Origin of the sequence: Microbacterium sp. C5A9, assembly GCF_022627955.1 — a bacterium.
Taxonomy (GTDB): Bacteria; Actinomycetota; Actinomycetes; order Actinomycetales; family Microbacteriaceae; genus Microbacterium.
The window spans coordinates 55,958-111,134 of sequence record NZ_JABXGD010000010.1; the positions used below are offsets into that span (position 1 = coordinate 55,958).

Sequence of the window (55,177 nt, forward strand, 5' to 3'; positions counted from 1 at the left end):
ACTACTGACAAGGGCGATATCGAGGGCATCTTCTTCAGCCCCGCCAGTTGAGGAACCCTCTATCGCTCCGCGGGAGCAACGAGTGCGCGTGCTCACGCGGTGCGTGATTGCTGAGCAGCCAGATGGTGCACGACAGCCCGCGCGGTGTTGACAGCGAGGGCGTCATCGAGCCCCACCCCGGTTGGCACGATCGCACGTGCAAGCACCGGCCCGAGGAGGAGGTCGCAGGCGAGCTCGTCGTCGTCTCGGCTTTCACGGACCTCACCACGGGCACGCGCCAGTTCCAGAACGCGAAGGACGTTCTCCCGTCGCGGTGCGATGAAGCGCCCGAAATAGCTCTCGGCAACGTCGGCGTGAAGCCGGATGCTCTCCAGCAGCCCTGGAAGATTCCGCCGCATGAGGTCGCTGCGGAACATCTCCACTTCCGCGCGTTGCAGCTCGATCAAGTCGTCTATCAGGTTGCCGTTATCGACTTCCAGCCCGGTGCCGAAACGGTCGATGATCACTTCAAGGGCAAGGTGTGCAACGCTCGGATAACGGCGGTAGAACGTCGGTCGCGTTGTGCCCACCACGGTCACCAGTGCGTCGACCGTAAGCGCCGAGTAGCCCTGAGATGTCATGACGCTCTCAGCAGCGCTGATCAGCGCATCGCTGATGCCCGCTTGGGGGGGCCGTCCGACACGGTTCTGACTCATGCGCTGACGATATCAGCGGACCCATGACCTCCTAGTGAGGCATGCCGTCCGCCCTGCAATACACGACGGCATGTAACGTAACTGGCATGGCGGGCGTAGCGAGTTCGGTGTCGGTAGACGAGCCACGCAGTGGCGGAGAGCGACGGTGGGAGGAATTGCTCGGCCCGGCCCGGGATCGATACTTCGCCGGCAGATACCGGGAGACGGAGTACGCTTTCGTGTCTGGCTCATCGTCGGGCGATCTCACATATTCCGTTCATCTATCCCAGCAGCCGACGGAATGGCACCTGACCTCTATCGACGCCGTCGTCCTCGCTCGTTACGCGATCATGGACACCTCACCACCCGATCTCACTCGCTGGTTGCGCCGTTCATGGGTGCAAAGTCTCGACCTTCGCGCGGGCCGCCAGCCGACCACCGATCTCGAACGCGTGAGAGTCACCGCGCAGTTGCAAGCGTCATCTCACCAGGTCACGATCGACGCTGACGTCGGCACGATGCACGTCCGTCTTGGCGTCGCCGCTGACGAGCCGGTTCCTGCGTGCGGGGGAGAGGTCGCAGAACCAGTGCCTCAGCGTTCTCTTCGTGAGTCGCCGACCGCTGTGCCGAGTGTGATCGAGTTCTCCGATCAGCGCGTCAACGCCGAGTGGCACTTCGATTCGGGTTTGACGGCGATCGACTACATCGCGACCTTCGGTCAGCTCACTCAAGCGATCGCCTATCACCATGCTGGGCTTCGGAGGAAGGACGCCGAGATGCTGTGGATGCGACGCATCGAAATGGCGGGCATACCGGCTCCTGGTCACGGCCGGACACACCTGAGATCCTTTGCTCAGCTGACACGTGATCGCGGGCATCGAACTGCGCGCGGCGTCGTCCACGACGTCCATGTCGCTGCGCATGCGACGACCGGCGTGTGGGCTAAAGCCAGCGCGGCATACATCGAAAGGGAAGCGCGGTGAACGTGAGGACCCCGAATGACTCGCTCCAGGAAGAGCTGGCCTTATCGCCCGTGGTCGATCTCGTGCCCGCCGCCCGCGCCAGCCCTGTGTTTCAAGAGCTGCACCCGGTAGCCACTGCCCTGTTCGAATATGAGCGCTCGAAGATGCGCGACATGCAGGAAGCGCTGTTGATCGGTGACGTCCCACCCCTGGAATCCATCGTTGCAGCGTTCTCCGCCGTCGGAGGGCTCATCGAGCAGGACCTCCGCGTTCGCGCAGGGGTGCGCATGACCTTCGAGTCGAGGACGTTCTTCCCCGAGCGCCGACTCAGCCCGTACCGAACCTGGCTCGGGTTCATTCGGATGCAACTGTCGCGGGCGTCGGAACAGGGCCTTTTGCGGGAGGGGACGCGGGTCGACGAAGCATCAGACGTTCTCGTGTCGGCGGCTCTCGGGCAGCTGGCCATCATCGTCCATGAGCAGCGCTGGTCCGAGACCTCTGAGACCCTCAATCGAACCGCAGCGTCCATTCTCGGACTCCTCGAGGCCGCATGATGGGCGAACCCTTTGGCAGGCTAGCGGTGGTCACCGGGGGCACGGGAGGCATCGGGACGGCGATCGCCCGAAAGCTTGCGGCCGACGGTTACAAGCTCGTCCTTCATCATGTGGCCGACGTCTCCCGGGCGATGCGCGTCCAGCGTGAACTCGGAGCCTCGGTGCTCGATGTGGTGCGGAGTGATCTTCGGAGTGTCGAAGGCGTCGAAGCGATCATCGCGTCAGTGTCCACCGTGCTTTCCGAGCACCGCTCTGTGCGTCTGGCTGGACTCGTCAATAATGCCGCGGTGATGTTGGGCCCGGGCCTGCGAGAAGCCCGGCCTGAAGACTTCGATGAGTACTTCGCTGTCAACGTGCGTGCGCCGTTCTTCCTCAGCCAGCGACTGTCGGAGAAGATGGGCGAGGGCTCGAGCATCGTGAACGTCTCGTCGGTGGCCGCGCACTTCTCCAGCCCCGGCGACATCGTCTATGCGATGAGCAAGACAGCGATCGAGGCATTCGCACGGCATGCTGCCCCCGCTCTCGCCGAGCGAGGTATCCGCATCAACACTGTCGTTCCCGGTTTCACCGACAACGGCCACCCCGCGTTCCAGCTGGCGGAAGTGCAACAACGCCTCTCCTCGTTCTCCGTCCTCGGTGGCGTTGCAGAGCCGAGCACGGTCGCCGACGCCGTGGCCTTCCTGCTCTCAGAGACGTCGGCGCGAACGACCGGAACGACACTCGATGTGAGCGGGGGAGGAGCGCTTGGCTCGCGTCCAGCGGGCGGTATGAGCCTGCGCGACCTCGCGCGGCGGAGCTGAAGCCGGCCGTCGGGAGCGATGAGGTCCGCATGATCGCTGCGGCGCCTCGTCGATTCCTTTACACGCTTAGTTGTAACGGTTATGACATGGGCACACCCTGCCAAACCACAGGGCCATCCATTCGATCGACGCCGCTCAGCGGAGTCGTCTTGCATGGATGAGCTGCAGCGGCAACGAGAACCTGATCGACCTGCTCGGTGCTGAGCGTGGCTTCAGGCCGCCGGTCCGTCGGCTTCGCTCGCTCAGGGTTGTCGTGTTCGCGATGGCCTTCCATGCGCAGTGTCACCTTTCGCCTCGGCGGGAGCGCTCTCAGGCTATGTGGCCGCAGTGCTCGACGTCGAGAAGTTCGGGCGCGTCGTCACGACGTGATTGAATGCAGGGGGGAAAGGGCAGTCGATAGTGGACGCTATGGCGCGCGCCCGGGCTATGCAGCTTCTGGGGCAGTTCAACGATCAGATCACGCGAATGATCGACGGTGTTTTCGGTACCCGCTGGGCGGAGATCGAAGAGATCCTCGCGATGATCGTCCTTTCGTCGGAGAGAGTGGTCACCACTCGCCGGCTCGCCGACGCGAGCGGGCTGGGGCGCCGGGCGGTATCGCGCCTCGTCCTGCGCCTGCACGCAGACGCACTCGTCGGCACACGGCGTTCCGCTGATGATGCTCGTGTCATCGAGGTCTTTCTGGAGGAACAAGGACATGCGCGCGCGGACGAGCTCCGGTCGCAGGTCGCTGAGCTCTTCCGGCACAGCCGGTCTCTTGCCGAGGAGATCAGCCGCGGACTCGGAGTCGCGATGGAGGGCGATGCCGGCGCTCCATCGGTCGACGCCCTCGACCTGCTCAGGCGCGTGTGCGAAGCAGGGGCTGCGCTCGTGCACCATATGCCTGCTGCCGCCATGCAGGGCAGGCTCGCGGCGAGGCAACGGGCCGGCCTCGTGCTCATCGCGTCGACGCCGGGAGGTGTCCGGCTCTCCATGCTCGCCTCCGCGCTCGAGGTGACACCCGCCGGAGGCTCTTACATCGCCGATCAGCTGTTGGCGAAGGGATTCGTCCGTCGTTCTCGTGGAGTCCTGGCCTCGGACCGACGAGCGGTCCTGCTCGAGGTGACCGAGGACGGATCGCGCGCGGTCGCCGCAGTCGCGGAGGGAATCGAGATCCACAGCGAACGCCTCTCGGCCCTCTTCTCTGAGATCGAGTCCTTCAGCCGCTGATCGGACGGGCCCGTCCGCTGGAGCGCTCGTGGTCGAGAGCCTGCTCACTGGCGGTCGGGCTGCGACCGACTTTCTGTGTGCTATCGACACCGGCCATGTTTATCAGTAATGTCCTGAATCACACACTGAGAGGGGGCAGAAATGTCGAGAGAAGAACACGCGCGAGAGGGTGCGCAGTCCGTGCTGGTTGATGACGAGGTGATCGATGTCGCTGTGGTGATGCCGAGAGGATCCACGAAGTCCGGAGTTCTCGGGGCAGCGCTCGGGGTCGGGCTGGGTGGCGACAACCAGATGGCGTGGGGCGTCGCGGGCAGCATGCTCGCACAGCGCGCACACAGTGCGTCTCACGGGAGCTATCCGTCGATCGTCCTCGCCGTCTCGGCCACCAAGTTGTATGTGCTCGGCCGAGGCAAGACGGGTCTGGTCGGCGGGTGGAAGGATCTCGCACTCGTCGCTCACATCGACCGTGCCGACCTCAAGATCGACACTCGCCACAGCGGCACTGTCCGCGTCATCGAACTCACCGACACGACCACCGGCAACGTCCTCGAGTTCGAGGCGCAGAACATCGGTGGCCTCGGCCTCAACGAACTCCTCGAAGAACTAGGAAAGTAGGACATCATGGCTACCAATTCCCGCCCGGCCGGCGTCACCTTCGTCGCCGTTCTCGCTTGGCTCTCTGCGCTGCTGCAGATTCTTCTCAGCATCCTCATTCTCACCGGGGTGTTGTCCGTCGCCTCGGTGTCCATCCCCTCCACATGGTTCGCACTGCTCGTCGGACTCGTGACACTCCTCGTGAGTTTCGGTCTGTTCGGGGGCCGCAACATCGCACGAGTGATCGTCACCGTGTCCTTGGCGCTCTCCATCGTCGGAGCTGTGCTCCAGGCGATCGTCCACCAGAATGCGAATGTCCTCGTCGGGTCTCTCATCACCGCCCTCCTCGCCCTGGCCGGCATCGTGATGCTGTACACGGCTCGCGCGAACAGCTTCTTCAGCTGATATCGCTCGGGGATTGAAGGCGCTCTGCAACACGACCGAAATGGGCGGTGCCGCCGGGCCGGGGATGGCCTCCGGTGGCACCGCCTTCGTCAATCTCGCACGCCGAAGAGACCCTTTCCGAATCTGCTGATGTCGCGGTAGGCCTCCGCATACGTGGTCGGCGCCTTCGCCCCGGGGTTGTATCGGGCCAAGAGCAAGCCCGAGAGGCCGATCGCGGGGGCGGTCAGCGGGCGGTGCTTATGCGTGGTCGCTGCGGCGGTCGCGTCATCCTCTTCGGGGTTGCGCCCCGCGTAGAGGGCCTTCGGAGCAGGCCATGTATAGGGCTGACGAGGCTGGGTCAGGTTGATCGCGTTGAAGATCGGATTCGCGGTCTGATCGCGAAGAGTCAGAGGTGGCAGCCCGTGCTGACGGCAGAGGGTGTTGATGACCGATCCGTGATGCATCTCATCATGGATCACCGTCCCCGATGCCGTATAGGCGCTGACCACGATGGCGGGCACGCGCAGACCGAGTCGATCGAACCCGAAACCCATCTCGCCCGGTCCCGTTCGGTCCGGAGGTGTCGCGGGCGGCGGGGGCACATGATCGAAGGTGCCCCCGTGCTCATCGAAGGTGACGACCAGCGCCGTGTTGAGCGCGTGGGAGCCGGTGTCGGACGCGCTCGTGCGGATGGCGTCGTAGATCTCCTGGAGGAGGCGATCACCCGCTCTGACGTCGGAAAGCGCGCTGTTGTACACCGGCACCTTCTCGCCGTCCTCGTCGACCTCGCTCTCGCGGACGGTCTCCCCCCACGGCGGATGCATGTCGTTGTGGTTGAAGACCATGCGGGGTTCGATGAAACTGTATGCCGGAAGATCGCCGTTGCGTGCGTCTTCGTAGAACTGGCTCATGTCGCGGAAGTTCGACTTCCAGTGCGGCTGCAGCACCGGCGCATGCAGGAGCCCCGTCAGTGAGACGAGCTGGGATCTGTCGTAGTACACGCGCCACGGGATTCCGGCGTCTTGGAGTCTGTTGAAGATCGTCGGCGCGGGTGGGCCGTCGAGCCACTTCTCGTACCCGTCGCCGCCGTGATTCGTGACGTAGCCGTGCGATGTCGACGCGTGGAAGAAGAGCCGGTTGCAGAAGGTCTGTGAGGGGACCGCGGCGTGCCATGCATCGTAGACGGCGAATTCTCGAGCGAGTGTCGAGAGCACAGGCATCATCGCCGGACTGAAACCGCCCATCACGACGCCGTACTCGTCCGGCCGCGGGCGTCGCCCCTTCTCGTTCTCGAAGTTGATGCAATAGTCCCGCACGAAACCGCTGTTCGTGGGCGCGCTGCCGGCGGGCGGTGTGTTGAAAGGCGGGAGGAGACCGTTCGCGCGGAGGTCCTGGTTGGACTCGGGATCGACCACATCGAAGAGCTGCGTGTTCACGTGCGGGTAATGTTCGCCGGGGTCGGGTTGCGGCGACTGCATGATCGCGTCAGTGGATCCTTCGTACAGGTGTGCGACGACGTCTTCGCCGTCCGGCCCTTCGTTCGAGTACGAGCCCTGCGGGATGCCATCGAACTCTGCGCGGGTTTTCTCTTCGCCGCTGTACAGGTGACCGAGCATGTTGTCGAAGCTGCGGTTCTCGAACATGACGACGACGACATGATCGAAACCGGGGGTCGAACGCAGTGGAAGGGGAGTGAACTCGGGAGGATTGGCGGTTGCTGCTGCGGTCACGGCTGCGCCAGCGGACGCACCGATCGCGGCCCCCGCGATGCCGATTCCTGCTCGACGGAAGAAGTCGCGCCGCGTGGGGGGCCCGGACATCTCCGGCGTGCTCGCGTCAGCGGGTGAGGGCGTCATCGGCTGAACTCCTTCGCGTCGTGGCTCGATTCCACTCCATACCTGGGGCCGAATGCAAGCGTTCGCTAGGGTCTAGCCATGTCCCGAGATCTGAAGTTCGACGCGAACGCGCGATACGGTGCTGCCCTGGTCGGGGTGTTGTTCGCCGGTTATCTGAGCGTCGCGACGGACTACAGCGCCTTCGTCCAGGCAGCGAACTATGCCGGCGTCCTGGGCACCGACATTCCCGCCGTCGATCTCTTCGAGTTCCTGCTCACACTCGGACTCTTCGTCACAGCCTTCTCGATGTTCCCGGCATCGGCTGCGCGACGGCTGTCGGCAGTCACGCTCACCTGTGTGGTCCTCTTCCTCTGGGCGACCATCGGAATCGAAAGGGGCGTCGGGAACGTCCTCGAACCGGTTCAGCTCTGGGTCTTCGTGCTCGATCAAGGCATGATCACGCTACTGGTGGCCCTCGGAGGGTGGCTGATCGTGAGGGAGCGGGGATACGCCGCGTACGCGGTGCTGCTGCTGATCGTCGTCCCACCGATCATCAGTCGAGCGCTCATCGACAGTTCCGTCACGTCCGGCGCCTTCACCTTGGCCAAGATCGCCGCCGTGATCGTGTTGGGTATCGGTGGCGCTTGGCTTGCAGCCATGATCGACCGCTCGGTGGGTGCTCGCCGCAGGGCTCGGAAGACGATCGCGGATCAGTGATTCTGGCGCGGGCCTCGGCACGGGGGCACGGGGGAGAGCGCACCGAGTCGGTTCGTCGTCTACGCAGACGCCCGGAGCGCGATCCAGGCGGCGGCGCGGTCGTCCGCGCTCGACATCGACAGCCCGCTCAGCTGCTCGATCCGCTGCACGCGCGCGGTCAGCGTCTGCCGATGGATCCCGAGGCGTGTCGCCGCCGTCCCCCACGCGCCGTTCTCCGCCAGGAAGCACCTCAGGGTCTCGATCAGATCGGCCTCATGCAGCGGCTCGAGCAGGGATGTCAGCCGGCGTGAGTCTGCGGGGGAGAGTCTGTCGAGCACGAGGTCGACCGTCGGCATGCCGCGGTAGCGGACGACGGCACGTCTCTCGGTGACGGCGGCGTCGTGGGCTCGACGGGACTCCTCGGTCGAGATCGCGAGCGCGTCGATCGGAGCGGGGGAGCCGAGCCCGAGATGGAGCGGCACCGAGAAGGCGGTCGCGCGACGGGCGACCTCGTCGATGTGCTCCTCGCGCGCGAAACCCGACACGGTGCCCTGTGCGGCGGAGAGCAGGTGCGGGGCGCCGAGGTCTTCGAGCCAGTGGATGACCACCCGCTCGGTGTCGACGCTGGACGACCGCGCCGAGAGGGTGAAGGCGACCAGGGTGCGCTCCCGCACGCCCCACTCCCTCGCCAGCGCGAGGGCGGTCGGCCCGCCGTCTTCGAGGACGCGCATCATCGTGGCCCGGCCGAGTCTCTCGGTGCGGCTGCCGTCGTGGGTGCGCAGGAGCAGGTCGAGCAGGGCGGCCGCCTGCGAGCTGAGGTCTCGGGCTCGGCTGGTCGATCCGCTTCGCGCGGTCACGACGAGGAACGCCGACATGTCGTCATCCGTGCCGACCGGATGCACCTGCAGCGCCCGACTCCGCACCCGCACCGGTCGGTTGAATGCGACGGCGACCGCATCCCCGATGTGCAGTGCGCCGGCGCCGGCCGAGGCGATGGGCTGTGCATCGCGATCGAGCAGCACCGCCCAGCCGTCGAGTCGCCGGGCGAGCTCGGCCACGACGCCGGCCACTCCGCTGCGGCGGGCGGCGAGTGCCAGCACCTTCGTGGCGGCGAGCACGGCGCGGTCCTCCGCCGCCGCATCCGTGGCGAGCAGGGCCTGGAGCGTGGGCAGCACGACGGCGGGCTCCAGATCCGGATCGACGATCGCGGTGACGCCGTCCGGTACGACATCGAGGGGGCCGGTGACCACGACGACGGCGAGTCTCAGCTGATCGCGTCGGTCGTCGCCGCCGAGTGCGGCGGTGATGTCGGCGGGAGTGCCCACGACGAGGGTGGCGAACTGTGGATGCGGCAGCACCGCGAAGTCGACCAGCGGGACGACGCTCGACACGGGAGCCTTCGGGCCCAGCGCGCCGCCGTCGACCAGGGTCGCGCCGAGCAGGCGAGCGACAGATGCCAGATCCCGCGTCATATCCGCAGTATAAGGAATGTCGAGTCTCGGCGTCGCGGATCATCATTTCGATGAATGACACGAGAGCGGCCGCGTTTCTACGATGAAGCCCGACCTACACGAACGAAGGGGGCCACATGCGGGCCATCGTATTCCGCGACACCGACAGTCCGATCGAGCACACCGAGGTGCAGCTCGCACCGCCGGCGGCCGGCGAGGTGCGCGTGAAGATCGCCGCTGCGGGCGTCTGCCACTCCGACCTGCACGTCAAGCGCGGGGAGTGGGACGCCCCCGCTCCGATGGTGATGGGGCATGAGGGCTCCGGGGTGGTCACCGAGCTGGGTGAGGGCGTCACCTCGCTCGCGGTCGGCGATCACGTGGTGCTCAGCTGGGTGCCGCCGTGCGGTGAGTGCCGCTACTGCCGCTCCGGTCACGAGGCGCGCTGCCAGAAGGTGGCGACGGTCGTGGCTCCGCTCGGCGTGCTCTTCGACGGCACCTCGCGGCTGAGCAAGGACGGCGAGACGATCCACCACTACCTCGGCGTCTCGTCGTTCGCCGAAGAGGTCGTGGTTCCCGCATCCGGCGCCATCAAGGTGCGCGATGACGCTCCGCTCGACGTCATCGCCGTCGTCGGCTGCGCCGTCGCCACAGGTGTCGGCGCCGTGATGAACACCGCCGGCGTCGAGCCGGGCGCACTCGTGGCCGTGATCGGATGCGGCGGCGTCGGCCTCAATGTGATCCAGGGGGCGCGGCTCGCCGGTGCCGAGCGGATCGTCGCGATCGACGTGCGCGAGGACAAGACGCGCCTCGCCGCGCAGTTCGGTGCCACCGACCAGATCGTCGCCCCGGACGGCGATGCGGTCGCGCAGCTGCGGGCCCTCCTGCCCGACGGCGTCGACTACGCCTTCGACGCGATCGGCCGCACCGTCACGACCGAGCAGTCGATCGAGATGCTCGGGCTCGGCGGCGCGGCGGTCATCGTCGGCCTGCCCCCGACCGGAGCCCGCGCGTCGTTCGAGCCCCTCGTGCTGGCCGAAGCCGACCAGCGCATCCTGGGCTCGAACTACGGCTCGGTGCGCCCGGCCATCGACATCCCCGCCCTCGTCGACCGCTACATGGACGGCCAGCTGATCCTCGACCCGCTGATCTCCTCGCGCCGCCCGCTGGACGAGGCGGCGGAGGCGTTCGCCGAGCTCGAATCCGGCCAGGCGCTGCGCACTCTCCTCATTCCCTGATCGCCTCCCGGCACAGCACCACAGCGCCACATCCCCCCCACAGCACCACTCCGACCGACCCGATGCGAAGGAGCACCCCTTGACCACCACCTCCCCCCAGCGGCCCCCGACCGCGCCCACCGACGCGGGCCTCCGCCGCGGTGTGATGAGCGGCCCCGAGCTGGCCGCACAGGCGATCGCCAACATCGCCCCCAGCGCGGTGATCGCCTTCACCGCCGCCGCGATCTTCCTCGGCGCAGGAAACGGCACCATCTACGCCTTCGGCCTCGCGACGATCGTGATCCTCTGCGTCGGCTACTGCGTCGTGGTGTTCGCCCGCAAGCACGCCTCCGCCGGCTCGCTCTACACGTACGTGTCGAAGGGCCTCGGCCCGGCCGGTGCATACCTCGCGGGTGCGGCGCTGCTGATCGGATGCTTCGGCATCGCGGCGGCCTCCCTCATGGGCTCGGTCTCGTACATGAGCCAGTTCCTCACGCTGCTCGGCGTGCCTGCCGAGGGCGTCGGCTGGAGCATCGGCCTCGCGATCGTGCTCGGTGGGCTCGCGACGCTGTTCACGATCCGCGGCATCCGGCTCTCGGCGCGGGTGTCCCTGGTGCTCGAGCTGCTGTCGGTCGCGATCATCCTCGTGCTGCTGATCGCCGCCCTCGTCTGGGCAGGCCCGAACGCGTGGGATCCCGCACAGCTGATCGCCGAGGGCTCCTCCTTCCAGGGCATCGCGGCGGGAATGGTGCTCGGCATCCTGGGCTTCGTCGGATTCTCGTCCGCCGACGCGCTCGGTCGTGAGGCGAAGAACCCGTACAAGGCGATCCCCCGCGCCATCATGTGGAGCGCGCTGACCGTCGGCATCCTCTACGTCTTCGCGGCGTACACGCAGATCGCCGTCCTCGGCGACGACCTGGCCACCGCGGCGAGCCCGCTGGAGAGCATGTCCGAGCTGATCGGCATGCCGGTGTGGTTCGCGCCGGTGCTCACGTTCGGCGTCGCGGCGTCGTTCTTCGCCGTGGTCGTCGCTCCGCTCAACGTCATCGGCCGCATCGTCTACGTCATGGGCAAGGAGGGCGTGGTCCACGAGCGGTTCGGCCGCACCCACGAGCGCCACCTCACGCCGCACCGCGTGCTGCTGGCCGCCGGGGCGCTCGCCGTGGTCGTCGACATCGTCTTCCTGATCGCGGGCGCCGACCCGATGGAGATCCTGGTCTGGGTGAACACCTGGGGCACCTACGGCTACATGGTCGCCTATGCGCTCGTCGCGATCGCCTGCGTGGTCTACACGCAGCGCGCAGGGATGCGGAACGGGCTGGTCTGGGTCTGCGCGACGATCGCCGTCGCCACCATGGCCTACGTCTTCTTCGCGAACGTGTTCCCGGTGCCGGCGTTCCCGTTCAACGTGATCCCCTATGTGTTCATCGTGTGCGTGCTCGCAGCCCTCACCCGGTACTGGTACCTGAAGGCGCGTCAGCCCGAGGTGATCGCGCGGATCGGCAACACCGAGACCTCGGCGATGGACGGAGTCGGCTGACTCGGATCCGGCTGCCACGAACAGAGAAGCCCCCTCCGCGGAGGGGGCTTCTCTCTTCGGTCGTCGGGGCGGGGTGTCAGCCGGTCGTCGGGGTGTCAGTCGGCGTCGTCGGGGTCGGCCGAGAAGACGGGGCTGAGGAAGCGGCGCTCGTAGCGGCGGATGCACTTCGTCCTGCGGGCCAGTTCGAAGGCCTCGACGCATTCGGGGTCGGTCTTCGATGCCGTGCGGTAGATCTCGTACTCGGCGAGGGAGGGGAACGTGAACAGCGCGAACGCCTCGTCGCTGTCGCCCTCGCTCGGCAGGAAGTAGCCGTGGTGGGTACCGCCGTGCTTCGCCACCAGACGGATCCACCGGCGCCCGTACTCGGTGAAGTCGTCGAGCTTGTCCGGGTCGATCTCGTAGCGCAGGTGAACGGTGATCATGCCGTCCAGCTTGGCAGAGCCCGGCTCACGCGGGGCACGGAGCGGGAACGCGTGCGGGTTCCGGGCCCGACCGCGCGGCAGATGACGGCGGTTCGCGTCTCCGTTGATCTCCCTCTCCGGGGGGATCGACCTACATCCCCGGTCTGACGACGCGGGGCCGAGCCCGCACATACCGTCGAGACATGCCTTCCGACGCAGTGATCGCCCGCCGGCTCATGCCCCTCGGTATCGTGGCCGCAGCGGCCATGATGCTGGTCCTGGTCCCGATTCCGGGAAGTCTCAGCGTGGTGGCCACGAGGTGGCTGGGTTCCCTCGGCTTCTTCGTCCCCCGGGTCGATCTCGTGTCCGAGGTCGCACTGGCGCTTCTCGCCCTCGCGACGGCGTCCGTGATCGGCGTCGTCTGGTGGAAGTATCCCTCGCGACGTCCCCGCGCCGTGGCTGCATCGATCGGTGTCGTGCTCGCGTACGTCACGAGCGAAGGCGTGAAGGTGCTCTTCGCCCAGCCGCGGCCCTGTTCTCGCTGGGCGACGGCGACGGAGTGCCCGCCCGCCGGGGACTGGTCGTTGCCGTCGAACCACGCGACCCTCGCCTTCGGGGCAGTGGCTGTGGTCGCGGTGCTCGTCGGCAGAGCGGCGATGACAGGGGCGATGATCGGCGTCGCCGCGCTCGTCGCCGTCGGACGGGTCGTGGAAGGTGTGCACTACGTTCACGACGTCGCGATCGGTGCGCTCCTCGGAATGGCGCTTCCGGTCCTGCTAACGCTCGCGTCGGACGCCTCGCTGGGGCGGCGAGCGGTCGACCGGGGCACGCGCGACACGGGTGACCCGTCGATGCCGTAGGTCGCTCAGGCCTCGTGAGGCCAGCCCGTGTACGCCTCCGCGAGGAAGGTCCTGCCTGCTTCGGATTCGACCACCGACCTCAACTCGCCGAGCTGTCGGCGCCGATCGAAGGCCGACGCATCGGCAGCGGTGTGCAGCATGCTCGTCATCCACCAGGAGAAGTGCTGCGCCTTCCAGATGCGCGTCGACGCCGTCTCGGCGAACGTGTCGATCAGGCGGTGGTCGCTCTCGAGCAGCAGCGCCCGGAGTGCGCGATCGAGCAGCACGACGTCGGCCACCGCGAGGTTCATGCCCTTGGCTCCGGTGGGCGGGACGGTGTGCGCGGCGTCGCCGACGAGCACGGCGCGCCCACGCCGCAGCTCATGCGCCACGAAGCTGCGGAATCGCAGGACGTCACGCTGCACGATGGGACCCGTGGCGAGTGCCGTGCCGGGCACCCGTGCCTGCAGCGCCTCCCAGATCTCCCCCTCGGAGAGAGCGTTCGGGTCGGCCCCGGGGTCGCACTGGAAGTACATCCGCTGGATCGTCGGGCTGCGCTGACTGATCAGGGCGAACCCCGCGGGAGAGTTGCTGTAGATCAGCTCGTGCGAGCTGGGAGGTGCGTCGCACAGGATGCCGAACCAGGCGAACGGGTACTCGCGGAAGTACCCGCCCGACGACCCGGTGACCGCGGGTCGCACGACGCTGCGCGAGCCGTCTGCGCCGACGACGAACTCCGCCTCGATCCGCAGGTCGGCGCCGTCTGCCGCGGTGGCGGTGACCCAGGGGCGATCGGTCTCGATGTCACCGACGCCGGTGACCGTGGTCTCGAACCGCAGGTCCTGCCGCGCGGCCAGGCGGGCGGCGATCAGGTCCTTGAGCGCCTCGTGCTGCGGGTAGAGCCACACGCTGCGCCCGGTCAGCGAGGGGAAGTCGATGCGGTGTCCTTCGCCCTCGAACCGGAGCTCGATCCCGTCATGGCGGCTGCCGTCGGCGAGCACCCGGTCACTCGCACCCGTCTCGCTCAGAACGCGCACCGTCTCCTGCTCGAGGATCCCGGCTCGGATCGTCGATTCGATCTCGTCACGGCTGCGACGATCGAGCACGATCGAGTCGATGCCGGCGTCCGCCAGCAGGTGCGAGAGCAGCAGTCCGGCGGGGCCGGCGCCGACGATGGCGACCCGTGTGCGGGCGGTGATGGTCATGGCGTCTCCTTCGACGGACGTATCGCGAGCCATTCTGTGCTCGCCGTACGACGAGGGAGCGATCTCTACCGTTGAATGGGATGCCGGGTCAGCGCCGACCGCCCAGCGCGCGTTCGATGTCTCGGGTGGCCGAGAGGAGTTCGCGCAGCGCCGGCTCGACGGGATCGTCGCGTCGCAGCACGACGGACAGGGCGGCGGCGACGTTCCCGGTCTCGTCGTGCACGGGCACCGCGACTCCCGTCGACACCGCCTCGATGTACCCGGGGGCGGCAGCGTGGCCGACGGCCCGCACCTCGGCGAGCTTGCGTCGCAGCTCGACCGGATCGGTGATCGTCTCCGGCGACACCGCGGGCAGCGCACGGGCGAGCACACGTTCCTGCAGCGCACGGTCGGCGTAGGCGAGCAGTACGAGACCGGACGACGACGCATGCAGGGGGAGTCGCCCGGCCACCCTGGTCACGTTCGATCCGGAATCCGGACTGCTCAGGCGCTCGAGGAACAGAGCCTCGTCCTGCTCGAGGATCGCGAGCTGGGTGTGCTCGCGCACTCGGGACTGCACCCGTTCCATGAACGGCAGGGCGGCCTGCCGCAGGCGCAGCGCGTGCGATGACCGGGTCGCCAGCTCCCACAGGCGCATGCCGATGCGGATTCTCCGGTCGTCGTCGCGCTCCAGCATTCCCGCATCGACCAGTTCGCCGACGATGCGGTGCGCGGAGGAGGCAGGGAGACCGGCGCGGCGTCCGATCTCGGCGGCGGTCTGCACGGTGCGTGTCGGTGTGAAGGTCTCGAGCACGCGGATCAGCCGTTCGGTGACGGAGTCGCCCGAGGAGGAGTTGGCCATGCGGCGATCATGGCACACGTCGAGCATCGCACACCGCGAGGTCGATTCTCATTGAGTGGGAATGAGCGCCCGCATGCTTCCGTGCACGATGAGGATGCTGACAACGCAGTCCGCATGTGTCGAAGGAGACACCCATGACCGTCTCGCCCGGAACGACCGCCGCAGCGCCCGAGTCGCTGCTCGCGTCGCCCGACCAGGTCACGCAGTCCGAGATCACCGGAGAGATCGCCGATCTGCATGCCTCTCTCCGCGATCGTGAGGCTGCGGGTGAGGCGCTCCCGGCGACCATGCACGACTTCCCGCCGTACCGGTCGAGCATCCTGCGACATCCGACGAAGAATCCGCGACTCGTCGACCCCGAGACGATCGAACTGCTCTCCCCGGCCTTCGGGCAGCGCGATGTCGCGGCGATCGAGTCCGACCTGACCGTTCAGCACGCGGGTGAGCCGCTGGGGGAACGGATGACGGTGCGCGGGCGGCTGCTCGACTCGTGGGGGCGTCCGCTCGCCGACCAGCTCATCGAGCTGTGGCAGGCGAACTCCTCGGGCCGGTACATCCACCAGCGGGATCAGCATCCGGCTCCGCTCGACCCGAACTTCACCGGAGCCGGGCGCGCGATCACGAACGACGCCGGAGAATACCTGTTCACCACCATCAAGCCCGGGCCGTACCCGTGGAAGAACCACGTCAACGCCTGGCGCCCGGCGCACATCCACTTCTCAGTCTTCGGGTCGTCGTTCACGCAGCGTCTGGTCACGCAGATGTACTTCCCGGGCGACCCGCTCTTCGCGCTCGACCCGATCTACAACACGATCTGGCGCCAGAAGGACAGGGATGCGCTCGTGGGCGTGTACGACCACGATCTGACCTCCCCGGAGCGGTCGACGGGCTACCGCTTCGACATCGTCGTCGACGGGCCGGATGCAACCTGGTTCGAGCAGGAGGAGGACTGACCATGTCGGCACCGCCGAAGACGCACCGCGCCACACCCGGACAGACCGTCGGGCCGTTCTTCGCCTACGGCGTCGAGTACGCGAAGATGCACGAGGTCGCCTTCCCGCACTCGCCCGGTGCGATCCTCCTCGGCGGCACGGTGCGCGATGGCGCGGGGAACCCGATCCCCGACGCTTTCATCGAGATCTTCGGCGCGGACGCCGACGGCGAGGTGCCTCGCGCACGCGGCGCATTCCGTCGCGACGACCACAGCTTCACCGGCTTCGGTCGTGCCTTCACCGACGACGAGGGACACTACGAGTTCTGGACCCGGAATCCGGGCGCCGCCGATGGGCGAGCGCCCTTCTTCGCCGCGATCGTCTACGCCCGCGGGCTGCCCGACAAGCTGCACACGCGCATCTACCTCCCGGAGGACACGGCAGCGCTCGTCGTCGAGCCGCTGCTCGCGTCGCTCTCCGACGACGAGCGCGCCACTCTGATCGCGACGCGCACCGCCGAGGGATGGCTCAGGCACGACATCCGCCTGCAGGGCGAGGGAGAGACGGTGTTCCTTGCGTACTGACGGGGCAGCGGACGCGACCGCCGATCGGGCCGACCGTTCCCGACGCGAAGGGGTGCACCATGACGACTTTCGATGAGGGTCTGCTCTCGCCGGTCGCAGTCGGTCACGACGTGCTCGTGACGGACGCCGCGGTGCTCGACGCCCTCGTGCGCGCCGAGCACGCGCTGATCACGGCCTACCTCGACATCGGGCTGCTCCCGGCCGAGGTCCACGCGGAGATCACGCGTGCCTGGGGAGGGGGGAGAGACGCGGCGGCGATCGATGCCGCGTCGCTCATCACGGCGTCCGTCGCGGGCGGCAATCCCGTGATCCCTCTCGTCGCGCAGCTCGCGGATCGCGTGCCCGAGGGGCTCCGGCCCTGGGTGCACCGTGGCGCGACCAGTCAGGACATCGTCGACACCGCCCTCATGATCGTCGCGCTCGCCGCGGTCGAGCGCCTGCGCGACTCCCTCGTGCAGACCGTCGACGGTCTGCACCGCCTCGAGGATCGGCACGGTCGGGACGTGGTCGTGGCGCGCACGCTGACCCAGCACGCCGTGCCCACGACGCTCGGTGCCCGCCTCGACGGCTGGCGGCAGGGCATCGATCGCGCCATCACGCGAACGACCTCGCTGGCGTTCCCCGCTCAGCTCGCCGGCGCGGCGGGCACCAGGGCGTCGTTCGTCGAGATCACCGGCTCCGCGGATGCCGCGCAGGCACTCGTCGCGGCGTACGCCCGTCATGCGGGTCTGGAGGTGCCCTCGGGCTCGTGGCAGGTGGCCCGCTGGCCGATCACCGAGCTGGGCGATGCCCTCGTGCAGACCGTCGATGCCCTCGGCAAGCTCGCGAGCGACGTCACCACTCTCAGCCGCACCGAGATCGGCGAACTGCACGAGGGCGCCGGCGGCGGGTCGTCGGCCATGCCGCAGAAGCAGAATCCGGTGGAGTCGACACTCATCCGCTCGGCGGCCCTGCGCGCCCCGCAGCTCGGTGCCACCCTGCACCTCGCCGCCGCCCTCGCGGGAGACGAGCGCCCGGACGGAGCGTGGCACGCCGAATGGCCGACGCTGCGGGAGCTCCTTCGCCTCGCCCTCGGGGCGTCGGCGCATGCGGCATCCCTCGTCGCGGGCCTGCGGGTCGACGCCGAGGCCGCAACCCGCAATCTCGAGCTCACCCGCGGCCTCGTCATCAGCGAACGGCTCGCGCTCGTGCTCGTCCCACTGATCGGTCGGTCGCGGTTCGACGACCTCATCGCCTCCGTCGCCGACGGGGCGCAGCTCGGCGATCTCGTGCGCGCGGTGCCCGAGGCGGCCGGCCTCGACGTGGACGCCCTGCTCGATCCCGCCGGGTATACCGGAGTCCGCGGCATGCCGGGGGCCGGGGAGCACGCAGGATGATCCGGCTGTCCTTCACCGAGCCCAGCGGCCCCGCGGGCGCGCCCCTGCTCGTGCTGGGGCCGTCGCTCGGAACGTCGACCATCGTGTGGGAATCCGTCGCCCCCGTGCTCGCTCGGACGCACCGCATCGTGGCGTGGGATCTGCCGGGGCACGGCGCCTCGAACCCCGCGACCGCGCCGTTCCGCGTCGCCGATCTGGCCGACGCGGTGGCCGCGACCGCCGCGGAACTCGGCGCCGACAGCATCCGCTACGCCGGCATCTCCCTCGGCGGCGCCGTGGGACTCGAGCTGCTGCTGCGGCACCCGTCGCTCGTCGAGCGGGCCGGCATCCTGTGCTCCGGTGCCGTGATCGGCGAGGCGGACGGATGGCAGCGGCGAGCAGCGACCGCGCGGACCGAGTCGACGTCGGCGCTGATCGTCGGCTCCGCGCAGAGATGGTTCGCTCCGGGGTCGATCGCCGCGCATCCGGACCTCACCGGACGGCTGCTGCACGCACTGCAGGACACGGATGATGACAGCTACGCCCGATGCTGTGAGGCGCTCGCCGAGTACGACGTGCGCGACCGCCTCGCAGACGTGGACGCTCCCGTCCTCGCCGTGTGGGGCGAGCGCGACCCGGTGACGCCGGAGTCGTCCGCGCGTGAGATCGCCGACGAGGTGCGCGACGGTCGTGCGCTCGGGATCGCGGATGCCTCGCATCTCGCGACCGTCGACGCCCCAGGGGCGGTCGCCCGTGCCCTGGACGACTTTCTGAACGAGAGGAGCCGACGGTGACGGATCTGACCGATGACGAGCGCCGCGCGCAGGGGTACGCGGTGCGCAGGGAGGTGCTCTCCGACGACCACGTCGACCGCGCGATCGCGGCGACGACCGACCTCACCGCCGACTTCCAGGACTTCATCACCCGGGTCGCGTGGGGAGATGTCTGGTCGAGACCGGGCCTCGATCGTCGATCGCGGTCGATCGCCGTGCTCTCCTCGCTGATCGCGCACGGTCATCAGGAGGAGCTGGCGATGCACCTGCGCGCCGCGGTGCGCAACGGGCTCACGATCGACGAGATCCGCGAGGTCATCCTGCAATCGGCCGTCTACTCCGGGGTGCCCGCGGCCAACACCGCCTTCCGCATCGCGACCGAGGTCTTCGCGGAGGATCGCCCGTGATCGACAAGACCGTGCCGGACGCGGCGGCGGCCGTCGCCGGCATCGCCGACGGCTCGACGGTGATGATCGGAGGATTCGGCAGGGCCGGTCAGCCGGTCGAGCTCGTCGAGGCCCTGATCGCGCAGGGGGCCGGCGACCTCACCATCGTCTCCAACAACGCAGGCAACGGCGAGACGGGGCTTGCGGCGCTGCTCGCCGAACGTCGGGTGCGCAAGATCATGTGCTCCTTCCCCCGGCAGCATGACTCGTGGGTGTTCGACGGGCTCTACCGAGCGGGGGAGATCGAGCTGGAGATCGTGCCGCAGGGCAATCTCGCCGAGCGCATCCGTGCCGCGGGCGCCGGCATCGGGGCATTCTTCTCGCCGACCGGTGTCGGCACCCCGCTCGCCGAGGGCAAGGAGGAGCGGGTCATCGACGGCAGAAGGTACGTGCTCGAGTACCCGATCTCGGCGGATGTCGCGCTCATCAGCGCGCTCGCCGCCGATCGCTGGGGCAACCTCGTCTACCGCGAGACGGCGCGAAACTTCGGTCCGGTCATGGCCTCCGCCGCGGCCACGACGATCGTGCAGGTCGACGAGGTCGTGCCTCTCGGATCCATCGACCCCGAGAGGGTCGTGACTCCGGGACTGTTCGTCGACAGGGTGGTCGCGATCGGCAGACGCGCCTGGCTCGGCGCCGACGGCTTCATCGGCGGGGTCGACGTCGAGGGGCGGGCGGTCATCGCCGACGGCGCTGCTCGCGAGGGAGGTGCGCGATGACCACGCGCATCACGCGCGACGAGGTCGCGGCACGGATCGCTGCGGACATCCCCGAGGGGGCGGTCGTCAACCTCGGGATCGGCGCGCCGACCACGGTCGCCAACTTCCTGCCGAGCGATCTCGAGATCATCCTGCACACCGAGAACGGACTGCTCGGCATGGGCCCGGCGCCGAAGGCGGCGGGCATCGACCCCGACCTCATCAACGCGGGCAAGCAGCCCGTCACCGTGCTCCCCGGAGCCTCGTACTTCCACCACGCCGACTCGTTCGCGATGATGCGCGGGGGTCACCTCGACGTCTGCGTGCTCGGTGCCTTCCAGGTCGCGCAGAACGGCGATCTCGCGAACTGGTCGACCGGCGCCCCGGGAGCCATCCCCGCCGTGGGAGGGGCGATGGACCTCGCGATCGGCGCGAAGCAGGTCTTCGTGATGACGGATCTGCTCGCCAAGGACGGCTCGTCCAAGCTCGTCGACGACTGCACGTATCCGCTCACGGGCGTCGGCTGCGTCACGCGGGTGTACACCGATCACGCCGTGTTCGATGTGGTCGACGGACGATTCGTCGTGCGCGAATGCTTCGGCGACAACACCCTCGAGTCGTTGCGCGCGCTGACCGGGCTGGAGCTCTCATGACGTCCACGTTCATCCACGACGCGGTGCGCACGCCGTTCGGGCGGGCCGGCGGGGCCCTGTCCGGCGTCCGCCCTGATGACCTCGCGGCCGTCACGCTCCGGGTGATCGTCGAGCGGGCCGGTCTCGATCCCGCACGCATCGACGACGTGCTGCTCGGCGACGCGAACCAGGCGGGGGAGGACAACCGCGACATCGCGCGCTTCGCCGCTCTGCTCGCCGGGTTCCCCACGAGCGTGCCCGGCGCCACCGTCAACCGGCTCTGCGGCTCGAGCCTCGAAGCAGTGATCCAGGGGTCGCGGGCGATCGAGACCGGCGACGCCGAGATCGTGCTCGCCGGAGGTGTCGAGTCGATGAGCCGAGCGCCCTATGTCGTCGAGAAGGCCGCCAGGCCCTGGCCGGCCGTCGGCAACCAGACGATGTGGAACACCGCGATCGGGTGGCGCATGACCAACCCCGCGCTGCCGTCGAGCTGGACGATCGCGAACGGCGAGTCCGCCGAGAAGCTCGCGCGCATGTTCGGCATCACCCGTGATGAGCAGGACGCCTTCGCGCTACGCAGCCACCGCCGAGCGGCCGAGGCCTGGGCCGGTGGCGTGTTCGACGACGAGATCGTGCAGGTTCCCGGCATCGATCTGCCGCGCGACGAGGGAATCCGCGACGACACGACGCTCGAGAGGCTCGGCGGCCTGCGGGCGCTCTTCGCGGCGCACGGGACCGTCACCGCGGGCAACTCGTCGCCGATCAACGACGGCGCCTCGGCCGTGCTGCTCGCCGCGGAGGGTGCGGTCGACGGCGAGCCTCTCGCGCGCATCGCCGGTCGCGGGGTGTTCGGCAACGATCCCGATGTCTTCGGCATCGCCCCGGTCGAGGCGGCCAACCGGGCGCTCGCCCGGGCCGGGCGTTCGTGGGCGGACGTCGATCTGGTCGAACTGAACGAGGCCTTCGCGTCGCAGACGCTGGCCTGTCTGGCCGGCTGGCCGGAGCTCGACCCCGAGCGGGTCAATGTGCACGGCGGTGCGATCGCGATCGGACATCCGCTCGGCGCCTCGGGCGGGCGGATCATCGCCCGCGCTGCTCATGAACTGAGGCGCCGCGGTGGCGGTGTCGCGGTGGTCGCGCTCTGCATCGGGGTGGGACAGGGGCTCGCGCTCGTGCTCGAGCGGTGAGCGGACGCGACCCCGGTGTTCGTTATGCGTGGATCACTACCACTTATGCCTAAAGCAGGCAGAAGTGGTTTAGATTGGACCGTGCCGCGATGATGCGGCACGACAAGGAGATCCGGGTTCCATGCTTCTCGAACGAGACATCCTCCAGGCCACCGGCTTCCGCAACGTCCGGGATGAGAGCGGGACCGTCGTGGGCTTCCAGCTGCGACTGCGGATGCCCTCGTACCGCGGGATGGCGGCCTCGCTGATCGACGGGGTGTCCGTGCGCATCGGCGGAATCCTCGACGTCCCGGCCGACGTGCCGCTCTGGACGCTCGGCGGCGAGACCTACACGCTGGCGCAGCTGTGGGACGGCGACGACGTGCGGTGGCAACTCGACGAGGCGGCGACCGTCACCGTCCCGTTCGAGGGCGGGCTGCCCGACGGCATCCACGAGGTCTCCATCGAGCTGCGGCTCCGCATGTCGTACATCCCGATCGAGCACCAGCCGTCGACCTATCGGGAGACCCGACGCATCACGCTGACGTCGGATCGCGACGGCGGCCCCTTCCGCTACGGCGTCTCGCTCTACAGCTACATGACCGACTTCGGCACCGTGCTCGATCTCGAGACCGCCTTCCGCCACGTCGCGGATGTCGGAGCCACGGGCATCGAGATCCTCGGCGAGGGACACATCGCGGGCTACCCCCACCCGTCGACCGCGTGGCTCGACCGCTGGTTCGAGCTGCTCGACACCTACGGTCTCGAGCCCACGAACTACGGTTCGTGGATCGATACCCGCCTGCACTCCAGCGGACCCCGCGCCCGCGATCTGACCGGCGTCGAGGGCGCCGCACTGCTGCAGCGCGACCTGCGGCTGGCCAAGCGACTCGGCTTCCGCTTCGTCCGGCCGAAGATCGGCGTCGTGTCGAGCGACCTGATCCCGCACCCGGCCTGGACCGAATCCGTCGAGCGCTCGCTCGACCTCGCCGCCGAGCTCGATGTCACCATCTGCCCCGAGATCCACTCGCCCACTCCGATCAGGCACGAGGTGGTCGACGACTACATCGACCTGATCGAGCGCACCGGCACCGCGCACTTCGGCCTGCTGCTCGACACCGGCATCTTCCAGGACCGTCCGATCGCGCTGAAGCCCGGCGAACTGCCCGGGCAGCGGCCGGCGTTCATGGACGGCATCGCAGTGGACCCGGCGGACATCGCCGACATCGCGAAGTACGTCGTGTTCATCCAGGCCAAGTTCCATGACATCGACGAGAACCTCCACGATCTGCAGATCCCGTGGGAGCCGGTGCTCCGCGCCCTCAGGGACTCCGGGTACACCGGCTACCTCTCGAGCGAATACGAGGGCGTGCGCGACCCCTGGCGATCGATCGAGCAGATCCGCCGCCAGCATTCCCTCCTGCGCCGCGTCGTCGCGGAGCTCGACTGACCGTCTGCGAAAGGACGCATCATGCCCAACGGACTCATTCAGGACGACAGCCTCCGGGAGCACCCCGACGGTGCCGCCGTCGTGCTCACCCTGCCCTGGTACCGCAGCCTGTGGCTGTCCTCGGTCGGCACCCTCGGTCTGTCGATCGACGGCGTCGAGGTGCCGCCGGAGGACCTGCGCTTCGAACTCGGCGATCGGAGCTACCGCATCGCCGACCTGTCGGAGCAGAGCACGACCCTCTGGTACCTGCAGGATCATCCGCGGCTCGTGGCCCGTCTCGCCGTGCCCGTCTCGTCCGGTGAGACGCACCGGGTCGACATCGCCGGTGACCTGCGGCTGCCGTACATGCAGATCGCGCCCGGCGAAGACGGCGGTCCGGGGCGCTACGTGCCCAACATCGTCCGCCAATCCCTCGACCTCACGGTCACGGATGCCTCCGCACCTGCGCCCGCACTCGTCGCCGCGGACGCGCCGCCGCCGCCCGCCACCGAGGAGGACCCGTTCAGGCTCGGTCTGACCCTCTACTCCGCGAGCGCGGAGTTCCGCGCCGGCTGGTTCGACTTCGACGGACTCCTCGATCGGGTGGCCGAGCTCGGCATCGGTCCCGGCATCGAGATCGTCGCGTCGCAGGTGCTGCCGACCTACCCGGTCGTGTCCGACGACTTCCTGCGCACCTGGCGCGCGGCGTTCGACAGGCACGGTTTCGTCGCGAGCTCCTTCGGCGCGAACCTCGACATGGGGCGCCGCCGCGATCGCGACATGAGCCCCGACGAGGAGTTCGAGTTCAGCGAGCTGATGTTCCAGGGTGCGAAGAAGCTGGGCTTCCCCCTCGTGCGCATCCAGAGTGCGAAGCCCGAGCTGCTGCGTCGACTGCTGCCGGTCGCGGAGTCTCTCGAGCTGCAGCTCGCGTACGAGATCCACGCCCCGCTCGGGCCGAACGCCGAGCCGATCCTCAAGGTCCGCGAGACCTATGACGAGCTGGGCTCGCCGCTGCTCGGGTTCGTCGCGGACTTCTCGTCGACCATGCACGCCATGTCGCCCACGCTGCTCCGAGCCGTGCAGCGTGCGGGGCTCGACGACGAGGCTCTCGGTCGGCTCCAGCAGATCTGGGCCACGGACGCCACGATGCGCGAGCGTCAGGAGGAGTTCATCGGCTACCTGCGCGGGCGCGACTTCGACCCCGGTCGGCTGGGGGCCTTCGCCCACCTCGCCTTCAACATGCACGGGCACGTCGACCCGCGCGAGTGGGCGGACATCATGCCGCAGATCACGCACGTCCACGCGAAGTTCTACGACATCGACGACCACGGGCAGGAACCGGCGATCGACTATCCCGAGCTCGTACGCGTGTTCGTCGAGGGAGGGTACCGCGGCTTCTGGTCGAGCGAATGGGAGGGCCACGCCTTCGCCGAGCTCGGTGACGTGGACCCGCTGCTGCTCGTGCGTCGACAGCACGATCTCATCAGGGAGAGCATGCGCAGCGCCGTCGCCGCCGTCTGAGGATCACCCGTGGGGTCCGCCGTCGGCGTGCGCGCCGGACTCCACGATGCGACCCGCCTCCTGGAAGAGCTCCACCATCCAGGCGTGCTCCGGATCGCGCGCGTGAACGGGGTGCCACCACAGGGCGTGCACGAGAGGCGTCGGCGCGAACGGGAGCTCGACGACGCGCACGCCTCCCAGGCGGGCGGCCAGGGGCGCGAGCGCCCGCTGGATGAGCCCGATGCGCCGTGTGCCTGCGACGTACAGCGGGAGGGTGAGGAAGCTCTCGACGACGGCGTCGACGCGCGGTTCCACGCCGAGCTGCTGGATCTGCCTGCTGGCCGAGGTGAAGGCCGTGCGGGACTGATACGTCATGACGTAGGGGCGGGCGGCGAGATCCTCCATCGTGAGTTCGCCGCCCGGCCCGTGCTCGCCGTCCGCGACGAGTGCCACCCACTCGTCCCGCCAGAGATCCGCGTAGGCCAGATCGGTGAGGAATCCGTGCGGGATGATCATGCCGTCGACCGAGCGCAGTCGATTCGGGGCGTCTTCGACCACCGTCGGGTTGTGCAGCATGAAGCGGAAGCGCACGCTCAGCCCCCGCTCGGCGGCGAGCCGTGACACGACCGCCCCGATCGTCGCGAAACCGTAGTCCGAGCCGTAGATCGAGAACTCGCGCGTCGACTCCGCCGGGGTCCAGGTCGCCTGGCTCTCGAACACGCGCCGCGCCGCCTCGAGCGCCGTCGTGGTGTGCTCCGACAGGCGGAGGGCGAACGGGGTCAGCTCGTAGGTGTTGCCGCGACGGGCCAGGATCTGGTCGTTGAAGTGCGTCCTCAGCCGTGCCAGCGAGGCGCTGAGAGCGGGCTGGCTGAGGTGCAGACGTTCGGCGGCGCGGGTCACGCTGCGCTCGGTCAGCAGCGCGTCGAGCGACACGAGCAGATTGAGGTCGAGTCGGGACAGCTGAGCATGGTCGGTCACCACGGTGTGATCCTCCGGCATCGGATTGCGTTGCCTCGATCTTATCGACCGAAGCTATCTCGACGGTGGCCCGTATCGATCCGCTCTATGACGCTCGGGAACCTCGTTCAGGCGGACTTATGCGATGCATCCAAAGCACTTATGTGTGTTTCTGACTAATCGGGTCGATACTGGCAGAACAGCACCGGACCCAGGCTCCTGGGTCCCCGACAACGTAGTCAGAAAGGCTGGACATGGCACAGCACTCTCGATCCCGCGTCCTTCGCACCGGCATCATCGCCGCGGCGACCGCGGGCGTCGTCATCCTCGCCGGTTGCTCCGGATCCGCTCCCGAAGGCGGCTCCGACGACTCCGGCGGCGCGCAGGCATTCACCTTCACATTCGCGACCTCCAACAACCTCGAGAGCCCCTACGAGTCGCTCGCCAAGGCATACATGGAGGCGAACCCGGATGTGGACATCACGCTCAACCCGACCCCGAACGACAAGTACGGTGAGACGATCCGCACGCAGCTGCAGGCGGGCAACGCCTCGGACGTGATCCAGACGACCCCCGGGTCCGGAGATGCGCGCGGCCTGATCCCGCTCGCCGAGGCAGGATTCCTCGAGCCGCTGGGCGACACCGCGACCGGTCTCGTCCCTGCGGGAAGCGAGCCGATCTTCGAGATCGACGGCAAGACCTACGGGCAGCCGATGGACTTCACGATCGCGGCGGTCGTCGCCAGCATGGGAACGGCCGCGATGAACGGACTGGACGAGTTCCCGACCGATGAGGAATCGCTCTACGCGGCCTGCGACGCGCTCTCGGCCGACGGCAAGTCGCTTCTCGCCCTGGCCGGCGCGGCAGGCCCCAACGCAGGGCTCACCGCGCAGGGCATCGCCGCCACGCGCGTCTACGCCGAGGACCCCGACTGGAACACCAAGCGGGCCGACGGTGAGACGACGTTCGCCGACTCCGAGGGATGGAAGGACACCCTCCAGACGCTCATCGATCTGAAAGACGGCGGCTGCTTCCAGCCCGGTGCCGAGGGCGGTGGCTTCGATGCCATCACCAACGGTCTCGCTCAGGGGACCTCCGTCGGCAGCTTCATCCCGTCCGGATCGGCCGTGGAGATCGCGACGGCGGCTCCGGCGGAGGCGGACTTCAAGGTGCAGCCCTTCCCGGCGGCGGACGGCGGAGACCCCTACATCCTCGCCAGCTCGAACTACACGATCTCCATCAACGCGGCCTCGAAGGTGAAGCCCGCGGCGGAGGCGTTCGTCGAGTGGCTCGCCACCGACGAGGCGCAGGAGCTGTACTACGAGAAGTCGGGCCTGCTGCCCATCTCGGGTTACCAGAACCTCGATCTCGAAGACACCATCTACTCGCCGGTGGTCGACCTGATCGCGGACGGCTCGTACGCCACGCTGCCGAACAACATCTGGCCCAACCCGTCGGTCTACGAGGCGCTGCAGGTCGGCGTCCAGGGCCTGCTCACCGGTCAGAAGACGATCGACCAGGTGCTCCAGGACATGGACGACGCCTGGGGCGACTGACGCCGAGGGCCGTCCGGGTGCCGCTCAGCGCGCACCCGGACGGCCACTCCCAGAACTCGCACGACGACGTACGAACATGAGGGAATCATGAGCCTGAGGACAGAGTCCGAGACCGAGCTGGTGATCGTGCCGAAGAGCTCGCAGAACGGGCGTCGCCGCCCGCCCGCTCCGCGCCGGCCCGGTCTGCTGAAGTTCGGCCACTGGTGGTGGGCATTGCCCGGGATCGTGCTCGTGCTCGCGGTGCACTACGTCGCCACGACGATCGGCGGGTTCTTCGCCTTCACCGACTGGTCGGGCATCGGCGCCTTCAGCTGGATCGGCCTCGACAACTTCGTGAAGATCTTCGGGGATCCGACGCAGATCGGCTCTCTCGGCAACACGCTGTTCCTGGCGTTCGTGTCGGTGATCCTCAGCAACATCGCCGGCCTCGCGCTGGCGCTGGGGCTGAACCGCGGTCTGAAGACCCGATACGCACTGAGAGTGCTCTTCTTCATGCCCGTCGTGCTCAGCCCCCTCGCGGTCGCCTACGTGTGGAAGTTCATCTTCGACTACAACGGCCCGATCAACGCGTTCCTCCGCGCGCTGGGCTTCGACGAGTTCGCGCGGGCCTGGGTCGCCGACCCGATGTGGGCGATCTGGACGATCCTGGTGGTCGTCGTCTGGCAGAACATCGGCTTCGCGATGGTCATCTACATGGCCGGGCTCGCGGCAGTGCCCGTCGAGATCGAAGAGGCGGCTGCGATCGACGGAGCCAACCTGTGGCAGCGGTTCTGGCATGTCACGCTGCCGTCGATCCGCCCCGCCGTCGCCATCGCGACGACGCTCGGCCTCGTCAACGGACTCCGCATCTTCGACCAGATCATGGCGATGACCGGCGGCGGCCCCGCCGGTGCGACCGAGACGCTCGCCACGCAGGTCTACAAGGAGTCGTTCGCCCTGGGGAACTTCGGATACGGTGCCGCCCTCGCGCTGCTGCTCACCGTGATCATCCTCGTGTTCGCCATCATCCAGCAGCGTCTGACCAACGGTCGCCCCGAGGAGGACTGACATGTTCCGCTACACGAAACTCACCGCTCTGCGCGAGGTGCTCATCTGGGTCATCGCGATCATCTTCCTCGCTCCCTTCTACTTCCTCGTCACGACGGCGCTGAAGTCCGACCAGGAGGTCATCACCTCCTCGAACCTCGCCCCGCCGGCGAGTCCGGACTTCGGCAACTTCGTCGAGGTGCTGACCGCGCAGGGCAACTCGAACGTGGTGATGGGTCTGGTGAACAGCATCATCATCACCGCCGGCAGCATCCTGTGCCTGGTGCTCCTCGGAGCCATCACCGGCTATGTCATCTCGCGCAGCACGCGCCGCTGGAGCCGCACCGCCTACATGCTCTTCCTGATCGCGATCGTCCTGCCGACGCAGCTCGGCACCGTGCCGCTGTACATCGGAGCACGCACACTCGGTCTCACCGGATCGCTGTGGGGAATGGTCATCCTCTACACGGGGATGCTGCTCCCGCTGTCGATCTTCCTCTACGCCGGATTCTTCCGCAGCCTCGGCACGGAGTACGAGGAGGCCGCGACGATCGACGGGGCCTCGCGGACGCAGATCTTCTTCCGCATCGTGCTGCCGCTGATGTCGCCGGCCACCGGAACCGTGGCGATCCTCGCCGGGCTCATCGTGTGGAACGACTTCTTCACGTCGCTCATCTTCCTCGGAGGCTCGGCGAATCAGACGCTCCCGGTCGCGATGTACTACTACATCGGCTCGCTCGTCTCGTCGTGGAACAAGATCTTCGCGATCGTCATCGTGTCGATGATCCCGATCCTCGTGTTCTACCTCTTCGCCCAGAAGCGCTTCATCCAGGGCTTCGCGGGCGGCCTCAAAGGCTGACCTCTCGGGGGTGCTCCGGCACCCGCCGTGCTTCATCGACCCCACGCACCGCCTTCTCCGCACCGACGTCCCGTCGAGAAACGAGCATCATGTACCTTCTTGCGCCCAATATCGAGCTCCTCTTCACCGAGGCCGGCGACTACCACGACCGGGTCAGAGCCGCTGCCGCCGCGGGGTTCTCCGCTGTCGAGATGTGGGGACCGACCGGCGTCGACGCTCCTGCCACGCCCAAGGACATCCCCGCACTCAAGGCGGCCCTCGAGGAGACCGGGGTGCAGCTGACCGCTCAGCTGGCCGAGCCACGCACGCAGTTCATGATCCCGCCGTGGGACCACTCGGAGTTCTTCCGCAAGCTCGACGAGGGCGTCGGAATCGCCCGCACGCTGGGCACTCCGCGGCTGGTGGTCGGCAGCGGCACCGGCTTCGGCGGCTGGAAGCGCCAGGTGCAGCTCGACAAGCTGATCGAGATCTATCAGAAGGCGATCGCTCAGATCGACGGATCGGGGATCACCCTCGTCCTGGAGCCGGTCAATGTGCGGGTGGATCACCCCGGGTCGTTGCTCGATCGCACCGCGGAGGCCGTCTACGTCGCTCGAGGCGTCGACTCGCCCGACTTCGGCGTGCTGTACGACATCTACCACTCGGCTGTCGAGGGGGAGGACATGGCCGCCGAGCTGGCCGACGCCGGAGACATCGTCAAGTACGTGCAGCTCGCCGACGCGCCGGGGCGTGGCGAGCCCGGCACGGGGTCGCTCGACTGGGCGGAGCGCCTCGGGATACTGCGGGCCTCGGGCTATGACGGTCCGATCGGACTCGAGTACTACCCCACGACCGCGTCGGAGGAGTCGGTCCGACTCATCCGAGAGGTCGCGACGTCGGCATGAACGCGCGCGACTATCCCGCATCGGTCGACGTCGTCATCGTGGGAAGCGGGCCGAACGGGGCGGCCTACGCACGCATCCTGAGCGAGTCGGCCCCCGAGGCGTCGATCGCCATGTTCGAGGTCGGGCCGACCGTCTCGGACCCGCCGGGATCCCACGTCAAGAACATCGAAGATGCGGGTCGGCGGGCTCGGGCCCAGGAGCGGTCGGAGGGGCCGGGCGAGCGCGCGGCGACGATCTCCGATCCCGGCGCGGCGAAGTCCGGTCAGCGCCGCGGGCGCGCGGGCACCTACCTGCTGGCCGACGGCTACCGGGTGGAGGGGGAGGACGGGATGCCTGTCGCCGCCTTCTCGAGCAACGTCGGAGGAATGGGTGCGCACTGGACGGCCGCATGCCCCCGCCCTCACGACAGCGAGCGAATCGACTTCCTCCCCGACCTCGACGAGCTGCTCGACGAGGCGGAGCGGCTGCTGGGGGTCACGACCGATGCGTTCGACTCCTCGCCGTTCGCGAGCATCGTGCGCGAACGGCTCTCGGAAGCGGTCGACGGCGGGCGCGATCACGCGCATCGCGCCCAGCGCATGCCGTTGGCCGTGCATCGCCGCGACGACGGACGCCTCGTGTGGTCGGGATCCGATGTGGTCTTCGGCGATGTCACCCGCGAGAACCCGCGCTTCTCGTTGTACGACGAGACGCTGGTCACCCGCGTGCTGACCGATGGCGGACGCGCATCGGGTGTCGAGATCCGCGATCTGCGCAGCGGAGCGGTGCACTCGGTCGCGGCGCGCGTCGTCGTGGTGGCGGCCGACGGACTGCGCACCCCGCAGGTGCTGTGGGCCTCCGGTATCCGTCCCGCAGCGCTCGGCCGCATGCTGAACGATCAGACGCAGGTCGTGTTCGCCGCGCGTCTGCGCGATGTGCACGCCGGAGCGGATGACGCGGTCGCCGCCTCCGGAGCGCTGAGCGAGCAGAGCGGCGTCACCTGGGTGCCGTTCAGCGATGAGATGCCGTTCCACGGTCAGATCATGCAGCTCGACGCCTCGCCGGTGCCCCTGGCAGAGGACGATCCGATCATCCCGGGCTCGATCGTCGGTCTCGGGCTGTTCTGCGCCAAGGATCTGCAGTGGGACGATCGCGTGGAGTTCTCGGACGACGCCGTCGACGGTTACGGCATGCCGTCGATGACCATCCGCTATTCGCTCACGCCGAACGACCATGCGGTGGTGGAGCGTGCGCGCGAAGAGATCGTGCGCCTGGGGCGCGCGGTCGGAGACCCTCTCGACGAGCGTCCCTTCACGATGCCCGCGGGGGCGTCGCTGCACTATCAGGGCAGCACGCGCATGGGAGAGACCGACGACGGGCTGAGCGTCTGCTCGCCCGACAGCGAGGTCTGGGGAGTGCCAGGACTCTTCGTGGCGGGGAACAACGTGATCCCGACGTCGACGGCCTGCAATCCCACGCTGACGTCTGTCGCGCTGGCGGTGCGCGGTGCGAGGAAGATCGCCGGATCTCTTCACTGACCCTTGCTTATGCAGGAAAGCAACATTAGTCTGTTCAAATCGAGACAAAGTAGTCAAGGAGAAGCACGTGATCCCCGATCGCATCATCGAACAAGGCACCCTCGTCGCTGACGGCTCACGCGCATCCGTCGAGGTACGACTGCCGTGGTACCGCGCGCTCCCCGGCTCCTGCATCGCGGGTGCGGCGCTCCGCGTCGACGGCGTCGACGCGCCCTCCGACTCGCTGCGCTGGCGCATGAACGGGCGGGACTTCCGCCTCGACGAGCTCGTGGACGAGACCGGGGAATGGTGGTTCCCCGTCGACTCGGCGGTGCTGTCGGGCGACCTGCCGATCGAGGCGGGCGGCGAGCACGAGGTGCGCGTCGACCTGACCCTCTTCATCCCGTACATCATCATCTCCGACAGCGAGACCCTGCACATCGAGGAGCACGACACCAAGACCATGACCGCGCATCAGGCACAGGAGGTGGCGGCATGACCGCGCTCGGAACACCCGTCCAGGGCGTCACGCTCTACAGCTTCACCCGGGCCTTCCACGGTCGCGAGTACGACCTCGAGCAGCTGATCCGCAAAGTGGCTCACGAGGGCTACGGCCCGGGGCTCGAGATCATCGGGTTCTCGAGCTTCCGCGGGTTCCCGCACATCGAGGACTCCTTCGCCGGCTGGTTCCGCGACCTGGTCGAGGAGGTCGGGCTGGTCACGACCTCGCTCGCCGTGAACGCCGACATCGGCATCCACCGCGACCGCCTGCTCACCCAGGACGAGCTCATCGACTACATGACTCTGCAGATCAAGGCGGCGGCGAAGCTCGGCTTCCCGATCGCTCGCGTGCAGATCTCGATCACCCCCGACTCGATGGAGGCGCTGGCGCCGATCGCCGAGGAGCACGGGGTGACGCTCGCCCTCGAGGTGCACGCCGATCAGTACGCCTCGCACCCGCGAATCCTCGCGCTCCGCGACCGCTACGAGAAGGTCGGGTCGCCGTTCCTCGGATTCACGATGGACTGGGGTGCGACCGTCTCGGGCTTCGCGCCCTCGCTCATCGAGGCCTACCGCCGGCGCGGGGCGTCGGAGGAACTGCTCGGCAAGGTCGTCGACCTGTGGGACACCTATTACGAGCAGGGCCCCCCGGCGGACCAGGCGGTGCACGGGCAGCGCTTCGGATCGTTCATCGGACTCGCCGCGCAGAACGGCCGACCGGACCTGGGCATCGACTTCGGCATCAACGGCACCGGCCTGTTCGGACCCGCCCGCGTCGACGACTGGCTCGAGATCATGCCCTGGGTGAAGCACGTGCACGGCAAGTTCTTCGGGATCGACGAGAACGGGGAAGAGCCGTCGGTGCCGGTGCGCGACCTGATCGCCCTGCTCGTCGAGAACGGCTACTCCGGTGCCGTGTCGAGCGAGTACGAAGGCTGGCACTGGAATCACTGGCAGAGCCCGTTCGAGATCATCGCCGCAGAGCAGGCCGTGCAGCGCTCGGCGGCGACGGCCGCCGGCAGTCGCATGATCACCGACGCGGCGGGAGCGCGGCGCGCGCTCGCCGCCCATCTTCCGCACGCTCTCACGAAGGGACTCCGCGCATGACCGACGGCATCGCCGGTACCGGCATCAAGCTGGGCATCACGCTCTACTCGCTCACCTCCGAGTTCGCCGCGGGCCTCTACACGCCCGAGACGCTCATCAAGGCGGCGGCGGACCACGGTCTGGGCCCGGGGATCGAGTTCAACATCGCTCAGATGCTGCGCACCTACCCCGACGTCGACGACGACTTCGTGAGGCTCTGGCGCGACAGCATGGACCGCTACGGACTCGAGCCGAGCGCTATCGGCACGAACCTCGACATGGGTCGTCGCAAGGACCGCGACATGACCCCGGACGAGGAGCACGACTTCCTCGCTCGGCAGCTCAAGACCGCGCACACGCTCGGCTTCAAGAAGGTCGTCATCCGTTCGCACGGCAAGGAGCTGCTGCGCAGTCTGCTGCCCCTCGCGGAGAAGTACGACCAGAAGCTCGGGTACGAGATCCACGCACCGTCGGGGCCGAACAACCCGCAGGTGCTGCAGATGCGCGAGATGTACGAGGAGCTGCAGTCCGACCGCCTGGGCTTCACCGCCGATTTCTCGTCGACCATGCACTCGCTCTCGCCGACCCTGCTGCGCACCATGCGGCAGATGGGCATGCCCGAGGAGTACTTCACGGTCATGGACGAGATCTGGCACGAGCCGACGCCCATGCACGTGCGCAACCAGAAGTTCGAGGACTTCCTGACATCGGAGAACTTCGACTTCGCCCGCCTCGGACCCTTCACCCGCCTGGCGTTCAACATGCACGGGCTGGTGCCGCCGGAGGAGTGGCTCGACATCATGCCGCAGATCTTCCACGTGCACGCGAAGTTCTACGACATCGGCCCGGACGGCGAGGAGCCGGCCATGGACATCCCGCGCATCGTGCGCCAGTTCGTCGAGGGCGGATACCAGGGCTACCTCTCGAGCGAGTGGGAAGGGCACGCCTTCTCGGACCTCGGTGAGAGCGACCCCATCGACCTCGTCAAGAAGCAGCACGACCTCATGCGTCGTGCGATCGAAGAGACCGCCGTCGCGGTCTGAATCGGAGTCACTCATGGCCACTCACAACTCCCTGTTCTCCGAGAAGGACGTCCGTCGCACCGACACCGGCATCGCCGTCTCGGTGCAGCTGCCCTGGTACCGCAGCCTCTGGCTGTCCGCCGTCGACGGCGTCGCCGCCACGGTGAACGGCGTCGCGATCCCGACCGAGTCTCTGCGGTTCGAGCTCGAGGGGCGCACCTATCGTGTCGACGAGCTGCCCGAGCAGCACGAGACGCTGTGGTTCGTCGCCGAGCGCCCCGAGGTCCTCATCGACCTCGACCCGGTGCCGCAGGCCGGTGACGCGCTCACCGTCGAGGTCGTCCTGACCATGCGTCTGCTCTACATGCAGATCATGCCGGGAGTCGACGGCGGCCCGGGTCGCTACGTCACCAACCGCGTTCCGGTGCAGCGCGAGGTCGTGCTCGCATGAGTCCGGTCCCGGCTCAGGGCCGGCCACTGCGCGTGGCGATGATCGGCCACGGCTTCATGGGTGCCGCGCACTCGGTGGGGTGGCGTCAGGCGCCGCGGGTCTTCGAACTGCCGGAGGGCGTCGAGATGGCGGTCCTCGTGGGGCGCAACCCCGACGCCGTGCGCGAGGCCGCGGAGCACTGGGGATGGGCCGAGACGTCGACGGACTGGCGTGAGGTCATCGCCCGGCCCGACATCGACATCGTCGACATCGTGACCCCGGGCGACTCGCATGCCGAGATCGCCGTCGCCGCGCTCGAGGCCGGCAAGCACGTGCTGTGCGAGAAGCCGCTCGCCAACACGGTCGAGGAAGCCGAGGCCATGGCGGATGCCGCAGGGCGCGCCGCTGAGCGTGGTGTGCTGTCGATGGTCGGCTTCACGTACCGCCGCGTCCCCGCCGCGACGTTCCTGCGCGACCTCATCGCCGAGGGGGTCATCGGGCGGGTGCAGCAGGTGCGCGCCGCCTATCGGCAGGACTGGCTCGTCGACCCGCAGACACCGCTCGCGTGGCGCCTGCAGAAGGAGCATGCGGGGTCGGGAGCGCTGGGTGACATCGGCGCTCACATCATCGATCTCACGCAGTTCGTGACGGGCCAGACGGTGGAGGCCGTGACCGGCACCACCGAGACGATCGTGCCCCGACGCCCGCTGAGCGCAGGTGGGACCGGCCTGTCGGCGACCGCGGGTGCGGGCTACGGCGATGTCACGGTCGACGACCTCGCGCTGTTCACCGGCCGGCTCTCGGGGGGAGCGTTGGCGTCGTTCGAGGCCACGCGCTTCGCGACCGGCCGCAAGAACGCCCTCACGCTCGAGGTCTCGGGCGACAGGGGCGCTCTCGTCTTCGACCTGGAAGACCTCAACAGCCTGCACCTCTACGACCGCTCGGCGCCGGGTGATCGCCAGGGCTTCACGAAGATCCTCGTCACGGAGGCCGCACACCCCTACGTCGCGGCGTGGTGGCCCGCCGGTCACATGCTCGGCTACGAACACGGGTTCACCCACCAGGTCGTCGATCTGGTGCGCGCGATCCACGACGGGACCCCTCCGCATCCGAGTTTCGCCGAGGGACTCGGGGTCCAGCGCGTCCTCGACGCGGTCGAGCGCAGCGCGGCCGAGGACTCCGCCTGGGTGCGTGTGCGCGCCGAGGCCCCGGCCGGCATCCGCTGAGCCGCACCCGACGCCGGCCGCACCCGACACCAACCGCACCCGCCATCCGTTCTACGAAGGAGTCGTTCATGGCACGCCCGATCACGTTGTTCACCGGTCAGTGGGCCGACCTGCCGTTCGAGGAGGTGGCTCGCCTGGCAGGGGAATGGGGCTACGACGGCCTCGAGATCGCCTGTTGGGGAGACCACATCGACGTGTCCCGATGGGACGACGACGCCTACGTGCAGAGCCGTCGCGACATCCTGGAGCGCCACGGACTGCAGGTGTGGGCGATCTCGAACCACCTCACGGGGCAGGCGGTGTGCGACGACCCGATCGACGCGCGGCACCGCGACATCCTGTCGGATCGGGTGTGGGGCGACGGTGACCCCGAGGGCGTGCGTCAGCGAGCGGCGGAGGATCTGAAGGACACGGCGCGGTTCGCCGCGAAGCTCGGCGTCACCACGGTCAACGGGTTCACGGGCTCGAGCATCTGGAAGGCCGTGGCGATGTTCCCGCCGGCCTCCGACGAGTTCATCGCGGCCGGATATCGGGACTTCGCCGATCGGTGGAATCCCATCCTCGACGTGTTCGAGGAGGTCGGGGTGCGGTTCGCTCTCGAGGTGCACCCGTCCGAGATCGCCTACGACTATTGGACGGCGAAGGCCACGCTCGACGCGATCGGACATCGCCGCAGCTTCGGGTTCAACTTCGATCCGTCGCACTTCGTCTGGCAGCAGCTGGATTCGGTGGCGTTCGTGCTCGACTTCGCCGAGCACATCTTCCACGTGCATGTGAAGGAGTCGATCACGAACCTCGACGGCCGCAACGGGGTGCTCGGATCGCACCTGCCGTGGGGCAACCCGCGCCGCGGCTGGACGTTCGTGTCGACCGGTCACGGTGCCGTGAAATGGGAGCCGCTGTTCCGGGCCCTGAACGCGATCGGCTACACCGGTCCGACGAGCGTCGAATGGGAAGACGCCGGCATGGACCGCCTGCACGGCGCTCCGGAGGCGCTCGCGTTCGTGCGGAAGCTGGCGGCGATCACTCCGCCGGACACCGTCTTCGACGCGGCCTTCTCCACGAAGGTCGAGGAGGGCGCCTGATGCCCGATGTCCTCGACGTGCTCATCCTCTCGGGGCACATGACCATCGAGCACGACAACGAGCACCGCAGCTTCCGCGCCCACAACCAGTGGCTCACCACGCTTCTCGAGGACACAGGGCGCTTCCGCGTGCGCGTGATCGAGGATCCGCGCGGCCTCGGTGCCGAGATCATCGACCGGTATGACGTGATCATCGTCGTCTTCGAGGGCCGTGACGGCTACCACGACAGAGCTGTCGGGTTCGGGCCCGAGACGGATGCCGCGCTGCTGCGGTTCGTGCACGACCACGGCAAGGGGATCGTGTGGTTCCACGGGTCCGCCGCGCAGGAGGACGACTGGGGCTACCCGGAGGAGTACAACGTCATGCGCGGGGCGAAGCTCAGCGTGCCCACCGGCATCCGTCCCCGCCCCTGGGGGGAGGCGCTGCTGCGCACGACGGAGCCGCGCCACCCGATCACCGAGGGGATCAACGGGACGTGGACCGTGACGGGCGACGACATCCTCGTCGGGGTCGAGCTCTACGACGGCGCGCAGGTGCTGCTGACGACGTTCGACGACCTCGAAGCGTACGAGAAGGCCCCGATGTGGCCGATGTCCCACTACCCGGTGGCGATCCCGCCCGAGGGCATCGCGGCATTGCCCGGCATGAACACCGATCAGCCGATCGCCTGGATCAACGAGTACGGCTCCGGGCGCAGCTTCACGATCACGATCGGGCACGACATCGACACGTTCCGGCGCATCGAGTTCATCCGGATGTTCCCCCGCGGCGTCGAATGGGCGGCAACGGGCGAGGTCGGTCTCGAGGGCCCGGATCGCCGCGGCGCCCGTCGCTTCCTGCCGTGGCCGTACTACAACCGCGAGGGGTGACGACGCTCCCTGCTCAGGCCCGGACGGATGCGGCGCCGGTCGCCACGGCGGTGCGCGCCATCGCGAGGTGCGCTCGCGTCATCTCGCTCGCATCGTCGTCGAGCCATTCCAGTCCGCCCCACTCGCTGGTGAAGGTGCCGTCGACGTCGTGACCGGCGAGGGCGGAGAGCTCGGCCGCCACCGCCTCGATGGGGGCGGTCACCCGACCGTCGGTGTCTTCGAGGTCCCAGAACTTGAGGTGGACGGCACCGACGAGGGGAAGGACGTCGCGCAGTTCGACAGCGTCCGAACGCCCGAAGCGCACCAGCATGTCCATGTAGAGCGTGTGCACCGAGTCGGGCACCCCGCCCGTGCGGAGGAGCGTCATCACGGCGTCATGCGTCGACGGATCGCGCCACTCGTCTGTCAGTCGCGCGAGCAGAGCGGCGGGGATGCCGCCGGCTTCCAGCCGGTCGAGATACGTCGGCGGCAGAGCCGGCATGAGCATGCTGATGTCGATCAGGACCCGCACATGCGGGTCGTCGAGCGCGGCGATGGCGTCGTAGTCTGCGGGCTGTGCGGCCGGCGTCTGGCGACCCTGCGCCTCTTCGAACAGCACCAGGTCAAGGTCGTGCAGATGCGGGAGCAGGCGCGTCAGGAGCGCGGTTCCGGCCTGACCGATCGGCAGGCGCACACCGCGCGCGCCCAGCCGATGCGCCGCGCGCAACTGCGGCAGGAGGAACGTGAGCCGTTCCGCGTCGCTCCGCCGCCGGGCGGGGAGAGCCCACTCGTCGATGCTCGCGCCGACGATGCTCACCCGGCCGCCCACGGCCGCGAGATCGTCTCGCAGGGCCTCGGCTTCGGCATCCGTCGGGTCGGGGTACGAACGCCAGAGCTGGCCGAGCTCGACCTCGATGACCGAGGCGATGCCGTCGGACACGATGCTCGTGGCGATGTCGGGAGCAGGGCGCCCGGCCCGCACGATCTCGGAGGACCAGTTGAAGGCGCTCGCCGCGAGGGGCCAGTGGGCGGGGGTGTCTGTCGTCATGTCGTGCTCCCGGTCAGGCGACGTCGCGCGCGAGGTCGAGCGTCGCGCCCTGGCCGGCGACGAGCTCGCGTTCGACGAGGAACGGCAGGCTCAGCGGCGCATCCCCGCCGGTCTGCAAGTAGGGGATGGCGAGCCGGAAGCTCAGCTGCACGCGATGAACGCCGCCACTCAGGGGGTGAGCGAATCGCAGCACCAGCCGATCCTGCACGAACCACCAGCCCGACTCGTGGCCGAGCTGGGCGACGGAGATCAGTCGGTCGCCGAGGACCACCGACGGCGACGGCATCCGGCGTTCGTCGATGCGCACCTCGAGGGCGCTCACGGACGCGAGCGGCAGCGAGCGGATCCAGGGGAGCGATACGCGGAGCACGGTGCTCCCGTGACCGTCGTCGTCCGGGGCATCCGTCCGCAGGGCGTCCGTCGCCAGTGCCTCAAGCACGACCGGCCCTGCCTCGCCGTGCACGACCGTCCCCGCCTCGCCACGCGCGATCGCGGGCCCGGGGTCGTGTGTCCTGCATCATCTTCGACGCCTCTCGTTCGACTTCAGATCAGAACATACATGCTTATGTCTGATTTGTGAAGAAGTGGAACGGGTGCGGAGTCACTCCGCCGAGCGAATGCGCGCGACCGAGGGGCGACCGTCGGCGAACCACCGGGGGAACGTCTCGTCGAAGAGCTCCTCCCGCGCGAGCGCCGCGCCGCCTCGAAGCGGCTCTCGTCGGTCGTTGAGCGAGTTCACGATCGACAGATCGCGAGTCGCGAGCGGGAGCGAGAGCTCGTAGACGCGGTGCCGCACCTCGGCGAGGAACAGCTCGCCTGCGGCGGCCACGGCGCCGCCGATGACGATGATGTTCGGGTTGAACACGTTGACGAGCGTGGCGATCGACTCGCCGGCGACCCGCGCCGACCGCCGGATCAGGGAGATGGCGAGAGCATCGCCGCCCTCGGCGGCTCGGGCGATCGCCTCGGGGGTGATCGCATCGCCGTCGGCCACGCGCTGCGCGAGCATCCCGGTCCCTCCCTCGGCGAGAGCCCGCTCGGCGTCACGCACCAGCGCCCAGCCGCCGGCCACGGCCTCGAGGCATCCGATCTTGCCGCAGCGGCACAGCTCTTCGGAGTCTCGCACCCGCACGTGTCCGATATCGCCCGCGGCGCCGTTCGCCCCGCGGTGCACGCGGCCGCGGGAGAGCAGGCCGGCGCCGATGCCCGAGCCGATCTTGCAGTAGATCAGGTCGATGCTGTCGTTCTCGCGGCGTTCGCGCTCGCTGAAGGCGAGGATGTTGACGTCGTTGTCGACCCAGGTCGGGGCGCCGTACCGGTCTTCGAAGCGGGAGCGGACGTCGAATCCGTTCCAGCCGGGCATGATGGGGGGCGCGACGGGGCGGCCGGTCGCGAAGTCCACGGGCCCTGGCACGCCGACGGTGACGGCCCACACGGGCGCGGCGGATTCGGCATCCTGAGCGAGGAGTCCGTCGACCATCGACATCGCCTCATCGAGAGTCTCCTCCGGGCCTTTCGCGATGTCCCAGGCGCGATGTGATTCGGCCAGGATGTCACCGTCGAGGTCGGTGAGGCCGACGTGGATGTGCAGCGCCCCGAGTGCGCAGACGATCACGCGCCCCCGTTCGGCGCGGAAGCGCAGGGTGCGCGGGGCTCTGCCCCCGGATGACGGGGCGAACTCGGCGTCCTGCAGGAATCCCACCTCGATCGCGTGGTCGATGCGCTGCGCCACCACCCCGCGCCCGAGTCCGGTGACGCGACCGATCTCGGGGCGCGTCACGGCGTCACCGGTGCGAACGAGATTGACGATCCGCAGCAGGCTCGTCATCTCATCTGTCTGCGCGCCGAAGCGGAGGGTGGACTCACTGGCCATACCTGATCTTCACACAGGGAAAGACGAATCCCTCGTTCATCGCACGGCCTATTGTCGAGACCGATCTCACTTAAGTAGGCTTTCGGCAAAAGTGGAGGGGAGCGTCTGCTGCCTTCGAGAGGAGCGCGCTCATGGCGTATCGCGTCGGTGTCCTCGGAGCGGGTCCGGGCGTCTCGGCCCTGCATCTGCCCACCCTCGATCGGCTGCCCGACCTCTTCCGTGTCGTGCACATCGCGGACGGCGGGAGTGGGCGGGCCGAGGCGCTGGCCCGGCGTGCCGGGGCGCGATGGTCGACCGGGACGGCCGAGCTGCTCGCCGATCCCGAGGTCGATGTGGTGGCGATCTGCTCGCCTCCCGAGCGCCATGCCGAGCAGATCCTCGACGCCGTCGCGGCCGGTGCGCGCACGATCCTGTGCGAGAAGCCCCTCGCGCTCACGCACGACGAGGCGGATGCCGTCGTGGATGCCTGTCGGGATGCGGGGGTGGCTCTCGTGGTCGGGACGAACCACCTCTTCGATCCGGCGTGGGGCCGGGCGCGGCACCACATCGCGGCCGAGCAGGCGCCCGTGCGCGCGATCTCGATCACGGTCTCGCTGCCGCCGAACGGGCGATACCACGACGTCGTGACGGAGTCGCTCCCCGGCGCTGTCCCCGCGCGACCCGCCCCCGACTGGCGAGACGCCGGCTTCTCTGCCGCGGTCGTCAGGCAGTTGGTCCTCGGCCTGGGCGTCCATGACCTCCCCCTGCTGCGCGACCTCGCTCCACGGCTCGACCGTGTCGTGTTCGCGCGTCCTCTCGCGCCGATCGGGTACTGCATCGGATTCATCGCCGGGGACGTCCTCCTCCGCCTCTCCGCGGTGATGCTGCCGGCGGGAGCCGATGCCCTCTGGAGACTCACCGTGGCGACAGGGCGCGACCTCGTCGACGTCGAGTTCCCGCCGGCCTTCGTGCACGACGGCAGCGCGCGGGCCCGCGTGCGCCACGTCGATGGGCGCGTCTCGGAGTATCCGCCGCTGCCGGACGACGGGTACGTCGCCGAATGGCGGGTGGTCGCCGCGCTGGCCGGCGGAGTGGAGGCGGTGGAGTACGACGAGATGCTCGCCGATGCGCACTATGCCATCGACCTGGCGGATGCCGCGGCCCTCGCCGTCCGCGAGGGGATGACGCGATGATCGGCGTCAGCGGGGCCGCGCACGGCTATGGCGCGGCCCTCGCGGAGCTGCCGCTGAGTGCGACGGCCGTCGACGACGTCCGCGACGCGATCGCCGTCGTCGACGGAACGGGGGACTGGGCGCAGCGGGCGCGCATGGCGCTGCGGGCCGGGGCGTCGGCGCTCGTGATCGCTCGACCGGGCACGGTCGGTGACGGGGAGCTCGCCGCGCTCGAGGCCCTGGCCGGACGGACCCCGATCGTGCTCGATCGCCCGCGCCTTCGGGCCGACGTCGTCGCGGATGCCGTCGCGGAGGCCGTCCCGGATGCCGTCGGGCCGGACGCCGGGTGGCATGTCAGTGCCGACGCGGTCGCGGTCGAGTCCGAGATCGGCGGGGTGGTGCGCGATGCGATCGGGTGGCTGCGGATCCTGGCCGGCGGGCGGTTGGCGCTGCGTGCGGGGGAGACGCTGCCGCACGGGGTGCTCGCGATGTTCGAGCACCCCGCCTCGGGGCGAGCGGCGGCGCTGACCGCATCCGCTCTGATCGGTCGGGGCGGCGCCAGGCTCCGCGCTCACGCGATCGGCGAGACCCGGATCGAGATCGACCTCGACGCGGCGACGCGCGATCGAACCGTCGTGGTCACGACGGCGGAGGGCGCGCGGCGCGTGCCGCGACGGCACGAGTCGTCCGAGCGGCTCGCGCTGCGACGGGCCGTCGACGCGGTGGTGCACGGGAATCCCCCTGCCGATCTGGATGAGTTCCGGCACGATGCGTACCTCGAAGCGCTGACCTGGGGATAAACCACGCTGATCTCCGGCATAGCCACATCGGGATTCCTGAATAGCCGAGATCCGACGAAAGTAGATCGCGGGGTAGGTCCCACAGCCCCCAGGAAAGGATCGACGATGATCAAGCTTCTCTCCCACCTCTCATACGTGGCGATCACGACGCCCGATGTCGAGGCATCCGTGGAGTTCTACACGACCCAGGTCGGCCTCACCGAGGTGGCTCGCGAGGACGGCAGCGTCTACCTGCGCTGCTGGGGTGACTACTACGCGTATTCCGTGGTCGTCGTCCCCGGCGACGAGCCGTCTCTCGAGACGATGGCCTGGCGCACCTCGAGCGCCGAGGCCCTCGAGGAGGCCGCCAAGCGCATCGAGGCCGCCGGCATCCGAGGCGAGTGGATCGACGGCTTCAAGATCGGCCGCGCGTATCGCTTCACCGGGCCCTTCGGTCACGACATGACCCTGCACTGGGATGTCGAGCGCCACATCTCGACCGCGGATGCCGCCTCGATCTACCCGGACCGTCCGGAGAAGCGCAGCACGATCGCCGGTGCGCCCCGTCAGCTCGACCACGTCACCGTGGCGACGAGCGACGTCGACGCGTTCGTGCAGTGGTACGTCGACGTGCTCGGCTTCCGCTTCATGGCCCGCACCGTGCTCGACGAGGCGCCCATCTCGGTGTTCTCCGTGCTCACGACGAACGAGAAGTCGCACGACCTCGGCGTCGTGCTCGACGGCTCCACGCGCGCAGGGCGCGTCAACCACTACGCGTTCTGGGTCGACACCCGCGAGGAGCTGCTGATCGCGGCCGACACCCTGATGGAGAACGGCGTCCCGATCGAGTACGGGCCCAACATCCACGGCATCGGCGAGCAGACGTTCCTCTACTACCGCGAGCCCTCGACCCTGCGCATCGAGCTCAACACCGGCGGCTACCGCAACTACGTGCCCGACTGGGAGGCGAACACCTGGACGCCTTCGCTCGGCTCGAACAACTTCTATCGCAACGGCGCCATGCCGATGTCGATGACCGAGTCGTTCCCACCGGCCGACGGTCCGAGCGCGACCGAGGAGGGCGTGCCCGACGAGATCAAGGAAGCGCTCTTCAACCCGTACGCCAAGCACGGCCAGGGCTGAGCGGCGCTCCGGGGCGGGCGTCTCCGTCCGCCCCGGGACTCCGTGACGCCATACTGAACGACAGAGGATGGACCGACGATGACGACGACCACAGCCCCCGACGCCCCCTTCGCCCTGGCGCGCTACCGCGAGGAGGGGCGCGTGCGCCTCGGACTCGCGGCCGGCGAGCGCATCCGACCCCTCTCCTCCGACGATCTCGGTGCTGCGGGGCTCAACGACTTCCTCGCGGCTCCCGACTGGGACAGGCTGCACGCCCTCGCCCAGGCCGACGGGCCGTGGATCGCTCTCGCCGACGTCACCCTGACCGCGCCGGTCGAACCGCGCCAGGTGCTGCAGACCGGCGCGAACTACCGTGAGCATGTGATCGAGCTGGTGGCCGCCGGCCTGACGCAGAACTCCGACCGGACTCCGGAGGAGGCGCGGGCGTTCGCGGCGACGATGATGGACGACCGCAAGGCGAACGGCGAGCCGTACTTCTTCATCGGACTTCCGGCCGCGGTCGTCGGCGATGACGTCCCGCTGGTCCTTCCCTCGTACAGCGAGGTGCACGACTGGGAGCTCGAGCTGGCGCTCGTGATCGGCGCGGAGGCGTTCCGGGTCTCGCGCGAGGACGCCTGGGACCACATCGCCGGGTACACGATCGTGAACGACGTCACGACTCGCGACCTCGTCTTCCGCAAGGACATGAAGGAGATCGGGACGGACTGGTACCGCGCCAAGAACGCGCCGGGGTTCCTGCCGACCGGCCCGTTCCTGGTTCCCGCGCACTTCGTCTCGGCAACGGACGCCTCGGTGCGCCTCGACCTCAACGGGCAGACGATGCAGGATGCGACGACCGGCGATCTGCTGTTCGACATCCCCGCACTGCTCTCGGCGGCATCGCAGACCCACCCGCTCTATCCCGGTGATCTGCTGCTCACCGGAAGCCCGGCAGGCAACGGCCAGCACTGGCGGCGCTTCCTCCGCGACGGTGATGTCATGACCGGCACGATCGCGAACCTCGGCACCCAGGTCGTCCGCTGTGTGGCGCCCTCCGAAGACGGGGCCTCCCGATGACGTCGCCGTCGGAGGATCCCGCCGACCTCGATCGGCACGACCCCGAGGCCGAGATCTCCGCGCGCGCGGCCGCTTACCGCAACTGGGGGCGCTGGGGTGACGACGACGTGCTCGGCACCCTCAACTTCATCGACGACGCGACCCGGGCCCGGGCGGCGTCTCTCGTGACATCCGGCCGTGTCGTCTCGCTCTCGCAGCGCTTCGACACCGACGGTCCGCAGAAGGGGTGGCGGCGACGCACCAACCCCGTGCACACGATGACCGACACGGGCGTCGACGCCGAACGCGGCAACCAGGGGTTCCCGCACGGCATCGGCGGCGCCGACGACGTGATCGCGATGCCGCTGCAGTGCTCCACCCAGTGGGACGGACTCGGCCACATCTTCGATCACGGCACCGCCTGGAACGGTCGGCGGGCCGGCGACGTCGTCACCAGCGAGGGCGACCTCGTCACCGGGATCGAGCACGCGGCATCCGTCATCGTCTCGCGGGGCGTGCTGCTCGACGTCGGCCGTCACCTGTTTCCCGAGACGGGCGAGCTGCCCGACGGGCACGCCATCACGGTCGCGGACCTCGAGGGGACGATCGCCGCGCAGGGGGCATCGAGCGCCGTCGGGCGCGGGGACATCGTCGTCGTGCGCACGGGGCAGTATGCGCGCACCCGCCGCGAGGGGTGGGGGGAGTACGCCGGGGGACCCGCTCCCGGACTCTCGCTGACCACCGCCGGCTGGCTGCACCGCACCGAGATCGCCGCGATCGCCACCGACACGTGGGGTTTCGAGGTGCGGCCGAACGAGTTCGACGTGCCCGCCTTCCAGCCGCTGCATCAGGTGGTCATCCCCAACCTCGGGCTCACCATCGGCGAGATGTGGAATCTCGACGAACTCGCCGAGGCCTGCGCCGGGCGCGGTCGGTGGGACTTCCTGCTGTCCGCGCCGCCGCTCCCGATCACCGGGGCGGTCGGCTCGCCCGTGAATCCCGTCGCCATCCTCTAGACCACGAGAACACCGCTCACCCAGAACAAGGAGGTTCTGCTCATGACTGCAGTACAGAAGGTCGCGATCGCCGGCACAGGTGTCGCCGGACTCGCCGCCGCCATCCTGCTCGCGAAGGCGGGCGTCGAGGTCGACGTCTTCGAGGCGAAGGACGCGCCGTCCACCCTCGGTTCGGGCATCTCCCTGCAGGGCAACGCCCTGCGCGTGTTCGACGCACTCGGCGCCTGGGACGAGATCCGTGCGGCGGGCTTCCCGTTCGAAGGGCTCACCCTGCGAGCGCCCGGCCCCGGTGCCCCCGTCGTGGCGGCGCTGCCCGACGTCAAGACGGGAGGCCCGGACTACCCGGCCGCGATGGGCATGCCGCGGGCCGAGCTCACCCGCATCCTGCTCGATCACGCCAGGGCGGCCGGAGCCGAGGTGCGCTTCGGCGCCACGGTGACCGGACTCGAGGCGCGGGGGGCCGACGCGGTCGAGGTCTTCGTCAACGACGAGTCGGTCGGCGACTACGACCTGCTCATCGGCGCCGACGGCCTCCATTCCGCCGTGCGGCAGCTCATCGGCATCGAGACGAAGCCCGAGACCACCGGGATGGGCATCTGGCGCGTCTTCGTCTCGCGCCCCGCGGACGTGGATCGCTCGGAGCTCTACTACGGTGGACCGATGTACATCGCCGGGTACACCCCGACGGGTGACGACAGCATGTACGCGTTCCTCGTGGAGGACGCGCAGGACCGCTTCGATGTCTCGGGAGCCGAGGCCACGCAGATCATGCTCGAGGCGTCACGCGCGTACGACGGGCCGTGGAACTCGATCCGCACCGATCTCGAGGCGGGCGCGGTCGCGAACTACACCTGGTTCACCCAGCACGTCGTGCCCGCGCCCTGGAACCGCGGCCGGGTGATCGTGATCGGCGACGCCGCGCACTCCTGCCCTCCCACCATCGCGCAGGGAGCGGCGCAGGGACTGGAGGACGCCTTCGTGCTCACCGAGCTGCTCACGTCGCGCGATGCCGTGGACGACTCGCTGTTCGACGAGTTCCACGCGCGGCGCCTGCCTCGCGCGCAGGCGGTCGTCGAGGCATCCGTGCAGCTCGGACGCTGGCAGCTCGAGCACGACCGCGAGGCCGATGCGGGCGGGCTCATCTTCGGCATCGCCCAGCAGATGGCGGTGCCGGTATGACGACCGACGTCCACGCCCACGTGCTGCTGCCGTCGCTGCAGGCGGAGATCGAGCGTCGCGTGCCCGAGCTCGTGCGCGAGGCCGCGGCGCTCGAACTCACCAGGAACGGTGCCGAAAGCCTCGCGGTGTCGGGGCCGATGGTGGGCGCGCGCATTCGGAAGCTCACCTCCGCCTCGGTGCGTCTGGCCGACATGGACGCGCAGGGCGTCGACGTGCAGTGGGTCAGCGCCTCTCCCAACCACTTCTACCCGTGGGCGCCCGAGGGGCTGGCCGTCTGGGCGGCGAACGAGGCCAACCGGCTGGTCGCCGCCCACGTGGCGGAAGCGCCGGGGCGGCTGATCGGACTCGGGCTGGTTCCGCTGCAGCACCCGGAGCGCATCGTGGAATGCCTGGATGACGCGGTGCTCGGCCGCGGCCTCGCCGGGGTCGAGATCTCGTCCTTCGCCGGTGACGTGGAGCTCTCTGACGAGCGACTCGAGCCCTTCTGGGCGCGAGCGGCCGAACTCGGCGCCGTGGTCTTCCTGCATCCCTTCGGCTGCAGCCTCGACGAGCGTCTCGACCGCTTCTACCTGTCGAACACGGTCGGCCAGCCCGTCGAGAACGCCGTAGCACTCTCGCACCTCATCTTCGCGGGCGTGCTCGACCGGCATCCGAATCTCACGCTCGTCGCGGCGCACGGCGGGGGGTACCTCCCCTTCGCGATCGGACGGTCGGATCGCGCATGGCGCGTGCGGCCCGAGGCGCAGCGGTGCGAGCACGCGCCGTCGACGTATCTCTCGAAGATCTGGTTCGACACGGTCGTGCACGATGCCGGCGCCCTGCGGCATCTCCTCGGCGCTGCCGGGGAATCGCGCGTGCTGCTCGGCAGCGACTACCCGTTCGACATGGGGCTGGACGATCCGGTCGGCTTCGTACGCGATGCCGGTCTGACGCCCGAGGTGGTCGAAGGGATCCTCGAGGGCAACGCCGCAGCGCTGCTCGGGCGTCGGGTGCCGGCGTGAGGATCGCACGGTGGGTCAGCGGAGGGCGGATCGGCGAGGGATTCGTGGAGGGGGACGGCGTCGTCGCCTTCCCCCGCGGTCTGACGGTGGCGGAGGTGCTCACCGCGGGGCTGGATGCCGCGCGGGCGCTGCACCGCGAGGTCGTCGGCGTCGAGGGGACGGCGCTCGCCGACGTGACCCTGATCGCGCCGCTGGTGCCCGCGTCCGTGCGGGACTTCGTGGCGTTCGAGGAGCACGTCGAGGGCGTCAGCGCCGGCGTCGAGGGGAAGAGCGACGTGGCTCCGGAATGGTTCGAGGCTCCGACGTTCTACTTCGGCAATCCGCACACGATCCTCGGGCCGGCGGATGTGCTGCATCCGCCGGTGACCGAGCGGCTCGACTTCGAGTTGGAGCTCGCCGTGGTGATCGGGGGAGCGCCCGGGGTCGGCGAGTCCAATCTGGATCCGGCGTCGGCCGCGTCGGTCATCTTCGGATACACGGTGATGAACGACTGGTCGGCCCGCGATCTGCAGGCCAGGGAGATGAAGGTGCGGCTCGGGCCGGCGAAGGGCAAGGACTTCGGCATGAGCCTCGGTCCGTGGATCGTCACCGCCGATGAGCTCGATCCCTACCTCGACGACGAGGGCTTCCTGGCGATCCGCGCCGAGGTGTTCGTGAACGACGAGCTCATCGGCGAGGACCTGGTGTCGAACGCCGGCTGGCCTTTTCCCGAGTTCGTCGCCTACGCGTCGCGGAACTCGCGCGTCGTGCCGGGCGACGTGCTCGGCAGCGGAACGGTCGGAAACGGCGGATGCCTGGGTGAGCTGTGGGGGCGCAACGGGGCCCTGACGCCGCCTCCTCTCGTCGAGGGGGACGTGGTGCGGATGGTCGTCGAGGGCGTGGGGGAGCTCGTCGGACGTGTCGGCGCGGCGGTGTCCGCTCCAGGGCTGCCGAGCGCGCGAAGGCGCACTCGCGCCCGGCATCGCACACTTTAGTTGAAATTCGACAAAAGAGTCGATATGCTGGATGCGGCGCCGGGGTTCATCGAACCCGTTCCCGCTCGTGACGTTGCGAGCGGGGCACACGAAGTCGCGTCGACTGCCCGATCGATCGGGTCATCGGTCATGCCTCCACTCTCGCGCCTGCGGCTGCGCCTCCTCGTCGTCTCCCTGCTCACCGTGTCCTTCCTCGGTGCGCTCGACCACACGATCGTCTCGACGTCTCTCGCCACGATCGCCGGAGAACTGGGCGCGCTCGAGCACATGGGGTGGGTCGTCGTCGGCTACACGCTGGCGAGCACGGTGCTCCTGCCGGTGATCGGCAAGCTCGGAGACATGGTCGGACCGAGAGCCGTCTTCGTCACGTCGCTCGTCGTGTTCCTCGCCGCGTCGCTCGCCTGCGGGTTCGCGCAGACGCTTCCCTGGCTGATCGTCGCCCGCGTGCTGCAGGGGATGAGCTCCGCCGGCCTCCAACTGATGTCGCAGACGATCATCGCGCAGGTGACCTCGCCGCGGGAACGCCCCCGCCACATGGCCGTCATCGGTGCCGCCTTTCCGATCGCGATCCTCGTGGGGCCGGTGCTGGGCGGACTGATCACCGACTTCTGGGGGTGGCAGTGGGTCTTCTGGGTGAACATCCCGATCGGCGTGGCCGCACTCGCACTGGCCCTCGTCGCCGTGCCTCGCATCCCCCCGGGCGTGCAGCGCCGCTTCGACGTGGCCGGCGCGATGTCGTTCACGGCGGCGCTCGTGGCGATCGTCCTCGCCGCCTCGTGGATGTCCGATCCGCAGTTGCGCACAGCCACCATCGTGGCCCTCGCCGCCGCTCTCCTCTCGCTCGCGGCCTTCGTCCTCGCCGAGATGCGAGCGGAGGAGCCGATCGTGCCCCTGCGATTCCTCACGAATCGCACCATCGCGGTCGGACTGGCGCTGTCGACGATCATCGGCGTGGGTCTCTTCTCGATCACCGCCTATCTGCCGACGTACGTCCAGATGGCGTATCAGACGACGGCGACCGTGTCGGGACTCGTGCCGATCGCGACGGTGTTCGGGATGCTGCTCAGCAATCTGGCATCCGGCTTCCTCGCGAGCAGATCCGGACACTACCGGATCTACCCCGTGATCGGGACCGCTCTGGGAGCCGTGGGACTGACGGCCATGGCGCTCCTTCCGGCAGGGCTGCCGCTGGGGGTGCCGATGATCGTCATGTTCGTGGTCGGTATCGGCACGGGCGCCTTCATGAGCCTCATCGTCGCCGTGGTGCAGAGCGCCGCTCCGCGCAGCGCCACGGGGGCGATCACCGCGACCGTCAACATCGTGCGCCAGGTCGGGGCGACCGTCACCACCGCGGTGATCGGCGGGGTCGTCGGCTTCGGGGTCGCCGCGCTGCTGCCTGCGGGGCTCGACGCGACAGCGCTGACCCCGCAGTTCGTGCAGGCATCGGACCCGGCTCTGCAGGTCGAGGTCGCGGGCATCTATCACGAGGTGTTCGCCCCCGTGTTCGGCGCGCTCGCGATCGCGTATGCGGTCGGCTTCGTCGTCGCGATCCTCATGCCGCGAGGACGACTGTCCGACGAGCACGACGTCGTCCCGTCCACGGAGTCCGTCACCGCCTGAACCCGTCACCGCCTGAACCCGTCACCGCCTGAAGACACCCGCACCCGGAGGAGAAGCCATGTCCGCCACCCCCACCCGCCCGAGCCAGGCCGGTCCGACCGTCGCGATCGTCGGCAGCGGTCCGATCGGCTCCGCGTACGCCCGCGTGATCCTGCAGAGCCATCCGACCGCCCGGGTGGTGATGTTCGAAGCGGGCCCCCAGATCACCGATCGTCCGGGAGCCAGTGTGCGCAACATCGCGGACCCCGCCGAGAAGGCGAAGGCGCGCGAGATGGCACAGGGGCCGCAGGCCGGCGCATTCCGCGAATCGCTGGGGATTCCGGCAGGGGTGGTCGTCGAGGGCATGTTCACGGCGCGGCAGGGCACCCACCTGCTCGATTTCGGCGGTGAGGGGTCGGCCCACGCGCCGACTTTCCCGGCCGCGGCGGCCGCGACCAACGTCGGCGGTCAGGGGTCGCACTGGACCTGCGCGATCCCCCGGCCCGCTTTCAGCGAGAAGCTCCCGTTCATCCCCGACGACGAATGGGAGGAGCTCATCACCACGGCGGAGGGGCTGCTGCACCACCAGAGCGCGGCCTTCGCGGACTCGCCGATCGGCGGCGCCATCCGCACCCTGCTCGAGGGCGAGTTCGCCGCCGAGCTCCCCGAGGGGTACGGCGTGAGCACGCTGCCGGTGGCCGGTGACCCCCGACCCGACGGCACGATGGTGTGGGCCGGAGCAGACATGGTGCTCGGGCCGCTCATCGAGCAGGGGACCGACGAGAGCGCGCGGTTCGAGCTGCTCGACCTCTCTCTGGTCCGTCGGATCGAGCACGAGGGTGGACGCGCGACCGGAGTGCTGGTCGAAGACCTCCGCACGCGGCAGACGACGTCTGTGCCCGCCGACCTCGTCGTGGTCGCAGCGGATGCCTTCCGCTCGCCCCAGCTGCTCTGGGCGTCGGGCATCCGGCCTGCGGCCCTCGGCCGCTATCTCACCGAGCACCACGTCGTGATCTCGACCGTGTCGCTCGACGGCGAGCGCATGGAGGAGCTGGTCACGGACGATGAGCTGGACCTCGAGCTCGCGCGCCGCGCGATGAACCAGGCCGACCCGGTCGCCGCGGTCAACCGCATTCCGTTCTCCGAGCCGGGGCATCCGTTCTCCCTGCAGGTGATGTACGCGGAGAATCCGCCGTTCCCGTTGGACCCCTCGCACCCGCATGCGGGCAATCGATGGGGATACGTGAACATGGGCTACGGCGTGCGCAAGCATCCGCGTGCCGAGGACGGCGTGCGGTTCGACGACGACGAGCTCGACTATCGCGGTCTGCCGAACATGACGATCGAGTACGCAGTGACGCCGGTGGAGGAGGCGGAGATCGCGGATGCCACCGAGCACCTGCGCCGCGCGGGGAAGGCGCTCGGCACCTTCATCGCCGAACCTCGGCTGCTGCCGAACGGATCGAGCCTGCACTACATGGGGACGATGAGGGCCGGGGCGGTGGACGACGGCACGAGCGTCGCGGACCCGTACTCGCGGGTGTGGGGGTTCGAGAATCTCGTGGTCGGCGGCAATGCGCTGATCCCGACCGCCAACACGATGAATCCGACGCTGACGAGCGTGGCGATCGCGGTGCGGGGCGCGCGGGAGGCCGCGGCACGCCTCTGATCCGCGCCTGACTCCGCCGGGTCGTTCCGAGGATGATCCGGAGCCCGTCCGGTATCCCGAAGGTACGCTGATGACATGTGTGATCACTCGCCGCCGGTCGTCCGCCCGCTGTGGGCGAGCGTCGCCGACGGGTTCTACGTGGGCAGCCGGGAGGGATCGTTCCTCGGCTACATCGACCGTCAGCCCGACGGCGCCTGGCGGGCCTTCGACGCGGCCTCGCGCGTTCTCGGCGACCACGCGGACCACCACCGTGCGATGGCGGCCGTGACGGCAGGTGCAGAAGCCGACGCGGTCGAGAGAGAGCAGGAGGATGCCGGATGACCGACCCGAACCCGCTCGTCTCGCTCGTGTACTGCAGCAGCGCCACCCGCCCGTTCGACGAGCAGGAGCTCGCCGAGCTGCTGACGGTGAGCCGCGCCAGGAACAGCGCTCGCGACATCACCGGGATGCTGCTCTACCGTGGGGGCGAGTTCGTCCAGATCCTGGAGGGCACCCGGTCGGACGTCGACGAGCTGATGGAGAGGATCGGGCGCGATCCGCGGCACCGCGATGTGCGCGTGCTGATCGAGGAGCCCCTGCACGAGCGGCGTTTCGCCGAGTGGACGATGGGCTACCGGTCGCTGGTCGCTGCGGAGCCGGCCATGGCATCGGGGTACCGCGACTCCTTCGACGACCTCCGGGTGGGCGACCACGACATGATCGGCCGGGCGATCATGGAGCTCACGCTGTGGTTCCGCGTGCGGGAGTCGACCCCGTCGCGCGGGTGAGCTCGATCGCGCGACGGTGCGCCGTCTCCGCGATCCAGGTGCTCGCGCTTCCTCCGTACGCGGAGAACTCCCGCGCGTGCGCCCAGACGTGTACGTAGGTCTCCTGCAGCACGTCCTCGGCCGACGGCCGCGACTCGATCACGCTGAGGATGAGTCCGAACACCCGCGCGCACGTGAGGTCGTACAGCTGCGCGAAAGCCGTCTGACTGCCGGATGCGATGTCGACCATCAGGTCGTCTTCGGCCCCCGACGACGAGTCCCCGCCGATGCGGGGAAGAACGCCTCGAATGCTCATGGGTCGATGGTGGCACGCGCCTGTCGACGACGGATGAGTCTTGCGCGGGAGGGCAGCGAGGTGCTAGCCGCGGCGGCGGGGGACTGTGCTCGTCGCGAGCTCAGCCGAGCAGTGTCACGCCGAAGCTCGCGACGACCGTTCGGAGCTCGGCGAGGTAGCGCTGCGCCTGCTCGGTGAGCGGGATCGCGGAGTGCCCGATCCAGCCGATCTCGATGCGCTCGTCGACGTCGAGCGGGATGGCGACGATCTCGGGGTCGAGGTCGTCGCTGATGATTCCCGTCGAGATCGTGTACCCGTCGAGGCCGATCATGAGGTTGAAGATCGTCGCGCGGTCGGAGACCCTGATCTCCCGCGGGCTGGAGAGGGTGGAGAGGATCTCCTCGGCGAAGTAGAAGGAGTTGTTCGCGCCCTGGTCGAACGTCAGCCGCGGCACCTCGGCGAGATCGTCGAGGGTCACCCGCTCCCGCGCGGCGAGGGGGTTCTTGCGCGAGATGAAGATGTGCGGCTCGGCGACGAAGAGCGGGCGGAACGCGAGTCCCGAGTCGCGGAGCAGCTTGTCGATGACGTTGCGGTTGAAGTCGTTGCGGTACAGGATGCCCAGCTCGCTGCGCAGGGTGCGGACGTCTTCGATGATGTCCCACGTGCGCGTCTCCCGCAGTGAGAACTCGTACTCGGCCGCCTCGCTCGCCTTCACCATCCGCACCATCGCGTCGACCGCGAAGGAGTAGTGCTGCGTCGAGACCCCGAGCAGACGGCGAGAAGGCGGTCGGCCGAGGTAGCGCTGTTCGAGCAGCGCGACCTGCTCGACGACCTGCCGGGCGTAGCCGAGGAACTCCACGCCGTCGGTGGTGAGCGTCACTCCGCGGGCCGAGCGGACGAGCAGATCGCGCCCCACTCGGCTCTCGAGGTCCTTCATCGCCGCCGACATGGTGGGCTGCGCGACGTAGAGCAGGTCGGCGGCCGCGCTGATCGACCCCTCCGCAGCGACCTCGATGTAGTAGGTGAGCTGCTGGAGGGTGATGCCGCTCGAACGTCTGGCCATAGTCACAGCCTATGTCTTGGCATAGTCGCGACGCATTACACGATAGGTGCGCTCTGGCCGCACCATGGAGGCACCCCCTTTCCGCGAGGCCGTGTCCGGCCGATCAGCGCACCGATTGGCATCTCATGGCCCACGAGTTCACGTTCCGCATCACGACGACCCGGTTCGACGAGGACTACTCGCCCTCGAACGACTCCCGCATCACCACGAACTTCGCCAACCTGGCGCGCGGCGAGCACCGTCAGCAGAACCTGCACAACGCCCTGACGATGATCGACCGCCGGTTCAACGACCTCGCCCGCTGGGACAACCCGAACGGCGACCGGTACACGCTCGAGCACGAGATCGTCTCGGTCGCGGTGCAGTTCGCCGCCGAGGGCGAAGACCGGGAGTTCCCCCTGCTCGAGGTGCTGGACATCCAGATCGTCGACCGTCTCACCGGCACGCGCACGCACGGGATCGTGGGGAACAACTTCTCGTCGTACGTGCGCGACTACGACTTCAGTGTGCGGCTGCCGGCCGCCAGCGAAGCAGCGGGCGGGTTCGCTCTTCCCGACGACTTCGGCGACCTGCACGGCAAGCTCTTCCAGCACTTCCTCGACTCCGAGGCGTACCGCGAGCGCTTCTCGCTGTCGCCGGTGATCTGCATCAGCGTCTCGACGAGCAAGACCTACCGTCGGACCGACAACCATCACCCGGTGCTCGGCGTCGAGTACGAGCAGAAGGACTCGTCGTTGACCGACGCGTACTTCGGCAAGATGGGCCTCTCGGTCCGGTACTTCATGCCGCGAGGCAGCGTCGCGCCGCTGGCGTTCTATTTCCGCGGCGACCTGCTGAACGACTACACGAACCTCCAGCTCATCGGCACGATCAGCACGATGGAGACGTTCCAGAAGATCTACCGTCCGGAGATCTA

Annotated in this window: 58 protein-coding genes (2 of these 58 cut by a window edge); 46 read left to right on the top strand and 12 right to left on the bottom strand. The window is 68.7% G+C overall.

The genetic code is table 11. The features are described from left to right. Positions 1-51 carry the 3' portion of a Cpe/LpqF family protein gene (locus tag HWD99_RS17445; RefSeq protein WP_241797461.1) on the top strand. The gene continues 354 nt to the left of window position 1, outside the view, so only the last 51 of its 405 coding nucleotides appear in the window; its start codon lies beyond the left edge, outside the window; the stop codon is at positions 49-51. A 41-nt stretch (positions 52-92) separates the two neighbouring features. Here the strand turns inward: HWD99_RS17445 and HWD99_RS17450 are convergent, their stop codons facing one another. Next, entirely contained in the window at positions 93-695 is a 603-nt protein-coding gene (locus tag HWD99_RS17450) for a TetR/AcrR family transcriptional regulator (RefSeq protein WP_241797462.1), read from the bottom strand. 86 nt (positions 696-781) lie between these two features. On the opposite strand from HWD99_RS17450, the gene HWD99_RS17455 reads away from it, so the two are divergent. From HWD99_RS17455 to HWD99_RS17480, 6 genes are all read left to right on the top strand, one after another. Next, positions 782-1,657, top strand: a complete 876-nt coding sequence (locus HWD99_RS17455; protein WP_241797463.1) for an AvrD family protein — start codon at positions 782-784, stop codon at positions 1,655-1,657. Then, the gene (locus tag HWD99_RS17460) at positions 1,654-2,190 is read left to right on the top strand and encodes a hypothetical protein (protein WP_241797464.1); all 537 of its coding nucleotides are present in this window, start codon (positions 1,654-1,656) and stop codon (positions 2,188-2,190) included. The genes HWD99_RS17455 and HWD99_RS17460 overlap by 4 nt, the downstream gene beginning before the upstream one ends. Then, complete coding sequence (locus tag HWD99_RS17465) at positions 2,187-2,990, top strand: SDR family NAD(P)-dependent oxidoreductase (RefSeq protein WP_241797465.1); 804 nt, start codon at positions 2,187-2,189, stop codon at positions 2,988-2,990. Before HWD99_RS17460 ends, HWD99_RS17465 begins: the two co-directional genes overlap by 4 nt. Before the next feature lie 465 nt (positions 2,991-3,455). Continuing rightward, positions 3,456-4,199, top strand: coding sequence for a MarR family transcriptional regulator (locus HWD99_RS17470; protein ID WP_241797466.1), 744 nt, complete (start codon positions 3,456-3,458; stop codon positions 4,197-4,199). 141 nt (positions 4,200-4,340) lie between these two features. Beyond that, the gene (locus tag HWD99_RS17475) at positions 4,341-4,814 is read left to right on the top strand and encodes a hypothetical protein (protein WP_241797467.1); all 474 of its coding nucleotides are present in this window, start codon (positions 4,341-4,343) and stop codon (positions 4,812-4,814) included. A 6-nt stretch (positions 4,815-4,820) separates the two neighbouring features. Next, positions 4,821-5,198, top strand: a complete 378-nt coding sequence (locus tag HWD99_RS17480) for a hypothetical protein (protein ID WP_241797468.1) — start codon at positions 4,821-4,823, stop codon at positions 5,196-5,198. An 89-nt stretch (positions 5,199-5,287) separates the two neighbouring features. Here HWD99_RS17480 and HWD99_RS17485 read toward each other — a convergent pair whose 3' ends face one another. Further along, entirely contained in the window at positions 5,288-7,033 is a 1,746-nt protein-coding gene (locus HWD99_RS17485) for an alkaline phosphatase family protein (protein ID WP_241797469.1), read from the bottom strand. Positions 7,034-7,111: 78 nt separating this feature from the next. Between HWD99_RS17485 and HWD99_RS17490 the strand changes: the two genes are divergently transcribed. Next, positions 7,112-7,729: a hypothetical protein gene (locus tag HWD99_RS17490; RefSeq protein WP_241797470.1), complete on the top strand. Its 618-nt coding sequence runs from the start codon at positions 7,112-7,114 to the stop codon at positions 7,727-7,729. Between the two features lie 59 nt (positions 7,730-7,788). Here HWD99_RS17490 and HWD99_RS17495 read toward each other — a convergent pair whose 3' ends face one another. Next, the gene (locus HWD99_RS17495; protein ID WP_241797471.1) at positions 7,789-9,180 is read right to left on the bottom strand and encodes a CdaR family transcriptional regulator; all 1,392 of its coding nucleotides are present in this window, start codon (positions 9,178-9,180) and stop codon (positions 7,789-7,791) included. 116 nt (positions 9,181-9,296) lie between these two features. On the opposite strand from HWD99_RS17495, the gene HWD99_RS17500 reads away from it, so the two are divergent. Together HWD99_RS17500 and HWD99_RS17505 are read left to right on the top strand one after the other, a co-directional pair. After that, on the top strand, positions 9,297-10,394 hold the full coding sequence (locus tag HWD99_RS17500; protein WP_241797472.1) for an alcohol dehydrogenase catalytic domain-containing protein: 1,098 nt from the start codon (positions 9,297-9,299) through the stop codon (positions 10,392-10,394). A 145-nt stretch (positions 10,395-10,539) separates the two neighbouring features. Continuing rightward, a complete protein-coding gene (locus HWD99_RS17505) occupies positions 10,540-11,913 on the top strand; it encodes an APC family permease (RefSeq protein WP_374205486.1) in 1,374 nt (457 codons plus the stop codon). Positions 11,914-12,008: 95 nt separating this feature from the next. Here HWD99_RS17505 and HWD99_RS17510 read toward each other — a convergent pair whose 3' ends face one another. Beyond that, positions 12,009-12,335: an NIPSNAP family protein gene (locus tag HWD99_RS17510; protein ID WP_241797474.1), complete on the bottom strand. Its 327-nt coding sequence runs from the start codon at positions 12,333-12,335 to the stop codon at positions 12,009-12,011. A gap of 182 nt (positions 12,336-12,517) precedes the next feature. Here HWD99_RS17510 and HWD99_RS17515 point away from each other — a divergent pair, with 182 nt between their 5' ends. Further along, on the top strand, positions 12,518-13,174 hold the full coding sequence (locus HWD99_RS17515; RefSeq protein ID WP_241797475.1) for a phosphatase PAP2 family protein: 657 nt from the start codon (positions 12,518-12,520) through the stop codon (positions 13,172-13,174). A gap of 5 nt (positions 13,175-13,179) precedes the next feature. Here the strand turns inward: HWD99_RS17515 and HWD99_RS17520 are convergent, their stop codons facing one another. Together HWD99_RS17520 and HWD99_RS17525 are read right to left on the bottom strand one after the other, a co-directional pair. Then, on the bottom strand, positions 13,180-14,358 hold the full coding sequence (locus tag HWD99_RS17520; RefSeq protein ID WP_241797476.1) for a 4-hydroxybenzoate 3-monooxygenase: 1,179 nt from the start codon (positions 14,356-14,358) through the stop codon (positions 13,180-13,182). 88 nt (positions 14,359-14,446) lie between these two features. Further along, positions 14,447-15,199 (bottom strand): IclR family transcriptional regulator, encoded by a 753-nt coding sequence (locus tag HWD99_RS17525; protein WP_241797477.1) that lies wholly within the window; start codon positions 15,197-15,199, stop codon positions 14,447-14,449. A gap of 134 nt (positions 15,200-15,333) precedes the next feature. On the opposite strand from HWD99_RS17525, the gene pcaH reads away from it, so the two are divergent. The 10 genes from pcaH to HWD99_RS17575 all read left to right on the top strand — a co-directional run bounded on the left by pcaH (position 15,334) and on the right by HWD99_RS17575 (position 24,735). Then, the gene (gene pcaH, locus HWD99_RS17530; protein WP_241797478.1) at positions 15,334-16,152 is read left to right on the top strand and encodes a protocatechuate 3,4-dioxygenase subunit beta; all 819 of its coding nucleotides are present in this window, start codon (positions 15,334-15,336) and stop codon (positions 16,150-16,152) included. A 2-nt stretch (positions 16,153-16,154) separates the two neighbouring features. Then, entirely contained in the window at positions 16,155-16,715 is a 561-nt protein-coding gene (gene pcaG, locus HWD99_RS17535) for a protocatechuate 3,4-dioxygenase subunit alpha (protein ID WP_241797479.1), read from the top strand. Positions 16,716-16,774: 59 nt separating this feature from the next. Next, complete coding sequence (locus HWD99_RS17540; RefSeq protein WP_241797480.1) at positions 16,775-18,091, top strand: lyase family protein; 1,317 nt, start codon at positions 16,775-16,777, stop codon at positions 18,089-18,091. After that, on the top strand, positions 18,088-18,864 hold the full coding sequence (locus HWD99_RS17545) for an alpha/beta fold hydrolase (RefSeq protein WP_241797481.1): 777 nt from the start codon (positions 18,088-18,090) through the stop codon (positions 18,862-18,864). The genes HWD99_RS17540 and HWD99_RS17545 overlap by 4 nt, the downstream gene beginning before the upstream one ends. Further along, positions 18,861-19,250, top strand: a complete 390-nt coding sequence (gene pcaC / locus HWD99_RS17550) for a 4-carboxymuconolactone decarboxylase (protein ID WP_241797482.1) — start codon at positions 18,861-18,863, stop codon at positions 19,248-19,250. The genes HWD99_RS17545 and pcaC overlap by 4 nt, the downstream gene beginning before the upstream one ends. Next, complete coding sequence (locus tag HWD99_RS17555) at positions 19,247-20,008, top strand: 3-oxoacid CoA-transferase subunit A (protein WP_241797483.1); 762 nt, start codon at positions 19,247-19,249, stop codon at positions 20,006-20,008. The genes pcaC and HWD99_RS17555 overlap by 4 nt, the downstream gene beginning before the upstream one ends. After that, positions 20,005-20,640, top strand: a complete 636-nt coding sequence (locus tag HWD99_RS17560; protein ID WP_241797484.1) for a 3-oxoacid CoA-transferase subunit B — start codon at positions 20,005-20,007, stop codon at positions 20,638-20,640. Before HWD99_RS17555 ends, HWD99_RS17560 begins: the two co-directional genes overlap by 4 nt. Then, the gene (locus HWD99_RS17565; protein ID WP_241797485.1) at positions 20,637-21,806 is read left to right on the top strand and encodes a thiolase family protein; all 1,170 of its coding nucleotides are present in this window, start codon (positions 20,637-20,639) and stop codon (positions 21,804-21,806) included. The genes HWD99_RS17560 and HWD99_RS17565 overlap by 4 nt, the downstream gene beginning before the upstream one ends. A gap of 121 nt (positions 21,807-21,927) precedes the next feature. Next, entirely contained in the window at positions 21,928-23,235 is a 1,308-nt protein-coding gene (locus tag HWD99_RS17570) for a DUF6379 domain-containing protein (protein ID WP_241797486.1), read from the top strand. Positions 23,236-23,256: 21 nt separating this feature from the next. Continuing rightward, positions 23,257-24,735, top strand: coding sequence for a DUF6379 domain-containing protein (locus HWD99_RS17575; RefSeq protein WP_241797487.1), 1,479 nt, complete (start codon positions 23,257-23,259; stop codon positions 24,733-24,735). A gap of 3 nt (positions 24,736-24,738) precedes the next feature. Here the strand turns inward: HWD99_RS17575 and HWD99_RS17580 are convergent, their stop codons facing one another. Further along, positions 24,739-25,695, bottom strand: coding sequence for a LysR family transcriptional regulator (locus HWD99_RS17580; protein ID WP_308220747.1), 957 nt, complete (start codon positions 25,693-25,695; stop codon positions 24,739-24,741). A gap of 230 nt (positions 25,696-25,925) precedes the next feature. Here HWD99_RS17580 and HWD99_RS17585 point away from each other — a divergent pair, with 230 nt between their 5' ends. The 12 genes from HWD99_RS17585 to HWD99_RS17640 all read left to right on the top strand — a co-directional run bounded on the left by HWD99_RS17585 (position 25,926) and on the right by HWD99_RS17640 (position 37,711). Then, positions 25,926-27,227, top strand: a complete 1,302-nt coding sequence (locus tag HWD99_RS17585; RefSeq protein ID WP_241797488.1) for an ABC transporter substrate-binding protein — start codon at positions 25,926-25,928, stop codon at positions 27,225-27,227. An 87-nt stretch (positions 27,228-27,314) separates the two neighbouring features. Then, positions 27,315-28,274, top strand: a complete 960-nt coding sequence (locus HWD99_RS17590; protein ID WP_241797489.1) for a carbohydrate ABC transporter permease — start codon at positions 27,315-27,317, stop codon at positions 28,272-28,274. Between the two features lies 1 nt (position 28,275). Further along, positions 28,276-29,112: a carbohydrate ABC transporter permease gene (locus HWD99_RS17595; RefSeq protein ID WP_241797490.1), complete on the top strand. Its 837-nt coding sequence runs from the start codon at positions 28,276-28,278 to the stop codon at positions 29,110-29,112. An 89-nt stretch (positions 29,113-29,201) separates the two neighbouring features. Next, positions 29,202-29,996, top strand: a complete 795-nt coding sequence (locus HWD99_RS17600; RefSeq protein WP_241797491.1) for a TIM barrel protein — start codon at positions 29,202-29,204, stop codon at positions 29,994-29,996. Beyond that, positions 29,993-31,513, top strand: a complete 1,521-nt coding sequence (locus tag HWD99_RS17605) for a GMC oxidoreductase (RefSeq protein ID WP_241797492.1) — start codon at positions 29,993-29,995, stop codon at positions 31,511-31,513. Before HWD99_RS17600 ends, HWD99_RS17605 begins: the two co-directional genes overlap by 4 nt. A gap of 67 nt (positions 31,514-31,580) precedes the next feature. Continuing rightward, positions 31,581-31,991: a DUF6379 domain-containing protein gene (locus tag HWD99_RS17610; RefSeq protein WP_241797493.1), complete on the top strand. Its 411-nt coding sequence runs from the start codon at positions 31,581-31,583 to the stop codon at positions 31,989-31,991. Continuing rightward, entirely contained in the window at positions 31,988-33,100 is a 1,113-nt protein-coding gene (locus tag HWD99_RS17615; protein ID WP_241797494.1) for a sugar phosphate isomerase/epimerase, read from the top strand. The genes HWD99_RS17610 and HWD99_RS17615 overlap by 4 nt, the downstream gene beginning before the upstream one ends. Then, positions 33,097-34,122, top strand: a complete 1,026-nt coding sequence (locus HWD99_RS17620) for a sugar phosphate isomerase/epimerase (RefSeq protein ID WP_241797495.1) — start codon at positions 33,097-33,099, stop codon at positions 34,120-34,122. The genes HWD99_RS17615 and HWD99_RS17620 overlap by 4 nt, the downstream gene beginning before the upstream one ends. A gap of 13 nt (positions 34,123-34,135) precedes the next feature. Next, positions 34,136-34,552: a DUF6379 domain-containing protein gene (locus HWD99_RS17625; protein ID WP_241797496.1), complete on the top strand. Its 417-nt coding sequence runs from the start codon at positions 34,136-34,138 to the stop codon at positions 34,550-34,552. Between the two features lie 38 nt (positions 34,553-34,590). Continuing rightward, positions 34,591-35,757: a Gfo/Idh/MocA family protein gene (locus HWD99_RS17630; RefSeq protein ID WP_374205487.1), complete on the top strand. Its 1,167-nt coding sequence runs from the start codon at positions 34,591-34,593 to the stop codon at positions 35,755-35,757. 68 nt (positions 35,758-35,825) lie between these two features. Next, complete coding sequence (locus HWD99_RS17635) at positions 35,826-36,842, top strand: sugar phosphate isomerase/epimerase (protein WP_241797498.1); 1,017 nt, start codon at positions 35,826-35,828, stop codon at positions 36,840-36,842. After that, a complete protein-coding gene (locus HWD99_RS17640) occupies positions 36,842-37,711 on the top strand; it encodes a ThuA domain-containing protein (RefSeq protein ID WP_241797499.1) in 870 nt (289 codons plus the stop codon). The genes HWD99_RS17635 and HWD99_RS17640 overlap by 1 nt, the downstream gene beginning before the upstream one ends. 13 nt (positions 37,712-37,724) lie before the next feature. Here the strand turns inward: HWD99_RS17640 and HWD99_RS17645 are convergent, their stop codons facing one another. The 3 genes from HWD99_RS17645 to HWD99_RS17655 all read right to left on the bottom strand — a co-directional run bounded on the left by HWD99_RS17645 (position 37,725) and on the right by HWD99_RS17655 (position 40,611). Then, on the bottom strand, positions 37,725-38,738 hold the full coding sequence (locus HWD99_RS17645; protein WP_241797500.1) for a restriction endonuclease subunit R: 1,014 nt from the start codon (positions 38,736-38,738) through the stop codon (positions 37,725-37,727). Positions 38,739-38,751: 13 nt separating this feature from the next. Next, a complete protein-coding gene (locus tag HWD99_RS17650; RefSeq protein ID WP_241797501.1) occupies positions 38,752-39,177 on the bottom strand; it encodes a hypothetical protein in 426 nt (141 codons plus the stop codon). A 162-nt stretch (positions 39,178-39,339) separates the two neighbouring features. Then, positions 39,340-40,611, bottom strand: a complete 1,272-nt coding sequence (locus HWD99_RS17655) for an ROK family protein (RefSeq protein WP_241797502.1) — start codon at positions 40,609-40,611, stop codon at positions 39,340-39,342. 131 nt (positions 40,612-40,742) lie between these two features. Between HWD99_RS17655 and HWD99_RS17660 the strand changes: the two genes are divergently transcribed. The 12 genes from HWD99_RS17660 (at position 40,743) to HWD99_RS17715 (ending at position 52,924) form a co-directional block, all read left to right on the top strand. Beyond that, the gene (locus HWD99_RS17660; RefSeq protein ID WP_241797503.1) at positions 40,743-41,783 is read left to right on the top strand and encodes a Gfo/Idh/MocA family protein; all 1,041 of its coding nucleotides are present in this window, start codon (positions 40,743-40,745) and stop codon (positions 41,781-41,783) included. Continuing rightward, positions 41,780-42,562 carry a hypothetical protein gene (locus tag HWD99_RS17665; RefSeq protein ID WP_241797504.1) on the top strand — a complete coding sequence of 261 codons (783 nt, stop codon included), beginning with the start codon at positions 41,780-41,782 and terminating at the stop codon, positions 42,560-42,562. Before HWD99_RS17660 ends, HWD99_RS17665 begins: the two co-directional genes overlap by 4 nt. 105 nt (positions 42,563-42,667) lie before the next feature. Beyond that, positions 42,668-43,684 (top strand): VOC family protein, encoded by a 1,017-nt coding sequence (locus HWD99_RS17670; RefSeq protein WP_241797505.1) that lies wholly within the window; start codon positions 42,668-42,670, stop codon positions 43,682-43,684. A 78-nt stretch (positions 43,685-43,762) separates the two neighbouring features. Then, positions 43,763-44,740 carry a fumarylacetoacetate hydrolase family protein gene (locus tag HWD99_RS17675; protein WP_241797506.1) on the top strand — a complete coding sequence of 326 codons (978 nt, stop codon included), beginning with the start codon at positions 43,763-43,765 and terminating at the stop codon, positions 44,738-44,740. Next, positions 44,737-45,735 carry a cyclase family protein gene (locus tag HWD99_RS17680; RefSeq protein WP_241797507.1) on the top strand — a complete coding sequence of 333 codons (999 nt, stop codon included), beginning with the start codon at positions 44,737-44,739 and terminating at the stop codon, positions 45,733-45,735. Before HWD99_RS17675 ends, HWD99_RS17680 begins: the two co-directional genes overlap by 4 nt. A gap of 42 nt (positions 45,736-45,777) precedes the next feature. Further along, positions 45,778-46,914 (top strand): FAD-dependent monooxygenase, encoded by a 1,137-nt coding sequence (locus HWD99_RS17685; protein ID WP_241797508.1) that lies wholly within the window; start codon positions 45,778-45,780, stop codon positions 46,912-46,914. Beyond that, positions 46,911-47,915, top strand: coding sequence for an amidohydrolase family protein (locus HWD99_RS17690; RefSeq protein WP_241797509.1), 1,005 nt, complete (start codon positions 46,911-46,913; stop codon positions 47,913-47,915). The genes HWD99_RS17685 and HWD99_RS17690 overlap by 4 nt, the downstream gene beginning before the upstream one ends. Further along, positions 47,912-48,889: a fumarylacetoacetate hydrolase family protein gene (locus tag HWD99_RS17695; RefSeq protein ID WP_241797510.1), complete on the top strand. Its 978-nt coding sequence runs from the start codon at positions 47,912-47,914 to the stop codon at positions 48,887-48,889. Before HWD99_RS17690 ends, HWD99_RS17695 begins: the two co-directional genes overlap by 4 nt. Positions 48,890-49,018: 129 nt before the next feature. Beyond that, positions 49,019-50,509: an MFS transporter gene (locus HWD99_RS17700; RefSeq protein WP_241797511.1), complete on the top strand. Its 1,491-nt coding sequence runs from the start codon at positions 49,019-49,021 to the stop codon at positions 50,507-50,509. Between the two features lie 58 nt (positions 50,510-50,567). Beyond that, a complete protein-coding gene (locus HWD99_RS17705; RefSeq protein WP_241797512.1) occupies positions 50,568-52,157 on the top strand; it encodes a GMC oxidoreductase in 1,590 nt (529 codons plus the stop codon). Positions 52,158-52,232: 75 nt separating this feature from the next. Next, entirely contained in the window at positions 52,233-52,478 is a 246-nt protein-coding gene (locus tag HWD99_RS17710; protein WP_241797513.1) for a hypothetical protein, read from the top strand. After that, on the top strand, positions 52,475-52,924 hold the full coding sequence (locus tag HWD99_RS17715) for a BLUF domain-containing protein (protein ID WP_241797514.1): 450 nt from the start codon (positions 52,475-52,477) through the stop codon (positions 52,922-52,924). Before HWD99_RS17710 ends, HWD99_RS17715 begins: the two co-directional genes overlap by 4 nt. Here the strand turns inward: HWD99_RS17715 and HWD99_RS17720 are convergent. Beyond that, on the bottom strand, positions 52,878-53,219 hold the full coding sequence (locus HWD99_RS17720; RefSeq protein WP_241797515.1) for a sigma factor: 342 nt from the start codon (positions 53,217-53,219) through the stop codon (positions 52,878-52,880). The two genes, HWD99_RS17715 and HWD99_RS17720, sit on opposite strands and share 47 nt — an antisense overlap. Positions 53,220-53,319: 100 nt before the next feature. Further along, complete coding sequence (locus HWD99_RS17725) at positions 53,320-54,261, bottom strand: LysR family transcriptional regulator (RefSeq protein WP_241797516.1); 942 nt, start codon at positions 54,259-54,261, stop codon at positions 53,320-53,322. Positions 54,262-54,386: 125 nt separating this feature from the next. Here HWD99_RS17725 and HWD99_RS17730 point away from each other — a divergent pair, with 125 nt between their 5' ends. Continuing rightward, positions 54,387-55,177: the 5' portion of a DUF1852 domain-containing protein gene (locus HWD99_RS17730; RefSeq protein ID WP_241797517.1), read on the top strand. It continues 250 nt past the right edge of the window; the window shows 791 of its 1,041 coding nt (coding positions 1-791); it begins with the start codon at positions 54,387-54,389; its stop codon lies beyond the right edge, outside the window.

Excerpts from the sequence above, each read along its gene's own strand:
- HWD99_RS17450 (WP_241797462.1), bottom strand. The coding sequence starts at position 695 with ATGAGTCAGAACCGTGTCGGACGGCCCCCCCAAGCGGGCATCAGCGAT.
- HWD99_RS17455 (WP_241797463.1), top strand. The coding sequence starts at position 782 with ATGGCGGGCGTAGCGAGTTCGGTGTCGGTAGACGAGCCACGCAGTGGC.
- HWD99_RS17465 (WP_241797465.1), top strand. The coding sequence starts at position 2,187 with ATGATGGGCGAACCCTTTGGCAGGCTAGCGGTGGTCACCGGGGGCACG.
- HWD99_RS17470 (WP_241797466.1), top strand. The coding sequence starts at position 3,456 with ATGATCGACGGTGTTTTCGGTACCCGCTGGGCGGAGATCGAAGAGATC.
- HWD99_RS17475 (WP_241797467.1), top strand. The coding sequence starts at position 4,341 with ATGTCGAGAGAAGAACACGCGCGAGAGGGTGCGCAGTCCGTGCTGGTT.
- HWD99_RS17480 (WP_241797468.1), top strand. The coding sequence starts at position 4,821 with ATGGCTACCAATTCCCGCCCGGCCGGCGTCACCTTCGTCGCCGTTCTC.
- HWD99_RS17485 (WP_241797469.1), bottom strand. The coding sequence starts at position 7,033 with ATGACGCCCTCACCCGCTGACGCGAGCACGCCGGAGATGTCCGGGCCC.
- HWD99_RS17490 (WP_241797470.1), top strand. The coding sequence starts at position 7,112 with ATGTCCCGAGATCTGAAGTTCGACGCGAACGCGCGATACGGTGCTGCC.
- HWD99_RS17495 (WP_241797471.1), bottom strand. The coding sequence starts at position 9,180 with ATGACGCGGGATCTGGCATCTGTCGCTCGCCTGCTCGGCGCGACCCTG.
- HWD99_RS17500 (WP_241797472.1), top strand. The coding sequence starts at position 9,297 with ATGCGGGCCATCGTATTCCGCGACACCGACAGTCCGATCGAGCACACC.
- HWD99_RS17505 (WP_374205486.1), top strand. The coding sequence starts at position 10,540 with ATGAGCGGCCCCGAGCTGGCCGCACAGGCGATCGCCAACATCGCCCCC.
- HWD99_RS17510 (WP_241797474.1), bottom strand. The coding sequence starts at position 12,335 with ATGATCACCGTTCACCTGCGCTACGAGATCGACCCGGACAAGCTCGAC.
- HWD99_RS17515 (WP_241797475.1), top strand. The coding sequence starts at position 12,518 with ATGCCTTCCGACGCAGTGATCGCCCGCCGGCTCATGCCCCTCGGTATC.
- HWD99_RS17520 (WP_241797476.1), bottom strand. The coding sequence starts at position 14,358 with ATGACCATCACCGCCCGCACACGGGTCGCCATCGTCGGCGCCGGCCCC.
- HWD99_RS17525 (WP_241797477.1), bottom strand. The coding sequence starts at position 15,199 with ATGGCCAACTCCTCCTCGGGCGACTCCGTCACCGAACGGCTGATCCGC.
- pcaH (WP_241797478.1), top strand. The coding sequence starts at position 15,334 with ATGACCGTCTCGCCCGGAACGACCGCCGCAGCGCCCGAGTCGCTGCTC.
- pcaG (WP_241797479.1), top strand. The coding sequence starts at position 16,155 with ATGTCGGCACCGCCGAAGACGCACCGCGCCACACCCGGACAGACCGTC.
- HWD99_RS17540 (WP_241797480.1), top strand. The coding sequence starts at position 16,775 with ATGACGACTTTCGATGAGGGTCTGCTCTCGCCGGTCGCAGTCGGTCAC.
- HWD99_RS17545 (WP_241797481.1), top strand. The coding sequence starts at position 18,088 with ATGATCCGGCTGTCCTTCACCGAGCCCAGCGGCCCCGCGGGCGCGCCC.
- HWD99_RS17560 (WP_241797484.1), top strand. The coding sequence starts at position 20,005 with ATGACCACGCGCATCACGCGCGACGAGGTCGCGGCACGGATCGCTGCG.
- HWD99_RS17565 (WP_241797485.1), top strand. The coding sequence starts at position 20,637 with ATGACGTCCACGTTCATCCACGACGCGGTGCGCACGCCGTTCGGGCGG.
- HWD99_RS17570 (WP_241797486.1), top strand. The coding sequence starts at position 21,928 with ATGCTTCTCGAACGAGACATCCTCCAGGCCACCGGCTTCCGCAACGTC.
- HWD99_RS17575 (WP_241797487.1), top strand. The coding sequence starts at position 23,257 with ATGCCCAACGGACTCATTCAGGACGACAGCCTCCGGGAGCACCCCGAC.
- HWD99_RS17585 (WP_241797488.1), top strand. The coding sequence starts at position 25,926 with ATGGCACAGCACTCTCGATCCCGCGTCCTTCGCACCGGCATCATCGCC.
- HWD99_RS17590 (WP_241797489.1), top strand. The coding sequence starts at position 27,315 with ATGAGCCTGAGGACAGAGTCCGAGACCGAGCTGGTGATCGTGCCGAAG.
- HWD99_RS17595 (WP_241797490.1), top strand. The coding sequence starts at position 28,276 with ATGTTCCGCTACACGAAACTCACCGCTCTGCGCGAGGTGCTCATCTGG.
- HWD99_RS17600 (WP_241797491.1), top strand. The coding sequence starts at position 29,202 with ATGTACCTTCTTGCGCCCAATATCGAGCTCCTCTTCACCGAGGCCGGC.
- HWD99_RS17605 (WP_241797492.1), top strand. The coding sequence starts at position 29,993 with ATGAACGCGCGCGACTATCCCGCATCGGTCGACGTCGTCATCGTGGGA.
- HWD99_RS17615 (WP_241797494.1), top strand. The coding sequence starts at position 31,988 with ATGACCGCGCTCGGAACACCCGTCCAGGGCGTCACGCTCTACAGCTTC.
- HWD99_RS17620 (WP_241797495.1), top strand. The coding sequence starts at position 33,097 with ATGACCGACGGCATCGCCGGTACCGGCATCAAGCTGGGCATCACGCTC.
- HWD99_RS17625 (WP_241797496.1), top strand. The coding sequence starts at position 34,136 with ATGGCCACTCACAACTCCCTGTTCTCCGAGAAGGACGTCCGTCGCACC.
- HWD99_RS17630 (WP_374205487.1), top strand. The coding sequence starts at position 34,591 with ATGATCGGCCACGGCTTCATGGGTGCCGCGCACTCGGTGGGGTGGCGT.
- HWD99_RS17635 (WP_241797498.1), top strand. The coding sequence starts at position 35,826 with ATGGCACGCCCGATCACGTTGTTCACCGGTCAGTGGGCCGACCTGCCG.
- HWD99_RS17640 (WP_241797499.1), top strand. The coding sequence starts at position 36,842 with ATGCCCGATGTCCTCGACGTGCTCATCCTCTCGGGGCACATGACCATC.
- HWD99_RS17645 (WP_241797500.1), bottom strand. The coding sequence starts at position 38,738 with ATGACGACAGACACCCCCGCCCACTGGCCCCTCGCGGCGAGCGCCTTC.
- HWD99_RS17655 (WP_241797502.1), bottom strand. The coding sequence starts at position 40,611 with ATGGCCAGTGAGTCCACCCTCCGCTTCGGCGCGCAGACAGATGAGATG.
- HWD99_RS17660 (WP_241797503.1), top strand. The coding sequence starts at position 40,743 with ATGGCGTATCGCGTCGGTGTCCTCGGAGCGGGTCCGGGCGTCTCGGCC.
- HWD99_RS17665 (WP_241797504.1), top strand. The coding sequence starts at position 41,780 with ATGATCGGCGTCAGCGGGGCCGCGCACGGCTATGGCGCGGCCCTCGCG.
- HWD99_RS17670 (WP_241797505.1), top strand. The coding sequence starts at position 42,668 with ATGATCAAGCTTCTCTCCCACCTCTCATACGTGGCGATCACGACGCCC.
- HWD99_RS17675 (WP_241797506.1), top strand. The coding sequence starts at position 43,763 with ATGACGACGACCACAGCCCCCGACGCCCCCTTCGCCCTGGCGCGCTAC.
- HWD99_RS17680 (WP_241797507.1), top strand. The coding sequence starts at position 44,737 with ATGACGTCGCCGTCGGAGGATCCCGCCGACCTCGATCGGCACGACCCC.
- HWD99_RS17685 (WP_241797508.1), top strand. The coding sequence starts at position 45,778 with ATGACTGCAGTACAGAAGGTCGCGATCGCCGGCACAGGTGTCGCCGGA.
- HWD99_RS17690 (WP_241797509.1), top strand. The coding sequence starts at position 46,911 with ATGACGACCGACGTCCACGCCCACGTGCTGCTGCCGTCGCTGCAGGCG.
- HWD99_RS17700 (WP_241797511.1), top strand. The coding sequence starts at position 49,019 with ATGCCTCCACTCTCGCGCCTGCGGCTGCGCCTCCTCGTCGTCTCCCTG.
- HWD99_RS17705 (WP_241797512.1), top strand. The coding sequence starts at position 50,568 with ATGTCCGCCACCCCCACCCGCCCGAGCCAGGCCGGTCCGACCGTCGCG.
- HWD99_RS17710 (WP_241797513.1), top strand. The coding sequence starts at position 52,233 with ATGTGTGATCACTCGCCGCCGGTCGTCCGCCCGCTGTGGGCGAGCGTC.
- HWD99_RS17715 (WP_241797514.1), top strand. The coding sequence starts at position 52,475 with ATGACCGACCCGAACCCGCTCGTCTCGCTCGTGTACTGCAGCAGCGCC.
- HWD99_RS17720 (WP_241797515.1), bottom strand. The coding sequence starts at position 53,219 with ATGAGCATTCGAGGCGTTCTTCCCCGCATCGGCGGGGACTCGTCGTCG.
- HWD99_RS17725 (WP_241797516.1), bottom strand. The coding sequence starts at position 54,261 with ATGGCCAGACGTTCGAGCGGCATCACCCTCCAGCAGCTCACCTACTAC.